This is a genomic window from Roseburia inulinivorans DSM 16841 (assembly GCF_000174195.1).
Classification (GTDB): domain Bacteria; phylum Bacillota; class Clostridia; order Lachnospirales; family Lachnospiraceae; genus Roseburia; species Roseburia inulinivorans.
The window spans coordinates 57,672-107,163 of sequence record NZ_ACFY01000091.1 but is presented as its reverse complement, the minus strand read 5'-3'; the positions used below and the strand labels follow the sequence as shown (position 1 = coordinate 107,163).

General features: G+C 39.5%; 55 protein-coding genes and 2 pseudogenes (1 of these 57 running past the window's edge). 4 read left to right on the top strand and 53 right to left on the bottom strand.

The genetic code is table 11. The annotated features are described in order from the left end of the window. The 17 genes and pseudogenes from ROSEINA2194_RS10225 to pcrA form a co-directional block, all read right to left on the bottom strand. Nucleotides 1–375 (bottom strand): prepilin peptidase (locus tag ROSEINA2194_RS10225; RefSeq protein ID WP_007886406.1); only part of this gene is annotated, 375 nt, incomplete at its 3' end. A 1-nt stretch (nucleotide 376) separates the two neighbouring features. Further along, nucleotides 377–793 (bottom strand): septation protein SpoVG family protein, encoded by a 417-nt coding sequence (locus ROSEINA2194_RS10220; RefSeq protein ID WP_007886405.1) that lies wholly within the window; start codon nucleotides 791–793, stop codon nucleotides 377–379. A gap of 60 nt (nucleotides 794–853) precedes the next feature. Continuing rightward, nucleotides 854–1,084: a DUF6133 family protein gene (locus ROSEINA2194_RS10215; protein ID WP_007886404.1), complete on the bottom strand. Its 231-nt coding sequence runs from the start codon at nucleotides 1,082–1,084 to the stop codon at nucleotides 854–856. A 79-nt stretch (nucleotides 1,085–1,163) separates the two neighbouring features. Further along, nucleotides 1,164–1,478, bottom strand: coding sequence for a SpoVG family protein (locus ROSEINA2194_RS10210; RefSeq protein ID WP_007886403.1), 315 nt, complete (start codon nucleotides 1,476–1,478; stop codon nucleotides 1,164–1,166). Nucleotides 1,479–1,592: 114 nt separating this feature from the next. Further along, nucleotides 1,593–2,108 carry a YodL domain-containing protein gene (locus ROSEINA2194_RS10205; RefSeq protein WP_007886402.1) on the bottom strand — a complete coding sequence of 172 codons (516 nt, stop codon included), beginning with the start codon at nucleotides 2,106–2,108 and terminating at the stop codon, nucleotides 1,593–1,595. Between the two features lie 9 nt (nucleotides 2,109–2,117). Beyond that, a complete protein-coding gene (locus ROSEINA2194_RS10200) occupies nucleotides 2,118–2,372 on the bottom strand; it encodes a hypothetical protein (RefSeq protein ID WP_007886401.1) in 255 nt (84 codons plus the stop codon). Beyond that, nucleotides 2,366–2,653, bottom strand: coding sequence for an AbrB/MazE/SpoVT family DNA-binding domain-containing protein (locus tag ROSEINA2194_RS10195; RefSeq protein ID WP_007886400.1), 288 nt, complete (start codon nucleotides 2,651–2,653; stop codon nucleotides 2,366–2,368). The genes ROSEINA2194_RS10200 and ROSEINA2194_RS10195 overlap by 7 nt, the downstream gene beginning before the upstream one ends. After that, complete coding sequence (locus ROSEINA2194_RS10190; RefSeq protein ID WP_006857271.1) at nucleotides 2,634–3,083, bottom strand: hypothetical protein; 450 nt, start codon at nucleotides 3,081–3,083, stop codon at nucleotides 2,634–2,636. Before ROSEINA2194_RS10190 ends, ROSEINA2194_RS10195 begins: the two co-directional genes overlap by 20 nt. A gap of 22 nt (nucleotides 3,084–3,105) precedes the next feature. Next, nucleotides 3,106–4,018, bottom strand: a pseudogene (locus ROSEINA2194_RS23555) (DNA adenine methylase). 75 nt (nucleotides 4,019–4,093) lie between these two features. Continuing rightward, nucleotides 4,094–4,840, bottom strand: a complete 747-nt coding sequence (locus ROSEINA2194_RS10180; RefSeq protein ID WP_007886394.1) for a DUF4314 domain-containing protein — start codon at nucleotides 4,838–4,840, stop codon at nucleotides 4,094–4,096. After that, entirely contained in the window at nucleotides 4,834–5,136 is a 303-nt protein-coding gene (locus ROSEINA2194_RS10175) for a hypothetical protein (protein WP_015522554.1), read from the bottom strand. Before ROSEINA2194_RS10175 ends, ROSEINA2194_RS10180 begins: the two co-directional genes overlap by 7 nt. A 75-nt stretch (nucleotides 5,137–5,211) precedes the next feature. Then, nucleotides 5,212–6,864, bottom strand: coding sequence for a hypothetical protein (locus ROSEINA2194_RS10170; RefSeq protein ID WP_007886390.1), 1,653 nt, complete (start codon nucleotides 6,862–6,864; stop codon nucleotides 5,212–5,214). Beyond that, complete coding sequence (locus ROSEINA2194_RS10165) at nucleotides 6,854–7,462, bottom strand: hypothetical protein (protein WP_044927633.1); 609 nt, start codon at nucleotides 7,460–7,462, stop codon at nucleotides 6,854–6,856. The genes ROSEINA2194_RS10170 and ROSEINA2194_RS10165 overlap by 11 nt, the downstream gene beginning before the upstream one ends. A gap of 69 nt (nucleotides 7,463–7,531) precedes the next feature. Beyond that, a complete protein-coding gene (locus tag ROSEINA2194_RS10160; RefSeq protein WP_227970554.1) occupies nucleotides 7,532–8,266 on the bottom strand; it encodes a hypothetical protein in 735 nt (244 codons plus the stop codon). Nucleotides 8,267–8,437: 171 nt separating this feature from the next. After that, complete coding sequence (locus tag ROSEINA2194_RS10155) at nucleotides 8,438–9,934, bottom strand: class I SAM-dependent RNA methyltransferase (RefSeq protein WP_007886385.1); 1,497 nt, start codon at nucleotides 9,932–9,934, stop codon at nucleotides 8,438–8,440. Between the two features lie 138 nt (nucleotides 9,935–10,072). Then, on the bottom strand, nucleotides 10,073–10,405 hold the full coding sequence (locus tag ROSEINA2194_RS10150; RefSeq protein WP_007886383.1) for a hypothetical protein: 333 nt from the start codon (nucleotides 10,403–10,405) through the stop codon (nucleotides 10,073–10,075). A 210-nt stretch (nucleotides 10,406–10,615) separates the two neighbouring features. Next, complete coding sequence (gene pcrA, locus ROSEINA2194_RS10145) at nucleotides 10,616–12,886, bottom strand: DNA helicase PcrA (RefSeq protein WP_044927600.1); 2,271 nt, start codon at nucleotides 12,884–12,886, stop codon at nucleotides 10,616–10,618. Nucleotides 12,887–13,319: 433 nt separating this feature from the next. Here pcrA and ROSEINA2194_RS10140 point away from each other — a divergent pair, with 433 nt between their 5' ends. After that, a complete protein-coding gene (locus ROSEINA2194_RS10140; RefSeq protein ID WP_007886378.1) occupies nucleotides 13,320–13,934 on the top strand; it encodes a DUF1836 domain-containing protein in 615 nt (204 codons plus the stop codon). Nucleotides 13,935–14,022: 88 nt separating this feature from the next. Here ROSEINA2194_RS10140 and ROSEINA2194_RS10135 read toward each other — a convergent pair whose 3' ends face one another. The 7 genes from ROSEINA2194_RS10135 to ROSEINA2194_RS10105 form a co-directional block, all read right to left on the bottom strand. Beyond that, entirely contained in the window at nucleotides 14,023–14,328 is a 306-nt protein-coding gene (locus ROSEINA2194_RS10135) for a YerC/YecD family TrpR-related protein (protein ID WP_007886377.1), read from the bottom strand. A gap of 223 nt (nucleotides 14,329–14,551) precedes the next feature. Beyond that, a complete protein-coding gene (gene hisC, locus ROSEINA2194_RS10130) occupies nucleotides 14,552–15,610 on the bottom strand; it encodes a histidinol-phosphate transaminase (RefSeq protein WP_044927630.1) in 1,059 nt (352 codons plus the stop codon). Between the two features lie 79 nt (nucleotides 15,611–15,689). Next, on the bottom strand, nucleotides 15,690–16,886 hold the full coding sequence (locus ROSEINA2194_RS10125) for a pyridoxal phosphate-dependent aminotransferase (RefSeq protein WP_007886375.1): 1,197 nt from the start codon (nucleotides 16,884–16,886) through the stop codon (nucleotides 15,690–15,692). A gap of 202 nt (nucleotides 16,887–17,088) precedes the next feature. Next, entirely contained in the window at nucleotides 17,089–18,648 is a 1,560-nt protein-coding gene (gene galT, locus ROSEINA2194_RS10120; RefSeq protein ID WP_007886374.1) for a UDP-glucose--hexose-1-phosphate uridylyltransferase, read from the bottom strand. 27 nt (nucleotides 18,649–18,675) lie between these two features. Then, complete coding sequence (locus ROSEINA2194_RS10115) at nucleotides 18,676–19,845, bottom strand: galactokinase (protein WP_044927598.1); 1,170 nt, start codon at nucleotides 19,843–19,845, stop codon at nucleotides 18,676–18,678. 207 nt (nucleotides 19,846–20,052) lie between these two features. Then, entirely contained in the window at nucleotides 20,053–21,321 is a 1,269-nt protein-coding gene (locus tag ROSEINA2194_RS10110; protein WP_007886372.1) for an AAA family ATPase, read from the bottom strand. Nucleotides 21,322–21,741: 420 nt separating this feature from the next. Then, complete coding sequence (locus ROSEINA2194_RS10105) at nucleotides 21,742–22,464, bottom strand: helix-turn-helix domain-containing protein (protein ID WP_252832585.1); 723 nt, start codon at nucleotides 22,462–22,464, stop codon at nucleotides 21,742–21,744. 277 nt (nucleotides 22,465–22,741) lie between these two features. Between ROSEINA2194_RS10105 and ROSEINA2194_RS23800 the strand changes: the two genes are divergently transcribed. Continuing rightward, nucleotides 22,742–23,215, top strand: a complete 474-nt coding sequence (locus ROSEINA2194_RS23800; RefSeq protein WP_007886370.1) for a prepilin peptidase — start codon at nucleotides 22,742–22,744, stop codon at nucleotides 23,213–23,215. A 44-nt stretch (nucleotides 23,216–23,259) separates the two neighbouring features. Here the strand turns inward: ROSEINA2194_RS23800 and ROSEINA2194_RS22500 are convergent, their stop codons facing one another. The 21 genes from ROSEINA2194_RS22500 to ROSEINA2194_RS10015 all read right to left on the bottom strand — a co-directional run bounded on the left by ROSEINA2194_RS22500 (nucleotide 23,260) and on the right by ROSEINA2194_RS10015 (nucleotide 42,740). After that, complete coding sequence (locus tag ROSEINA2194_RS22500) at nucleotides 23,260–23,388, bottom strand: hypothetical protein (RefSeq protein ID WP_007886369.1); 129 nt, start codon at nucleotides 23,386–23,388, stop codon at nucleotides 23,260–23,262. A gap of 116 nt (nucleotides 23,389–23,504) precedes the next feature. Continuing rightward, nucleotides 23,505–27,065: a LysM peptidoglycan-binding domain-containing protein gene (locus ROSEINA2194_RS19765; protein ID WP_007886368.1), complete on the bottom strand. Its 3,561-nt coding sequence runs from the start codon at nucleotides 27,063–27,065 to the stop codon at nucleotides 23,505–23,507. Between the two features lie 17 nt (nucleotides 27,066–27,082). Continuing rightward, nucleotides 27,083–27,523, bottom strand: coding sequence for a hypothetical protein (locus ROSEINA2194_RS21100; protein WP_007886367.1), 441 nt, complete (start codon nucleotides 27,521–27,523; stop codon nucleotides 27,083–27,085). Beyond that, nucleotides 27,520–29,916 carry a serine/threonine-protein kinase gene (locus tag ROSEINA2194_RS19760; protein WP_007886366.1) on the bottom strand — a complete coding sequence of 799 codons (2,397 nt, stop codon included), beginning with the start codon at nucleotides 29,914–29,916 and terminating at the stop codon, nucleotides 27,520–27,522. Before ROSEINA2194_RS19760 ends, ROSEINA2194_RS21100 begins: the two co-directional genes overlap by 4 nt. Before the next feature lie 43 nt (nucleotides 29,917–29,959). Continuing rightward, complete coding sequence (locus tag ROSEINA2194_RS22495; RefSeq protein ID WP_007886365.1) at nucleotides 29,960–30,094, bottom strand: hypothetical protein; 135 nt, start codon at nucleotides 30,092–30,094, stop codon at nucleotides 29,960–29,962. A gap of 10 nt (nucleotides 30,095–30,104) precedes the next feature. Further along, entirely contained in the window at nucleotides 30,105–30,500 is a 396-nt protein-coding gene (locus tag ROSEINA2194_RS10085; RefSeq protein ID WP_172727089.1) for a PP2C family protein-serine/threonine phosphatase, read from the bottom strand. After that, complete coding sequence (locus ROSEINA2194_RS10080; protein WP_044927596.1) at nucleotides 30,479–30,850, bottom strand: hypothetical protein; 372 nt, start codon at nucleotides 30,848–30,850, stop codon at nucleotides 30,479–30,481. The genes ROSEINA2194_RS10085 and ROSEINA2194_RS10080 overlap by 22 nt, the downstream gene beginning before the upstream one ends. A 15-nt stretch (nucleotides 30,851–30,865) precedes the next feature. After that, nucleotides 30,866–31,333 (bottom strand): FHA domain-containing protein, encoded by a 468-nt coding sequence (locus tag ROSEINA2194_RS10075; RefSeq protein WP_007886360.1) that lies wholly within the window; start codon nucleotides 31,331–31,333, stop codon nucleotides 30,866–30,868. Between the two features lie 23 nt (nucleotides 31,334–31,356). Beyond that, the gene (locus tag ROSEINA2194_RS10070) at nucleotides 31,357–32,223 is read right to left on the bottom strand and encodes a DUF6382 domain-containing protein (protein ID WP_007886359.1); all 867 of its coding nucleotides are present in this window, start codon (nucleotides 32,221–32,223) and stop codon (nucleotides 31,357–31,359) included. Between the two features lie 15 nt (nucleotides 32,224–32,238). After that, on the bottom strand, nucleotides 32,239–33,570 hold the full coding sequence (locus ROSEINA2194_RS10065; RefSeq protein ID WP_007886358.1) for a WG repeat-containing protein: 1,332 nt from the start codon (nucleotides 33,568–33,570) through the stop codon (nucleotides 32,239–32,241). Nucleotides 33,571–33,585: 15 nt separating this feature from the next. Then, nucleotides 33,586–34,023: a prepilin peptidase gene (locus ROSEINA2194_RS10060; protein ID WP_252832589.1), complete on the bottom strand. Its 438-nt coding sequence runs from the start codon at nucleotides 34,021–34,023 to the stop codon at nucleotides 33,586–33,588. Nucleotides 34,024–34,106: 83 nt separating this feature from the next. Beyond that, nucleotides 34,107–34,244, bottom strand: coding sequence for a hypothetical protein (locus tag ROSEINA2194_RS21495; protein WP_007886356.1), 138 nt, complete (start codon nucleotides 34,242–34,244; stop codon nucleotides 34,107–34,109). Between the two features lie 21 nt (nucleotides 34,245–34,265). Next, nucleotides 34,266–35,126 carry a TadE/TadG family type IV pilus assembly protein gene (locus tag ROSEINA2194_RS10055; protein WP_007886355.1) on the bottom strand — a complete coding sequence of 287 codons (861 nt, stop codon included), beginning with the start codon at nucleotides 35,124–35,126 and terminating at the stop codon, nucleotides 34,266–34,268. Between the two features lie 5 nt (nucleotides 35,127–35,131). Further along, a complete protein-coding gene (locus ROSEINA2194_RS21095) occupies nucleotides 35,132–36,556 on the bottom strand; it encodes a DUF5702 domain-containing protein (protein WP_172727088.1) in 1,425 nt (474 codons plus the stop codon). 52 nt (nucleotides 36,557–36,608) lie between these two features. Further along, nucleotides 36,609–37,571, bottom strand: coding sequence for a hypothetical protein (locus ROSEINA2194_RS10045; protein ID WP_007886353.1), 963 nt, complete (start codon nucleotides 37,569–37,571; stop codon nucleotides 36,609–36,611). Between the two features lie 9 nt (nucleotides 37,572–37,580). After that, complete coding sequence (locus tag ROSEINA2194_RS10040) at nucleotides 37,581–38,243, bottom strand: hypothetical protein (protein ID WP_007886348.1); 663 nt, start codon at nucleotides 38,241–38,243, stop codon at nucleotides 37,581–37,583. Between the two features lie 74 nt (nucleotides 38,244–38,317). Beyond that, nucleotides 38,318–38,527 (bottom strand): archaellin/type IV pilin N-terminal domain-containing protein, encoded by a 210-nt coding sequence (locus ROSEINA2194_RS10035; RefSeq protein WP_044927594.1) that lies wholly within the window; start codon nucleotides 38,525–38,527, stop codon nucleotides 38,318–38,320. A gap of 46 nt (nucleotides 38,528–38,573) precedes the next feature. After that, entirely contained in the window at nucleotides 38,574–39,620 is a 1,047-nt protein-coding gene (locus ROSEINA2194_RS10030; RefSeq protein WP_044927592.1) for a type II secretion system F family protein, read from the bottom strand. Between the two features lie 9 nt (nucleotides 39,621–39,629). Beyond that, nucleotides 39,630–40,385: a type II secretion system F family protein gene (locus tag ROSEINA2194_RS10025; RefSeq protein WP_044927591.1), complete on the bottom strand. Its 756-nt coding sequence runs from the start codon at nucleotides 40,383–40,385 to the stop codon at nucleotides 39,630–39,632. A gap of 14 nt (nucleotides 40,386–40,399) precedes the next feature. Then, nucleotides 40,400–41,677 carry a TadA family conjugal transfer-associated ATPase gene (locus ROSEINA2194_RS10020; RefSeq protein ID WP_044927619.1) on the bottom strand — a complete coding sequence of 426 codons (1,278 nt, stop codon included), beginning with the start codon at nucleotides 41,675–41,677 and terminating at the stop codon, nucleotides 40,400–40,402. Between the two features lie 19 nt (nucleotides 41,678–41,696). Then, nucleotides 41,697–42,740: a P-loop NTPase family protein gene (locus tag ROSEINA2194_RS10015; protein ID WP_147350251.1), complete on the bottom strand. Its 1,044-nt coding sequence runs from the start codon at nucleotides 42,738–42,740 to the stop codon at nucleotides 41,697–41,699. Between the two features lie 204 nt (nucleotides 42,741–42,944). On the opposite strand from ROSEINA2194_RS10015, the gene ROSEINA2194_RS10010 reads away from it, so the two are divergent. Beyond that, a complete protein-coding gene (locus tag ROSEINA2194_RS10010) occupies nucleotides 42,945–43,250 on the top strand; it encodes a helix-turn-helix domain-containing protein (RefSeq protein ID WP_007886338.1) in 306 nt (101 codons plus the stop codon). A 200-nt stretch (nucleotides 43,251–43,450) separates the two neighbouring features. Next, a pseudogene (locus ROSEINA2194_RS10005) lies at nucleotides 43,451–43,744 on the top strand (transposase); the annotation flags it as partial. Nucleotides 43,745–43,887: 143 nt separating this feature from the next. Here the strand turns inward: ROSEINA2194_RS10005 and ROSEINA2194_RS21090 are convergent. The 8 genes from ROSEINA2194_RS21090 to ROSEINA2194_RS09975 all read right to left on the bottom strand — a co-directional run. Beyond that, entirely contained in the window at nucleotides 43,888–44,064 is a 177-nt protein-coding gene (locus ROSEINA2194_RS21090) for a hypothetical protein (protein ID WP_007886336.1), read from the bottom strand. Between the two features lie 12 nt (nucleotides 44,065–44,076). Next, complete coding sequence (locus ROSEINA2194_RS09995) at nucleotides 44,077–45,147, bottom strand: hypothetical protein (protein ID WP_044927613.1); 1,071 nt, start codon at nucleotides 45,145–45,147, stop codon at nucleotides 44,077–44,079. Between the two features lie 12 nt (nucleotides 45,148–45,159). Beyond that, nucleotides 45,160–45,501 (bottom strand): PEP-utilizing enzyme, encoded by a 342-nt coding sequence (locus ROSEINA2194_RS19755; RefSeq protein ID WP_007886334.1) that lies wholly within the window; start codon nucleotides 45,499–45,501, stop codon nucleotides 45,160–45,162. After that, nucleotides 45,498–46,739, bottom strand: coding sequence for a PEP-utilizing enzyme (locus tag ROSEINA2194_RS19750; protein WP_007886333.1), 1,242 nt, complete (start codon nucleotides 46,737–46,739; stop codon nucleotides 45,498–45,500). Before ROSEINA2194_RS19750 ends, ROSEINA2194_RS19755 begins: the two co-directional genes overlap by 4 nt. Nucleotides 46,740–46,840: 101 nt before the next feature. Next, nucleotides 46,841–47,278, bottom strand: coding sequence for a PEP/pyruvate-binding domain-containing protein (locus ROSEINA2194_RS19745; protein WP_007886331.1), 438 nt, complete (start codon nucleotides 47,276–47,278; stop codon nucleotides 46,841–46,843). 13 nt (nucleotides 47,279–47,291) lie between these two features. Then, on the bottom strand, nucleotides 47,292–48,197 hold the full coding sequence (locus ROSEINA2194_RS09985) for a UbiA family prenyltransferase (RefSeq protein WP_007886330.1): 906 nt from the start codon (nucleotides 48,195–48,197) through the stop codon (nucleotides 47,292–47,294). Nucleotides 48,198–48,203: 6 nt separating this feature from the next. Next, nucleotides 48,204–49,061 (bottom strand): phosphatidylserine decarboxylase, encoded by an 858-nt coding sequence (locus ROSEINA2194_RS09980; RefSeq protein WP_044927588.1) that lies wholly within the window; start codon nucleotides 49,059–49,061, stop codon nucleotides 48,204–48,206. Between the two features lie 8 nt (nucleotides 49,062–49,069). Further along, nucleotides 49,070–49,492, bottom strand: the 3' portion of a protein-coding gene (locus ROSEINA2194_RS09975; RefSeq protein ID WP_007886327.1) for a CDP-alcohol phosphatidyltransferase family protein. Its footprint extends 231 nt past the window's final position; the window shows 423 of its 654 coding nt (coding positions 232–654); its start codon lies beyond the right edge, outside the window; its stop codon occupies nucleotides 49,070–49,072.

The following is a 49,492-nucleotide window of genomic DNA, read 5'->3' as shown; positions in this document are numbered from 1 at the left end:
CGGAACAAGCGGGTATGCCTGTTCCTTCTCCTCTTTTTGTTTCTTTCTGTTCTTTTTTCTGCCCATGTTCCCTGCCGCATGCCACAGCACCAGCAGGCACAATGCAAGAAACAGTCCCGTAAGCGCTTGGCTCGCTCCAAGAACCAGGCCGCATGCCCCCATGAGTTTCACATCCCCTCCGCCGATTCCTCCTATGGTAATCCCTGCGAGGAGCAGCGGCAGTCCTGCAAGAACTCCCAAAAGATTGGGCTGTCCCGGTGGCAGCATGCTGGTAAGTGCCACCAGAACGACCAGCCAGTCCGAGATGGTCCTTGTCCTCATATCCATGACCGCCGCCAAAGACAGAGCAGAAAAAAAGAAAGCCAGCCTGATCATGCTACATTCCCATGTTCATGCCACTTTCTTCCTGTTCCAGCTCCTCTGCCTCCTCCGGTTCCTCATCCAGATCCGTCTGCTGGTGCATAAAAGTTTCATACGCTTTCTGTACCGTCTGGTCAAATCTTTCCTTGATTCCCCTGTCGGCAAAGAACACCGCATCTTTGTACTGTTCATTTGCTCCTGCCTTTGTTTTCGGCATGGCAACCGTCAGCCCGTAGTCATCTTCCTTGATTCTGACATTTCGGATCGTCATGAAATCCCCGATTTTTACATCGGCAAGGGCAAGGACACCCTTTTCCGGCTGTGTTTTTGTGATGGCAGCCTCCATCTGCATGTCTGCCCCTGTATTTGCCTGCACTGCGGCATTTTCCTGTACTGCTTCCTGCTGTGTCTGTGTGTTTGCTCTTCTAGGCATCTGTTTTCCTCCATATCATTCTGTTATTTTTCCTGTTTCCCTGTCTTGGACCGGTGTTCCTTATCCTGCATAGTTGAACATGTCCTGAATCCTCTGGGTAAGGGTAGGCATCACCACATCCCCGAAGAGTGCATAAAGACCTGCCAGGAGCAGTGCGCCGAGAACGACTGCGATCAAGATTTTGACCGCCGTATCCACATAGTTCTCGCCCTTGGTATCCTTCATTAACATCCCTGCTCTCACGGCAACTGCCTTTACATTCTGTGCTGCTTTTTTCATCATATTTCTCATATTTTTTTCCTCCAATTTTTCTCATGATCTGCCGGACCGTTTCTGTGCGGTCTGCTCTATGTTCTCTGGTTTTATCCTGTTACATTCCTGCCATCTCCATCGGCTGTCCTTCCGGTGCCTGCATCCCATGATGCTTTGCTACCGTATCCTGCCCCTGCGAAATTGCCTGCTCATAAGCTCCGATGACTGCTTCATGGAGCTGTTTTCTGCATTCCTGCGTGATAGGAAAACAGATGTCCTTGTACTCATTCCCAGCCTTATAGCTTGGCATGGAAACAAACAGTCCATTGCTTCCCTCAATGATCTTGACACCCCGGATTGCAAATGCCCCGTTGATGTTTACGGATGCCGTTCCCTTGATGCTGTCCCCCGGACGGATGGACTGGATGCGCACATCAAACTGGAGCGGGGTGTTTTCTTTGTTCCCTGCTCCAGATGGCGCGTGCTGTTCTGTGGTTTCTGCCCGGCTCTGGGCAGTTTTTTGCCTTTGGCATAATGATCCTCCTTGTTAAAATCTGATTTCCTCATACCCGGATGGTTCGATGTAGAAAAAGCGGCTGTTTTCCCCATCCGCAAACTCGATCACATCCGAAATGGACAATGCATGTCCCTGAAACCCTTCCGGTACTCTCCGTCCGTATTTCTCCCAGACTTCCTCCAGACTATAGTTTTCTATCTCCCCCTCATAGACTCTGACATATTCCTCCCTACGCGGCCTGTCATACCCTCTCTTTTTTCTCTCTGCCAGACTGATAAACCGCATCATGATCGGACTGTCCTGTCCCAGTTGATAGATTCTAAGCCTCCTCCCTTCCCCAATGCTGACCTCCGCTGTCTCTTTGACACCACCTCCCTCCGACAGCCGGTCATACACACCCTCCCGGAATACGGGTTCCACCAAAAACTGTTCCTTCACAAATGAAACCAGCTCCTCTTTCTGGAACATGCAGTCAATGACTGCTTTCCCGTCTCCCAGATAGCCAGCCGGATTCCCATAAAAAAAATACGATCCCGTTCTGAACATAAATCCTTTTCATACGCTTTCCCCACCCATGCTGCGCAGGTAAGGGATCAACTGCCTGTCTAAGAATGCCTTGTCCCCGCAGAATACAAACATCTTGGAGAGTCCGATCAAAAACGGCTCGCCCTCCATGGTGTGCAGGGTGATGATGCTTCCCTCATCGCAATGCAGGATAAATTCTGCAATGGAGCAGAGATTCCCGTCCACCAGCGTCTGGCTGACCTGATCGTCCCTGATTTCAAATGCCCTGTACTTATTCCTTAACAATCCGTACCTCCCTCCTGCTGTGCGAATTTCAGAATCCTTGCCGCAAGTGCCACCTGTTTTGCCGGACTCATATGTTTTACCGCCGCATTTACATAGGCTTCCACTGCCTGCGGGTCCTGACTCCCCATCTCCACGATATCTACTTTGGATACCATGATTTTTCCACTGCTCACGGACAGCTTTACGATATCCCCGCTCTCAAGCTCTGCCATCTGGCGGAATTCTTTCGGGATCAGGATGCGTCCTTTTTCGTCTAACAGCTTATACACCGGTTTTTTCATCCGTTCCCTCCTCTGTGGTCCGCAAAATGATGTTTACCTTATCCTCCGTGATGCCAAGCTCCCTGCAGATGGCAAGCAGTTCCTCCGGCACTTCCGTCCCCTGCACAAGTTCTGACGGCAGGATGATAATGCGTCCTTCCTGACACACAATGTCAAGGTCTGCGTCCATCGGGATTCCGGCATCCCTTAATAATTCTTCCGGTATCTGGAACGCAATGTTTTCCTCCTTTGCCAGTTCCTCTGCCACATCCTGTCCTGCCCTTGCAAGCAGGAACTCCTTTGCCGTGTTCTTAAGTTCCCCGTCCTCTGCCATATACACAAGTTTCACGGTGTCACCGGTACAGATACCAGCCTGCTCTAACACCACTGCGGGAATCTCAATACACCCGTTTTCCGTCATCTTTCCTTCCATTTCTACTAACTGAAGCATGTTTTCCTCCTTCTTTCTTTTTTTATGTGTCCTGTGGCTCTTCCTCTGTCTCCTTTCCCTTCCACCGGACCGTTTTCTGTTCCCCGTACAGTTCAAACAGGTTCATCTGCATCGGCATGCTTTTTTTCCTTTCCTCCATGTCATAGTTGGCGATTAGAACTTCCGGGAACTCACTTCCGTTGTCATACCTCTGTGCAAGATTATTGATTCTTGTCACCGCTTCAATCTGGAAGTCCTGATACAGCTCACGGATATAGGCACAGTCGTTATAGGAAACCATGAACTTTCCCTGTATGCCTTTTAAGGTATCCCTGAGTCTCACATGATCTTCCTTACGGAACACCACCTCATAATGTCCCTCGGTTTCAAAATACGGCGGATCGCAATAAAAAAAGGCATTCGGTCTGTCATATTGACGGATGAGTGCCTCAAAATCCTTATTCTCGATCACGGTATCCTTCAGCCTGCGGTTTGCCTCCCAGATGATGGTAAAAGTTTTGCGTATGTCAAAAGGCTGGCAGCCATAAGAGGTGCATCCGCTTCCATAGCTGTAACGGATGATCTTATAAAATGCCGCTGCCCTTTTTTACATCCCCTACTGCGGCACGCTCCATAAGAATGTCACGGATTTCTGTCGCCTCTGGTTCTTTCAAGAAGTGTGTTGCAATCTCTAATTCTTCTGCAAGATGTTCACTCTTAAATTCTTCCATGGTCAGAAATTTCCGCAGTGTTGTAAATTCATCTCTGGAGTTGAGCGGCAGGAAGGACAGTTCCCGAAGCAGTGCCATTGGCCTTTCCTTGACACAATAAAAGAGGTTTGCAAGATTTGAATTAAAATCATTGTAAACCTCCATGCATTTATCCGGCGGTTTCCCGAATAAAACCCAGCCGCCACCGCCAAATACTTCTATGTAGCGGTCATAGTTTTTCGGCATGCGCAGATAGATCAGGTCGCGCAGTGCTTTCTTGCCGCCAACCCAGCTTATGATGCTGTTCAAATTTTTTTCCTCCTATTTTGGTTCATTCATATGGAAAGCCTCCCCCTGCACCAGTAGTTCATCCACCATCCTGCGGATGTCTGCCACCTCCTCCGGTATCTGTGTAAAATCCACATGGTGGTCCCTTTCCACAAGCGGTGTGTACCAGTAGTCATATGGGATATAATACTCTGCCAGTGCCTGTTTCTGTTTTTCACTCAGGAAGCTGCTGCCCTGCTCCATCATGCCGCCCGGCGTCATGAAAATCGTTCCGAAGTGTTCCTCGGAAGACTCCAGATCAAGCGTGACAAGTGCCAGCGTGCGTATGCCGGAATCCCTTCCGCAGACCACCGCCGGCATCATCACCATCCCATACTCCTCATCCACATATCCTTCCCCGTACACGGTTTCAAATGCCTGATGCATGGCAAGCAGCTTTTGGGCAGCATAGGCGGTATCCCCTCCATTGCATGACACATTCAGCAGATAGAAATCTGTTTCCTTTAATATCTCATTTATTTTCCCTAAAAACTCCCTGCATTTCTTTTCGGACAGGGTTTCCTTCTGCGGTACGACAGTAAAGTCATCCTCCTCCACATTCAGAGCCAGCGTGCTTCCATTTTCCCATTCCACATGTATCTGTCCGATATCATCCACACCAATTACTTTTCCCTCCATGCCGGACGGCATCTGGTGTTCCCCTTCCATCTGCCCCAGCCTGACCACGGTACCCGCAGGATATCTCTCCTTCAGCCGTTCTATCTGTTCCCTTCTTAACATTCCTCACCTTCCTCGATTTCTTTTACCAGTTTTCGGATTCGTATTCCATCCTTTATTCCCTGTATATAAAGCTGTTCCTGTTTTATCTGGCTGATGTCTAACATGCATCCAAAAAGTTCTGTCACCATCCTGTACGCTTGTGGGTTTGACAGCTCCAGTTCTTTTCTTAAGTCTGCCAGGAACTTTTTTTCCTTCTTTGAAAGTTCCCTTGCCTCTTCCTGATCCATGATCTGCTGGCGGTATGATTCGATAAGCTCCCCAAAAAACTGCACCATGACTGTATCATCCAATTTCATCTGTTTGCCTCCTTGGTTTATTTGGGACACACAATACTACATACACCAGCACATATCCAGCAGAATATTATTTTTTTACAGAGTCTGCGTCATGCCATGATTCCAGATTCTGTCCAGTTCTTCCTCCGTCATGACGCCCCAGTGTCTTTCCTGTGTCCAGAAACTGACATACAGTTCTCCCTCCTGCGTATAGATTGGTCTTTGTTCAAAGCCTTCTCCCCAGCCGTCACTCATCTGTCCGTCCCAGAAATTTTTCAGTTCATAGATTTCATTTTGTGTCAGAGGCTGGCAGATACTGCATTCCAGAACTCCGAACAGTTCTCCCCGGATGTTCTGCACTCTCGGAAATGCACTGATCACTTTTGCAGCCACCTGTCTGTTCCCGTCAAAATAATGCATGAGTCCCCTCGGCTCTTCTTCCACATGCCATTCTTTGAGGATGGCTTTCTGGATTTGTTCCTCATAATCTGCCAGTTCACTCCGGTACAGCGTTTCCTGCTCCTCTCCATCCTGATACATCATCCCTGCCAGCGAACTGTAAAGGCAGAACGTTTCACAGGGTATCCCGTTTTTTTCAAGCAGATCGGCAAATTCCCCCTGATATTCCTGATACTCATGGATCGCCCTCTGCGTGCCAACAAAGCCCTCTGGAATAAATCCGCTGTCTGCCATCGTTGCCTGTCTTTTATCACGGGCAACCCCGGCATAATCAATATGCGGCAAGAGAATTTCATCAACTTCAAACATCCCCGCTTCTTTAACCAGAAATTCCCCATACTCTTTATCCGTATGTATCTGCGGATGTATTTCAAATTCATCCAGATGCTTTGCGATGTAAGTGATATCAGTAAATTCTCCTGTTCCCACGAATCCGGCTGCCATTGCAAGCCGGTCCATTTTTGTTTCATCAAAACGGCTGACGGTCTGGCACATCTCATTAAAAAGAGTCAGTTTCTGGACATCACCCTGCAGAGACATACACATATCTTCCGGGGAAGGAAGGATGCTTTCCGGCAGCCGGATATTTTCTATCCCGTTCACAATGCCTTCAGCAAATGCTGCGATGTTGAGTCTTTTCTTTACCTTATCCATGGCACTGATGTCCGTTGGAAGATAAAGGTATTCCTTATCCCCTGCCTCATTTTCAAGAGATAAAACCGCCACGGTTTCATCCGGTCTGTCGATGTATTCTGGAAAGGTTTTTCCGTTATAGACCTCCTCCATCTGGAATCCCTGATCTACCAGTATCCCATGTGGCAGGAACTTACATTTTCCTTCTGAAAAAATCTTCTGTGCATATGCGTTAAAATCCATTTTGCTCTTTTCTTCTTCTGAGATTGCAAGATGCCGGTCCAGATAAAGTCTCAGCCCGACACGGTTTCCATCCGTTAAGTCTGTGAGCAGGGACAGTCCCTGCAGGCTGTAAGTCAGGTTGATCAGTTGTTTCATTTCCCGGATGCCTGTTTCACTGCTGTAGACACCCACCACTCTTTTTTCGTATTCCGTCATTCCATCCAGCCTTCTGGCTAAGAAATTAAGTTCGTCCATGCTGACTGTCTGGTCTTTCAGGAACCCAAAATAGGACGGTTCATCCCACACCTCACTGATACAGCATACCGGTACAATATCTTCTATCCCGATACATTTCATGCAATACTGCATGTCCATGTCCGTTGCCGGCAGAGTTATATCTACAGTCTGTCCCCCATTTTTTGCTCTAATCTTCATTCCACACCTCCCGTTCTACGATGTCCACCCCATACCTTTCCATCACGAATGCATTGACGATGAGCCTTAAGATTTCATCCGGTATCAATTCCCTGTCGGTCAGCTCCGACAGCCGGATATGCTTTGTCCCCAGATACACATCCCTTGCCGCATGGAACAGGATATATTGTTCCAGCGTAACGCTGCCAAGCCGGATGCGGTCAAAATAAATCCCCGTATCCAGCACCTGCTTAGAAACTTTCTCCCACAGGTTTTCATCTGCAGACAGAAGAAATACTGCGGCGGCATAATTCGGAAGTCCGCACAGGTTCTTTTTCCGTCTGCCAAGCAGCAGGGAAGAAAAATCGTTTCTGTGCCTGCTGTCATAAAAAATCAGTTCCTTTTCTGCGTTTCCAAATACCTCCTGTATCCTTTTCTTTAAGTGTTCCATCTGCATCCGGCTGATGACACAGTCCACAATCTCCGAATAATTTCCCCTGCTTTTCCACTCTTCCATGTCAAACATCCACCCCTGCCCTCTGGGACGATATCCCGGCGGCTGGCGCATCTGCCGTTCTAATAACTGCAGTCTTGGACTGTTGCAAAAAAATCCCGACATCAAATCTGTCTCCTTTCTTTTTCCATAAAAAAAGACAGCACCCATTTCATTTCTAAAATAAGTACCGCCTTACATGTCCATGTGCATTCCCGCTTCCATCTCCCCTGCCTCTTCCCCGCCCTCCTGTACTTCCAGTTCCGGTATCATGTTTCTGTTTAAACTGATTTCCTCCTGCTTCATCTGTTCTGAAATTGCTGCAAGTGCAATGCTGTTCATCTTGTTCTGCAGGTAAGTTTCAAACTCCCCTTTCGCCTCTGTCACGGTTTTATCCATCTGTTCAGCAAACAGTTTCTGCAGATAGGGGATATTACTTTTTAACTCCTGCCGTACATTTTTCAATGTCGAGACGATATTTCTCCGGTCCTCCCTGCTCAGGACACGTTTCTCATCCAGAAGTTTTTCAATCTCCTCTGACCTCTTTTCCAGTTGCCGCACCAAGTCACGGGTTGCTTCATCCACTTCCCGGCGCATTACTTTCTGCCTGTCACTGTATGGGCATGGTTCAACGAATGTCCCATTCACTTTTGTAATGGTAACCGGTATCCCCTCTCCAATGTTAAGTGATGTGATTGCTTCGGCAAACTGTGTATAGGACATCTCCACCTCAACGATCATGTCATTGATGTCTGTCCCTGCCAAAAACCAGTCCTCGTTGCCCTCCCTTTCCATCATGCCTTTTGAAATGGACAGGCGTATGACATTATTATGCATGATGGAACTTCCAAACAATGCCGTTCCTGAACCACCGATTGAGGACCTTGCAAACCGAATCATTCCGTAACTTGGGTGCTGCTTTTTCTCCATCCCTGTTTCTTTTCCTTTCTCTGAATTTTGTCCCAAAATACTTAAAAATCTCTTTTTTGCCTCTATGCATCTATAAAAACGTGGAAAAAAATAGGGCAAAAACTGGTCATTTTTTGCTCCAATTTTTGCCCTCAAACCACAACATCTTGTGGTCTAACATGCCTATTTTTCTTATTTTCCACAATACTGCATCAGAACTACCGACTCCACATGAAACGTCGAAGGAAACATATCGACACAACAGACCTTTTTCACTTCATATCCTCTCGCCTGTAAAACTTCCAGATCTCTTGCCAGACTGGTCGGCTTGCAGGAAATATAAACCATCTGAGGCACATTGTAACGAATGATTTTTTCCAAAGCTTTTGGATTGATTCCGTCCCTTGGTGGATCAAGTACAATATAATCCGGCTTTTCTTCAATGCTGTCAATGACTTTGAGCACATCCCCTGCGATAAACTCGCAGTTATGTAAACCATTTAACTGTGCATTCTCTTTGGCAGCTTCCACTGCTTCCTCAATGATCTCCACACCGATCACTTTTTTAGCTACCGGAGAAAGCATCTGTGCGATCGTTCCGGTTCCGGAATACAGATCGAATACAATTTTACCATGCTCCGCAATATCTGCGTCTGTTCCGCTTGGAAGTGCATCTCCGATAAACTCTCTGGCAGTCTGATATAGCACCTCTGCACCCAGGGAATTTGTCTGGAAAAAGGAAAATGGTGTAATCTTAAAGCGAAGCCCTAGCAATTCCTCGTAAAAGAAATCCTGTCCATATAAAACATCCGTGCCTTCATTCGTCACGGTATCTGCCACATTGTCATTTCTCGTATGCAGAATACCTGTCATGATACCTTTGTAATCTGCTGCAAGAAGAGCAGCTTTCCAGCCCTCTAATAATTCCTCTTCCGTTCCTGCAAATGCGTTTTCCTGTGCATTGTTCAACGTACTTTCAACTTCATCCATCTGTGCTGCGGCAATTCCCGGAAAATCCGTCTGCGTTGTAGTCACCAGATCTACTAATATTTCCCCTGTTTTGACTGCCTTACGGACAAGCAGATGTCTCAAATATCCGGTGTGACGCAGTTTATGGTAATAGGTGATATTTTTTTCACGAAAATAAGCAAGTGTGACAGACAGGATCTTTCTGAAATCCTCATCCACGATCTGGCAGTTTTCCACCGTCACAATATCATAAAAGCTTCCACGCTTATGCATGCCAAGTGCTAACGGTCCATCCTTAAATTCATCCCCAAAGGAAAATTCCATTTTATTGCGGTATCCGGTCTGCCTTGGACTTTCCTTGATTCCCAGAAACTGGTAATCCCGGTTTTCCTGATCGATCACATCATCCATTAATTTTTTTACCTGTTCTGCTTTCATCTCAAGCTGCCTGTCGTATGGAAGTGTCTGATAAGTACATCCTCCACATTCCCCGGCATGGACACATCCTGTTTTGTCCCCTTCCAGCGGTGACTTTTCCAATACCTCTAAAAGTCTGCCCTCTGCCTTTCCTTTGCGGATTTTATTGATGGAAGCAGACACTTTCTGTCCCGGTATCGTATTTTTTACAATAACCTGTCTGCCATCCTCTGTTCTGATAATTCCCTTATTTGGAAAGTCTACGCGCTCGATCACGCCTTCTATGATTTGTCCTTTTTTCATAAATTCCTCGCATTTTTATTTCATCAACTATAAAATTGTCCATGATTCCATTGACATTTTATTAACTTCACAGTTTTCTATTTCTTTTATCTGTTACACAAGAAAAAAGGGCTGCATCCGCAGCCCTCCAGATTATTTTTATTCTTCTTCTTTTTTCTCTGCTGGTTTTGCCGGCTCTTCTTCGTCCTCTTCATCTTCGAAGAAATCGTCTTCATAATCATCTTCAAAATCGTCTTCAAAATCTTCCAAATAATCTGGTGTAAAGAAACGATATACGCCATATACTGCTGCTGCAACTGCTGCAATAATACCGATGATTGCAAAAATCCATACAACCTTTGATGTTTTCTTTTCTTCTGCTTCTTTTTTGTTTAATAATTCATTCAACTTTGTCATATTGATCAGATCCTCTTTCTTATTGAGTAAGTCGTTTAACTTTGTCGCATTGATGAAATCTTCCACCTTGTTCATAGTGTTCCGCTCCTTCTCTTATTTATACTTTTATAGGATATGCAAAACCTAAACGCAATACACACCAGAAAAATCTATGTGCACTGCTCATTGCTTACGCCCATTATACCATATCCTTTACTTTTCGAATATAAAAAATTTATATTTTTCAAAAATTTTATATATTTTTTAGAGTTTCGGATACACAAACGTCCCTGCTCCCAAATAGAATCAGATACGCTTTAATTTTGCAAAAGAGGCAAACATTTTTTTCACACCATATCCTTCGAAATCCACGGTCACCTCGTAATCTCTTCCGCCATCCATGATGTTTTTCACAACTCCTCTGCCAAACTTGATATGCGATACGGTGTCCCCGACACCATAGTCAAGCTCTGACTTTACAACACCCTTTGTGACAAGTGCCTTTGCCTGCATACTCTGTCCGGAAGGCTGCTGGCGCAGTGTTGTTCTTTTCGGTCTTGCTGTTGTCTGGTTCTGTAAAAAAGATGGGAAACTGCTCTCTTTTCCAAAAGAAGATTCTCTTGCAGATGCCGGCTTTCTCAGTTCACTGTCCAACAGTTCAGACGGAATCTCCCGAACAAACCGCGATACTTTATTATATTGCGTTTCGCCACGAATCATACGTTGTCTTGCACAGGTAATTGTAAGTTCTTCTTTGGCTCTCGTGATCCCCACATAAGCCAGGCGTCGCTCCTCTTCTAGATCCTCAGAAGAACTGTCCGAAGTGATGGACATATAACTTGGGAACAATCCATCCTCCATTCCGGCAAGGTAAACTTTCGGGAACTCCAGACCTTTTGCACTATGTAATGTCATTAAAACAACATAATCACTGCCCTCATCGAGACTGTCGATGTCTGCAACCAGTGCCACTTCCTCTAAAAAACCACTGAGTGTCGGATGTTCCTCGCCTTCCTCGTAAGCAACCACTTTGCTGATCAGCTCATCGATATTCTCAATACGCGCCTTTGCCTCCTCGGTATCTTCCGCTTCCAATTCTTTCACATATCCAGTTTCGTCTATAATCTCCTGCAAAAGTTCAGAAACGCTGATAATCTCTACTTTACTGCGCATCACCTGAATAAAATTCACAAATGGCTTGATCTTTGCAGCACTCTTGCCGAGTGTCGGAATATCGTCTGCCATTTTCAATGCATTATAAAAACTGATGTCTGCCGCAGCCGCATAATCTGCCACACGGTTTAAGGTTGTTGCACCGATTCCACGTTTTGGCACGTTGATGATCCTGCGGACAGCAAGATCATCTCTTGCATTATCGATCGTTTTCAAATAGGCAAGCAGGTCTTTGATCTCTTTTCTTGCATAGAAGTTCACGCCGCCGACAATCTTATATGGAATATTGGATACGATAAATTTTTCCTCAAAAAGACGGGACTGTGCGTTTGTGCGGTAGAGAACAGCGCAGTCACCGTAATGATATCTGCCGTCCTTCACACAGGCATTGATATCCTTTGCGACATACTCTGCCTCTTCATAGCCTGTCTCAAACTGCTTGAAACCGATCTTTTTCCCCTCTTCATTGTCTGTCCAGAGTGTCTTTCTTTTTCGTCCCATATTGTTGGAGATCACTCCGTTTGCAGCATTTAAAATATTCTGTGTAGAACGGTAATTCTGTTCCAGTTTTATCGTCACTGCCTCCGGAAAATGTTTTTCAAAGTTCAGGATATTATAAATATTCGCACCGCGGAACTTATAGATAGACTGGTCATCATCACCAACGACACACAGGTTCTTATACTTTCTCGCAAGAATACTGATCAGTTCAAACTGTGCCGTATTCGTATCCTGATACTCGTCCACCATAATATAACGAAAGCGTTCCTGATAGTAGTCTAACACCTGGGCATCCGTTTTAAACAATTCAACCGTCTTTACGATCAGATCATCAAAATCAAGTGCATTATTCCGCCGCAGTGCATCCTGATACTCTCTGTAGATCTCAGCCTGTTTCCGTTTCGCAAAATCCCCGGAAGCAGCCGCCCGGAGAGAAAATTCCTGTGGATCTACCAGTTCATCTTTTGCCTTGGAAATCGCAGCAAGCAGACTCCGCTCTTTGTAAATCTTGGTATCCACATTCAGACGCTTACAGATATCCTTCATCAGTGTCTTCTGATCATCGGAATCATAGATTGTAAAATTAGTGTCAAACCCGATGCGGTCAATATGACGTCTTAAAATGCGCACACAGGTAGAATGAAACGTTGATACCCAGATGCTCTCAGAGCCATATCCCACAAGCTGGTCGATTCTCTCACGCATCTCACCTGCCGCTTTATTCGTAAAGGTGATTGCCATAATATTGTATGGATTCACGCCCTTTTCTTCAATCAGATAGGCGGTTCGATGTGTCAGAACCCTCGTTTTTCCGGAACCTGCACCCGCCAAGATCAAAACCGGTCCCTCCGTGTGAAATACCGCTTCTCTCTGCTGTTCGTTCAATGTATCATAAATACTCATAGAAATCTCCATTTCCGTTGTTGTTTGTAATATTCAATCCCTTTTTTATTACAATATCATATTCCCATCTATTGTAACACATTATCCCTGCTTATGAACAGTAAAATCGAACATATTTTCTTTTTTTAACAATAAAAAATAACCGTCCAGCTCCTGAGAAAAGTTGACGGTTATTTTAACATTGATTTTTCGCCGGAGTAGATAGCTCACACCTATCTATCGGCTTTCCTGTTAAGTGCATTATATGACAAACATATATTTTTGTCAAATACACCCGTCTCTTTTTTACTTTTGCGTCAGAAAAAATCTACGACCGTCCACATTCAAATTCATACAATTAAATTCAATTGTATCTTGTCATCTAGTTTTCAATACTATATAATCTGATGTAGAGAATACGATTGAACCAGTAAGAGTAAAAGCAGGTAAAAAAATGAATACAAAACAATTTTTAAGTGATATATTAGATGAATTTAATAAAATCGACTATGTAAAACCGGAAGATATCCCGAATATCGATCTTTACATGGATCAGGTGACAACATTTATGGATTCCCAGCTTGCCACATCCAAGCGGCATGAGGACGATAAGATCCTGACTAAGACCATGATCAACAATTATGCAAAAAACGATCTTCTTCCTCCACCGGAAAAGAAAAAATATTCCAAAGAACATGTGCTGACTTTGATCTTTATCTACTATTTTAAAAGTATCTTAAGCATCAGTGACATCCAGAGTATCTTAAATCCGATCACGGACAAGTATTTTGGAAAAGGCAGCTCCGAGATGAGTCTTGAGGATATCTATAAAGAAGTGTTTGGTCTGGAGCATCAGGAAACCTTAAATATCATGAAAGACCTTGCAAAGAAGTTTAACACCTCCATGAAAACTTTTGAGGGAATGGAAGGTGAGGATGCAGAGCTTTTACGGACATTCAGTTTTATCTGCATGTTAAGCTATGATGTCTACCTGAAAAAAACAATTATCGAGCGCATTGTCGATCAGATGCTGCACGAAGAAAAAGATCCTTCCAAAAAAGAAAAATAAAACCCGGTGCTGAATGGAACACTGTCTATACCAGACATGATCCGTGCAGCTCCGGGTTTTTCTTTTTTCCGGGTTTTTCTATTCTGTTTTACGCTTCGTTTGTCTCTGATGCAGCCATTCTGGCAAATACCATGTCATATCCGTCATTTCCATAATTTAAAGAACGGTTTACACGGCTGATGGTCGCTGTGGAAGCACCTGTTTTCTCTGCAATATCAAGATATGTTTTCTGGTCACGTAACATCTTGGCAACCTCAAATCTCTGTGATAAGGAAAGCAGCTCATTCACAGTGCAGACATCTTCAAAAAAAGTATAACATTCTTCTCTGTTTTCCAGGCTTAAAATCGCATCAAAAAGATGGTCTACTGCCTCAGTCCTTAGTTTCTTGCTCATTTTACTTTCTCCTTTTCATAAATCAAAATGATATCATTCTCTTTTTTATTGTCAGAAATTTCAAATCTATACATATTTTAACATAGTAAAGTTTTAAAGTAAATACCTGTTTTACACACTAAAGCGTTACAGACGCGAATTCTATAATAGTCGAATCGTGACGAAAAAGCAATACTTTTTTTCATATTGGTTATAACTATAATTTATACCTGACAGTATTCTGTTATTCCTTCAAATAATCTGTCAGAAAAGCAATCAGGTGCTCCATCTCCTGCTGTGTACCAATGCTGATGCGCAGATAATTATCAATTCTCGGCTTTGAAAAATAACGCACGAAAATGTTATGCTCCCGGAGTGCTTCAAATATTTCTTTTGCAGGAACTCTTTCATGTGTTGCAAAAATAAAGTTGCTCATGGAGTCCCCAAAGGAAAATCCAAGCTTTTTCAGTTCGCACTTCGTCCATTCCCTTGTAGCGATGACTTTCGCACAGGTTTCCTCAAAATACTCCCTGTCCCTGATTGCCTGCACACCAAGTACAAGCGCTGTCTGATTGAGCGTGTAGGAATTGAAAGAATATTTCACATCATTGATATACCGGATCAGCTTTTCATTTCCCATCGCAAAGCCAAGCCGCATACCTGCCAGGGAACGCGATTTTGAAAAGGTCTGTACCACGAGAAGATTGTCATATTTTTCGATCAGAGGCAGCGCAGACACCCCGCCAAAATCAATGTATGCCTCATCCACAACTACGATCACATCGCGGTTGTGTGCAATGATATCCTCGATCTCTGAAAGCGGCATAAGGATTCCGGTCGGTGCATTTGGATTTGGGAACACCACGCCGCCGTTGTCCCCATAATAATCCTCTTTTCTAATCTGAAAATTGTCATCTAACGCTTTTGTCTCAAATGGAATCCGAAGCATATCTGCCCACACATCATAAAAAGAATAGGTGATATCCGGAAACAGGATCGGCTTTTTGCTGTTAAAAAACGTCATAAATATCATGGCAAGCACATCATCAGAACCGACACCGGTAAATACCTGACTGCTCCTGATTCCATAATAATCTGCGATCGCATCGACTAACACTTTGCAGGTCGGTTCCGGATAAAGCCGCAGCTTATCTGTATCAAAGTTCTTCAGAGCCTCTACCACTCCCGGTGCGGGCGGATATGGATTTTCGTTGGTATTCAATTTGATCATGTCCGGCTGGTTTGGCTGTTCTCCCGGAACATACGGTTCCACTGTTCTTACATATTCTTCCCAGTTACTCATAAATTTTACGCTCTCCACTCTCTCAATTTTCCTGTTATATTTCACAAATTCATTACAATCTGCTCATTTCCGAGTCATTTCATTCAGTATACAATCCGTAATCTTCTGCCAGTTTTTCAAACGCAGTCAGGGCATTTTTTACCGTCTCATGGGAAACACAGTAAGCAAGACGGACATAGCCTGCACATCCGAATGCGCTGCCCTTTACCATGATGATATTGTATTTTTTACCTGCTGCAACAAATTTTTCTTCGTCCGTTTCCGGAGATTTTACCCACATATAAAAAGCGCCTTCCGGTTTAATGCAGTGGAAACCGAGCTTTTGCAGTCCCTCGTATAACATCTTTCTGTTTTCATCATAAAATACCAGATTGGTTTTCTCATCCAGACATTTTGCTACCGCTTTCTGAAGCAGAGACGGTGCATTTACAAAACCAAGGGTACGGTTGGATACAACAATGCCGTCAATGACCTGATCTGCATTTTCCACCTCATCCGGAACAACCACATATCCGATACGCTCACCCGGAAGGGAAAGAGACTTGCTGAAGGAATAACCTACAATCGTATTCCTATAGTATTTCGTCAGGAAATCCTCCTGATTTCCATCGTAGACAAGTTCACGGTAAGGCTCATCGGAAATCAGATAAATTTCGTGTCCAATCTCTTTTTCCTTCTTTTCCAGAATCTCAGCCATCTTTTTCATGGTTTCTTCATGATAGATCACACCGGTCGGATTGTTTGGCGTGTTCACGATCACTGCCTTGGTCTTTTCATTGACCGCTTTTTCCAATGCTTCCAGATCCGGCTGGAATGTCTCAAAATCCGGCGCTACCTCCACGACTGCCGCATCAAAATTGGCTGCATAACTCTTGTACTCTCCAAAATACGGGGCGAACACGATCACCTCGTCACCCGGATCTAAGATCGTTTTAAAAATAATGTTCAATCCTCCCGCTGCTCCCACTGTCATCACAATATTATGGGAAGTAAATGCAGTTCCAAAACGCTTGTTTAAGTTCTCTGCAACCGCCTGACGGACATCCGGGTAACCGGCATTGTCCATATATCCATGCAAAACCAGCGGATCGGTCTCATCCACCAGTTGCTTAATTGCCTCGTTCAATGCTGCCGGAGCCGGTGTTGCAGGATTCCCCAATGAAAAATCATACACGTTCTCTCTTCCCACCCTGGCGGCAAGTTCATTTCCCTCTACAAACATTGCACGGATCGCAGAACTTCCCTGCAATGCCTTCTGTATTTTCTGTGAAATCATATTCTCTACCTCACTGTTTTCTTACTCTCGAGTCATTTTTCTGCGGTCTGCACCGTAAATGTGCAGATCCACGGAACAATTATTACTTTACAACAATACTGTATGAAAGTAAATAGATAAAAAAGAAAACTGCCACAGGACATTTTCCTTACGGATACTGCCCCGGACAGTTTTTGTTTATTAAAAATACTCCCCTGTATTTTTATGCATTGACGGTATCTACGAACTTCTGGAACGCTTTTCTGCCTTCCTCTGTGCATTTGTAAACACCTGCGTCCAATAAAACTTCTTTGAACACAAGACCGATTTCTGTCTGAATGATCTCATGTAATTTTTCCGGTGTGATCTCACCTTCCAGGCCGCTTCCTGCCGTAAATCCATACTTCGGCAGAAATTCCTCCACCCAGTCTGCATGTTTTGCAAGAACTTCATCCTCACGGATTTCTGCGCCGTCTAAGATTGCCTGCTCTAATGCAGCCATCTCATCTTTTAATCTGGCTGGAAGCACTGCAAGTCCCATAACCTCGATCAGACCAATGTTTTCTTTTTTGATGTGATGAAGTTTTGCATGTGGATGGTAAACACCCAGCGGATGCTCCTCCGTCGTGATATTATTGCGGAGTACAAGATCTAACTCATAATCATTGCCGCGTTTTCTTGCGATAGGAGTGATCGTGTTGTGTGGTTCGCCCTCTGTCTCTGCAAAAATAAATGCATCTTCATCCGTATAACCTCTCCATACAAGTAAAATCTTATCTGCTAGTTCGATCAGGCGCTCTTTTTGTGGTGCGCTGATACGGATCACGGACATTGGCCATTTTACGATTCCGGCTTTCACATCCTCAAATCCTTTGAAGGTCAGCTCTTTTTCAACCGGTGCTTTTGCCATGGCAAACTCATAATGTCCACCCTGGAAATGATCATGGCTCAAGATAGATCCTCCAACAATCGGAAGATCCGCATTCGATCCGACAAAGTAATGTGGGAACTGCTCTACAAAATCCAACAGTTTTCCAAAGGTTGCTTTCTCGATTTTCATCGGTGTATGCTCTGCATTAAAAACGATGCAGTGCTCATTGTAGTAAACATATGGAGAATACTGGAAGAACCAGTCACTGTGATTGATCGTTACCGGAATAATCCTGTGGTTCTGTCTTGCCGGATGGTTCACACGTCCTGCATATCCCTCATTCTCTTTGCAGAGAAGGCATTTCGGATAACCGCTCTGTTTTGCAAGCTTGGCTGCCGCGATCGCCTTTGGATCTTTTTCCGGTTTGGAGAGGTTGATGGTGATATCCAATGTTCCAAACTCGGTATCTGCAGTCCATTTCTGGTCTTTTTTGATACGGTATCTACGAATGTAGTTTGTATCTCTGCTTAATTTGTAAAAATAATCGGTTGCTTCCTTTGGACTGATCTGATAGAGTGCCTGGAATTTTTTGATCACTTCGCTTGGTCTCGGCACAAGCATACTCATGATCTTTGTATCGAACAGATCCCTGTATGTGATCGTATCCTCCGGCATCAGTCCATCTTCTGCCGCATAATCGAGCATCTCATTTAAGATGCCTTCCAATGCTGCCTCTGCACTCTCCTGTGTCATCGGAGTTCTCTTTGCATAGGCTGCTGCCACTTCATCGTCTAATTCATCCAGATGAAAAAGTTCTAACAGGCGATTAATGGTAAATCTCCTGTCTTCCGGCTCCACCAGTCCGGTCACAAGACCATATTCTGTCAATTCTAAAATTCTTTCCTGAATCATTGTGTTATCCTCTTTATTTTGAAATCACTAAGCCAGTTTTACAGGACCATCACCGATCTCCACTACATAGAAATCAGCTGCATAACCAATCTTATCTTTGTAAGCAGCACCTACTTTTTCAATAAAGGAATCCACTGCCTCATCCTTTACGATGCTGACGGTACATCCACCGAATCCTGCACCTGTCATGCGGGAACCGATCACTCCGTCTACTTTCCATGCTTCTTCCACCAATGTGTCAAGCTCGATACCGGTTACTTCGTAATCATCACGAAGGGACACATGGGAGGCGTTCATCAACTCGCCAAACAGAGCAACATCGTTATTCTTTAATGCTTCCACTGCCTTGATGGTTCTCTGGTTCTCATAGACAGCATGTTTTGCACGTTTTACTCTGACAGGATCCTTGATCGCATCTTTGTACTGTTCAAACTGTTCCTCTGTAAGATCACCGAGGGAATCAATTTTAACGACTTTCTGGAGTTCTGCTAATGCAGTCTCGCACTCACTTCTTCTCTCATTGTATTTGGAATCTCCAAGCCCACGTTTTTTGTTGCTGCAGGAGATCACAATCTTTGCATTTTCCAGCTTGATCGGTGCATACTCATATTTTAAAGTTGCTGTGTCAAGGAAAATCGCATGACCTGCTTTTCCCATTGCAATCGCAAACTGATCCATGATACCACAGTTTACGCCGTTGAATTTATTTTCAGAGAACTGTCCGATCAGCGCAAGATCCTGATTTGTTACGTCAAATCCAAACATATCTTTTAAAATATATCCGGTCAGAACTTCAACTGATGCAGAAGAAGAAAGTCCGGAGCCGTTTGGAATATTGCCAAATAAAACAAGATCCATGCCCTGCTCTACTTTCATTCCCTTCTCGCCAAACGCCCACATAACTCCCTTTGGATAGTTCGTCCAGTCAGCTTCTTTTTCCGGCTTTAATCCTTCTACTGAGGACTCAATCACACCGAGCTGCTCAAAATTCATGGAATAGAAACGAAGTTTCTTGTCATTTCTTTTTCTTGCCACACCATATGTACCAATGGTGAGTGCACAAGGGAAAACGTGTCCTCCGTTGTAATCGGTATGCTCACCGATCATGTTCACACGTCCCGGTGCAAAATAAACACCGATTTCACCCTCATCCCCGAATAACTCTTTAAATTTTGCTAATACATCTTCCCAGATCATAAAATCCTCCTTGTTTTGCGAAGCAAAATCCGAACCCTTGTGAGGAGAGGATTTAGCCTCCTTGTTTTGCGCTTCTGCGCATCTTCCGTTTCCTGTTACTATTACATTATCATGTTCGTTTTTACATTGCAACCAATTGACCGCAGACTGCAACAATAAAAAAGAAAGATGCAACATTTTTACATGTTACATCTTTCTTGGAATGTGTCACGGAAGCTGTCCGTCTTTTTCCACATTCTGCTTAAACAAAGCCAGAACCTGCTCCGTGATAATGTTCCGGATTTCTCTGTTTGGCACTGCAAGTCTGAATCTTTTTGTATCAACTCTGCCTTTATGTGTAAGATATCCCGCCATGAAAAGTGTACTCCAAAGGTTATCCATGGATGCATACAGTTCATTATAAGTCAGATCCTCACGTATATCTTTTTCTACGATTTCACCATTTACAAGTCTCTCTAAGTCTGTTTTTGCCAGCCCCTTTGCTGCTCCTGCACTTTCTATAAAATGTTTCAGCACATCGTTTCCACTGGTGTTAGTCCAATAATTCTCCGGTGGAAGCATCGGATTCCTTCTATGTGCATCGCAATAATTAATGACGTCCCACGGGCAATAAACATCTACATTTCCAAAGCGGTATCCGTCATACCACTCTTTTACTGTCTCATAATGTGTATCCTGACCATAATAATGAAGCATTTCTTTCACTTCATCATCGACAAATCCAAACGTCTCATCATACTCCTCATCAAGGATTGAATTTGTCTTAAAATTGTTCAGTCCTGTAAAAATGCTCTCCTTTGCCACACGCAGACATCCTGTTAAAACTGCAAATTTTAAACTGCTGTTTGTCTTTAACACGTTTTCAAATAAATTTCTGACAAGTAAAACCATCTGGTCATAGTAACCATTCTCGTTTGCCTTGGCAAGAGGTACATCATACTCATCAATGAGTACAATCACTTTTTTTTCATAATACTTTTCCAGTAATGCAGTCAGCGTTTTCATACTGTATACAAGCGTGTCCTCGCCCATTTCTCCTGTAACAAGTGACATATATTCTGCCTTGTCTATGTCATCTAACCTATTTCCACTCATGATAATCCGGTGCATTTTCGCTTCTTCCATCACAATCCGTTTCAGCAGGCTGCGTGCATTCTCGTAACTGTCTGCATTTACCCCTTTTAAACTGATTGATATGACCGGATACTTTCCCATATATGCATCACATAAAGCCTTATTCTTAGAAATATATAATCCGTCAAACAGCGACTGATCTGTACCGATTTCAAAGAAACATTTGAGCATACTCATATTCAATGTCTTACCAAACCGACGTGGACGCGTGAACAGATTGACCTCTCCCCAGTTATTTAAAAGCTGCTCGATCAGACCGGTTTTATCAACATAATAAAAACCATCTCTGCGGATTTTTTCAAAATTTTCAATTCCAACAGGTAATTTTATAAATTCTGCCATAGCTGCCTCTCCAAACTATTTTTTTGCTATTTCTACTTAAGTATAACAAATCTATCGCATAAATGATAACGTTAAATGTAACTGTATTATAGGCATAAAATGAGATCGTTGTCTACTAGGAGAAATGCTGAAAATAGCAAGTTTCTGACTGGATACCACATTCTGTTCAGAAGTGGGGGATGGTTGGAAAAGCCGGGTTGACAATCATCCTATTGTCTGCTAGAATGCAATTCAAGGAAATGAAGTTTTCTACCGTACAGTTTTTACTCAAGCGGCGTGCTCGTTTCCTTTTTTATTTGCACAATATCATATAAATAAAGATTTTTCTTCTCGTCACAACGAACTAACATTCGCGCTTTAAAAATATTGTATCTTTTTATTTCTCCTGATTCATCATAAACAGGAATCCCAAATCTTGTATCATAACGATACCAACCATTTTTTTGCCTTGCGGCCATGTTTTTTTTCATAATCTGGATACATCATTTTATTATCAGCAATTGATATCAGATCACCAATAGCAGATACAGAATTTGCTTTCGCCTTTTCATTGGCTCCCTTTATTGCCTTTGTATATTTTGAATGTGCAAATTCATCTGGAAAATCTGATCCAATATATATCTTTTCTGCCGTCTCTGCAATTTCATAATAATTTCCAATAAATTTTCTCAGCAGCTTCTCTATCTCATCCCATTCAATAGACCTTCTGGACTTGAATAATATATCATTAATCAACACTATATTATTTCCGTCAACATCCCTGATAATTGAGATATTTCTCTCAGTAGTATTATCAATTAAATCTGTTTCAACTTTATTGACTTCCATTTGCTCATAAAAGTTCAGTATCCTTCTTTTAACACCAATAGTAGAACTTATATTTTTTTCAATAAGTATATGATCTTCACCTACATAATCTCTCGACAAAACTTTATTTTTCTTATCATCTTCATCACACAAAAGATCCGTAATTGACATTTCAAGTGCTTTGCATATAGGCACCAGCTTATCTGCTTGCGGATTAATCTGCTTCTTTCTCCAGTCACTTATCGTACTGGTTGCAATGCCTGTTCTTCCTGATAACTCTATCTGACTCATATTTAATTCTTCAAGTCTTTCAAATATTTTTTCGTATATCTTCATGTACAATCTCCTGATGTTTTTCCGATTTTTCGGATATTTTACCATGATAATTTTGCCTCTTCAATGCACCAAACAATTTTTGCATCTATTGCACTTGCAGTTTTAACTGGATTTTTATGCAGACCTTGCACCCTCAATTTTGATAAAAAAGATTACCTTATTACCATAACTTGCATCGAAAAAATTGTCAATTTGTTTTTGACATAACATAAACTGACTTGTGGTATCACGTTGATTTTGTTACAATAAGTACATCTTATATACATATTGGAGTCTTATGAAAACTTACATTGTTTATTTTTGCATTTACATATCCTTTTATATTTTAGGCGGCTATTCGACAACAGATATTCTGCGATTACAGAAGAATACAACCCTTTCAATAAATGCACCACACTGTTATTGTCCAATTTGCCATCAGAAAATCCGTTTGCGCGACCAAATACCTCTATTTGCTTATCTGAAAAACAGGGGACAGTGTCCTTCCTGCCACTGTAACATCACACCCTCTGAGTTTCTGCTGGAATTAGCTGTTTTTCTTCCATTAAGCACACTTTCTACATTGTTACATTTTTCGTGGTTCGCATATTTACTGTGTATTGTTTATTACGAATTATTAAAACTCATCTCCATCATCTATTTTAAACCTCGAACTACAGATTTTATCAAAAACTTATTTTTATCACTGCTGAATAACACCGGAATATTTTGCATGATCGCATTTCTTTTTGCTTTATCCCATATAAAATAAAGGAAGTCTGAAAGGCATTTTAGCTTATCAAACTTCCTTTATTATTACTTCTTCTCTACTTTAATATCTTCTACACTCTGTTCACTTAACGGCCAATAACTATTATATGTTACAACATAATGGTTTCCCATACTGTCACTAACTGCAAAATCATACATATACCTACCTGCCATAATACCAATATCACTTTTTGTAAAATTACATTTGCTTATTGTGTACTCACCATGATATGTATGATTTAAATACGATATTATATATTCATATTTTTCTTTTCTTCTTCATCTTCGTTTTATGGAAGCTCAATCATCTGACCTACACGAATCCTTTCAGGACTCTTTATTGTCTTGCGGTTAGCTTCATAGATATTCTTCCAATAATATCCTTTATTGTACAATTTTGTTGCAATCTTCCACAGTGTATCCCCCGGCTTGATCACATATGTATTCGTCTTAACTGTTGCATCTGCATCACTTTGATTTTGTGTTTCATCCAAATCAAAATACAATGTCAGCCTCTGTCCAACATAAATACGGTTTGGATTTTTTAACACATCCTTATTATCTGCATATATTTTTCTCCAGAATTTACGATCTCCATACATTTTCAATGCAATTTTGCTCAAAGTATCTCCCGCAGCTACCATATATGTGATTGTCTTTTGTTTGACAATCTGGGAATCTTTTTCTGTCTGCGATACAGTTCCATTTGTTGCTGTCACATTTGATGTGCTGCTTCCACCATTACTATTTCCACCACTGCTACTTCCGCCACTGCTGTTTCCGCTATTGCCGGAGTTCTGATCTCCGCTGTTGCCGGAATTTCCATTACTGCTGTTGTTTCCAGAATTGGCTTTCTCATCACTGACAATGTAATTCTGTGCCGCACGTTTTAATGTATCCGTATCTTTTTGACGGAACTCAAGTGCGATTGTGTGGGAACCTTTTCCTCCACGTGAAAGTGTCTGTGTGGAAATTGTAATTCTTGTACTTCCTCTTTCTGCGGAATAATCACTTCCCTTTGTCAGTTCCTGACCATCCAGATACAATGACTGAAATTCATCAAGATCTCCTATCGAAACAAAGTTCTGTGAATCTGCTCCAGTTGTTCCCACTACAACATTGCTTAAGCGTTCTCTTAATTCATAACCGGAATCTGTTGCGTTTTCAACGTTGTCATTTGTATTATCCAGTACTTTTAAAGTATAAGTTTCTTCATCAGACTTAAAACTACTCTCACTATTATTTAATTGCACTGTAAAAGTAAATTCACCTGTTTCCTGTGGCACACCATATATTTCACCGTTTTCTCTGATCACCATACCTGCCGGAAGTGTTCCGCTTACCATAGTATATGATGTCTTGTTCCAACTGTATTTATTATTATTCTGAATAACAGTTCCATACGGCACATACTTAACAGCCGCCGGAATGTCTTTTGTAATAATACTCGGGTCACCCACCATACCTGTCAATGTCAAAACCATCAGTGCTGTTTCCCCTGATTTAATAGTTACCGTACCCGATACATTTGTACCTGCTTCAACACCATCCTTGGGTTTCAGGCGGATTTTTGCAAGATTCTCCGCCTTTACACTTCCGTTATCATATCCCAAAGGTGACAATTCATAATTTCCACTTAATGTCCAATATTGATCAAGTACCACCTGATCTGAATTTAATTCTACTTTCAAATTTGGAATCGACTGTGTACCCATATTAGCCAATACTATATCATGATAATAATTGTGATAACCATCCAACATTACTTCTCTAATTGAATAAATAACACCATTCTGGTTCACAGTTTTAGCTTGTGTATCTGCAAGGCTATTAACATACAGATTATTGCCACTTGTTCTCTTGGCAACTTGAAGCCAATAATTTTTTGATGCTTTTCCATCTTCTGCAACGGCAGTGTACTGCACAGGTCCATTTGAGAAATCATGATAACTCATGCCACTGACCTCTTTGGAATTACCATTTTCTGCATACAAACTCACTCCTCTGTCTGTATTAAAACATGGTGCAATTTTACTTAAATCAGTATCATCAAAAACTGTTATCGTCAAATAATTAAATTCTGCATAGGAATCTTCTGTCGGTTGTATAAAATCCACTGCAACAAAGTTACCATTTTGATCCATCAATCCAGTAAAGTCCACACTTGTAGAATTTGAAGAATAATTTGGCTTTGTTGTCTGTCCCTCAACCGTTTTTACAGTATAATGATAAATTTCCTGATTCAAATCACCGTCATTGCCAACAAAAATTGTAAAATCTACTCCCTGGCTATAATCTGCTTTATATCCCTCTTTCCCATTTAATCTAAACAAATCGTCTTTAACATCCATTGACCCTGCTGTCTGTGCTTCAGAAATTGAAGCATACCGTCCTTCAAATGCTGCTGTCACTGCTGCATTATTTTGTTTGCCCATTTTATAATAGTATAAATATACATAATATGCTTCTGATACCGAATATCCTTTATACAATTCAAAAGTCAGATTTGTACCTGTTGAATCACTTGTAATGTGGCTTGTTTTATCTATATAATTATAGTATCCATTCTGATATTTCATAACTGAACCTGATCCCATATATCCATCTGGAGTTGTATTATATAGATTAATGCATACTGGTAAAATTCCCGTTTCATTTCCCGCAGCATCAAATGTCACAATGGTAATCCAACTATCATGCCAATCTTTTACTTCATACCCGGCACCATTCTGTGTCATATCAGCTGCAAATATTTTATCTGTAATTTCTACTGCATTCTTCGCATCTGTGATACTATCGTATTTGCCTTCATATACTTTCAAAGTGCTATATTTCGGATTCTGATAAATCTGTTCATTCACTTTTAACGCTAACCATTTATTCGAATGCGTTATATCTACTGCCGTAACAGTATACTTACGCGTCTCTTTCTCATAATCATAATACTGTGAATCTGATACCATAAGTTCTTCCCTGATGCCTTCGGCATTATTTCCATATACGGTTGGTATCAGCCAGTTTTGAGAAGCTGTTGTATTCACCTGTACATAATATCTTACATCATTTTTATCTAACTGATCTCCAGAACCAGTAATCATCTCCCAGCTTGAACTGCCATTACTTGTGTTGGTACTTAAATCCAGTTTATCTCCAGACTGGCTGATGGAATAATCATCATCATAATAGGCACTCTTCCATACAACCTTATCCGTATCCTTCAACGCATCAGCCCCGGTAAATATACTGTCAGTAGAAACCATTGTCAGTTCTATTGGTGTATAGCCTGTCAGATCCACCGTCAGATTTCTTTGTGTCAATGGAAGCAGTGACATCTCCATTGTTCCATCACCATCATTTGTGAACTCTTTCTTCTCCGGATAAACAGTCACCGTATCTCCTGCCACATTTAAGCTCATTTGTGTCACAACCGTATTGTCAAAATAGGCAGATACCTTAAACGTATGTCCACCAATCTCAACCGTATCATCCGGTGTCATAAACCATTCGTCCGTCACTTCACCATCACAGGTAAACTGTACTTCATAAGGGAAAAATGGATTCTCCTCCGGTATATTGATCGTATAGCTTCCATCTTCCGCAAAATCATCCTCCATAATACCAACTTCATAATTTCCGGTGTTATAGAATACCGAAGCATCATCTGCAGATTCTATTTCTTCCTGCACTTGTGTTTCTTCTACATTCTGTGCCGCTTTCTCCGTTGTTTCCGTTACATCTGCGACTTCTTCCGTCTGTGTTTCCGATTGCACATTTTCGGCAGACGCCGGCATATTTGGCATAACCATCATAGCTGCCAGCAACAGTGCAATCCCCTTTCTCATATGTTTCATAAACAAAACTCCTTCCTTTATTCTATGTAACTCTCTCCAAGGGCAACCAACTCCTGGAGGGAATATAAACGGCATTGCCGCAATTCCCCAGAACCTGTATCAAAAATAAAAGTATCCTCCACAACATCACACACATTCGGCAGATATGCGATCTCTTCCAATCTGTCATTTAACAGGATTCCATACCTGCCACCTGTTGTGCTGATATATTCTGTCAAAATATCTTCCTGTACCTGCGTCACATACGTCAGATAATCCTCTTTTTCCAGAGATGCAAGCCACTTTCCCGATACACGATCATAAACCTGTGGCGCATCATGAAGGGATGACCTGATTTCATAATTTTCTGTTAAAAATGTTTCATCTAACGTCCTATCCGGTTTTTCACCCTTTTCTTCCGACAGCAGGGTTCCATCTGCCGCACTGTAAGTTCTCACAGTTCCGTCATACCATGTCACTTCCAGATAAGACTCCGGCTCTTTTTGAACTGCTCATCATAAATGCTCTCAGGATTCTCCAGTTCTGTCTCATTGCAAAGTTTTCCATCTCTGTCATATATTCGAAATCCGTTGATTCCAAAAAGCATTGCAGTGTTTCCATCTGTACTCACTCTTGCCTCTTCATGTTTATAACTGGCATCATAGGTAAAAATTGCTGCATCACTGTGTTCCTCTGCCTTCCAGATTCTTACCACCGGTTCATCACGGTTCGCTGCCGTGACATATTCGTGCCCCATCAACACAAAATCACTATTTTTCTCACATGTATCACTCATAACCAACGTTGCTCCACTGTCAAACACTGCAACCTTCTGATTTTCTTCTGCTACTGCAATAAATCTTTCTCCAACGGAAAAACCGGTGATATTTTCGTCCTGTACATATGCAAGTTCTGTCTGTTCTCTAGAAGTGTCCAATTTTACCAGCAGATTTTCATTTGCCAAAAAAATTCCTCTGCTGTCAGCCTGTACAATGTAAGACATATCGGATTGTGCTTCCATCACATCTTCATTCTGTTCTACATCCGTCATTCCAAAAATCGACTTCTGATTATTTTTTGCTGCATATGCAAAAGTAGTTCCACAAAAACCGCCTTCGAACTGTATGTAGTCTGACTGCTCATAGATATCAAAGGTATTTTCCGGGTTTTTCCAGTCAAAAACTGTCAGTCCACCATCTGAGAAGCTTACAGCAAGCCATTTTCCATCTGCACTCAATCGAAATATATAGTCTTTTGGATCTGCAAAAATATCATTTTCAGCAGTCGTCAAATGCCGGTTTTCAAATGAACACTGCCCTGACACTTCCCCTGTCCTGATATCATAAATAGTGGCTGCATTCTGTTCGCAATTAACTGCTGCAACAACCTTTTTGTCTTCTGAAACAGCCAGAATTGTACTTGCCTCTCCACACCACAGTTCTCTTTTCTCCGCAATATCATACGCTGTCGTTCCGTGGTCAGAAGCATAGACGACCCTTCTATCGTCAACAAAAACGCAGTCTGACAATGCCGATTTTTGTATTGGAAGCGAAACAATTTCAGAACCATCATCCAGATCATAAACTGTCACTTCATATCCATACACAACCGCTAACTTTTTTCCATCCGGCGATAATGTCATGTCAAAAGGTGCTGCAGGAAGCTCCAATGAATCATAACTTCCAAATCCATCTGAGAGATCATATACTCCCAATGCATCCGAGAGTGCTTTTTGTGCTTCCGCTGTTACCGGCACTGTGAAAACACTCTTTTTATCAGGGATAGCGTCCAACGCATTTCGGATTGCTCCTGACACATCCCCTTTTTTCAGCTTTTCTCCTGAATATTGTGAAAGTTTTAACGCTTCCTGATAATCCCCTCTCTGTTTCAGGCCAAGCAGCATACCGCCAACTCCTGTCATAAGAAGCAGAAAAAGAAATATTCCCACAGCTCTTACCTGCTTTTTATAACGGATCATTTCCAGATCATTTTGTTTCAGATGTAAAAACGCCTGCAGCATCTCCTCTGCCGTCTGGTATCGGTTTTCTGGCTTTGGTTCCATTGCCTTATTGATAATCTCTGCAACTTCTATGCTGCAATCCTTCTTGTTTAACGGAAGAACCTGCTCTGCATTCTGTGCCGGACGTCTGCCAGATATCAGATGATACAGTGTTGCCCCAAGACTGTAAATATCCGACCTTACATCCAGAAGTTTTCCAGCTTGTCCCCGTGTAACACTTCCTGCTGAGAAAGAAACATTCTTTGTGTCTGTCACCGTCTTTTCGCTGTCATCGCGAACTGTTTTTTCACTATCCTCATAACGAATAAAATCTGCACTGTAATGTTCCGGAGAGGCATATCCCCTGCTGAATCCTACTTTTACCGCACCGTCTTCCCCTAATGCAAGTGCAATATTAAAGTCAATCAGACAGATATCTCCGTTTGGCCGCAGCATGATATTTGCCGGTTTTATATCTCCATGCAGGATTCCATGTGGTGGGCGTTTATGCAGATAGTCCAATGCTTCCAACAGCTGGCAGGCGTATTTTACAATCAGTGGCTGCGCTATTTTTTCACCTCTCGCCAGTATTTTGTCGAGACTCTCGCCTTCAATATAGTCCATAACGGTATAGACCACACCATTTTCCTGAACAAAATCATAGACCTGTGGTATATAAGTATGACTAAGATTTTTCAGCATATCCACTTCACGTCTTAACGCTTCCGGTCTGGTATTCAGATTTCTCCTGTCTGCTTTTAACACAACCAGTTTCTGAAGACGCAGGTGTCTTCCAAGATATACAACCCCGCCGCCACCGGCACCAATTTTCTGATCAATTTCATAAATTCCTGCTATTACCTGAGACATCATTCTTTTCCTTATCTGTTATAAGTTTTATATATACTCTCCATACTTATCCTTTAATCTTGCTGCAATTTTTTCTTTTTATCTTAAAAATGACTATACTTACAACTGCCAGCAAAACAGCTACTCCCATAAGTATGATTCCACCATAAAACCAGCTGTCCATCTGTGATACTCCACCCATATTATTTTCCTCATACTGTAACGAAGCCAACAGATATATTATCTCTCTCGCCCCGCTCCATCATTGTATTAATCAATATGTCACATACTTCATTTGTCCTCTGCTTTTTTCTTATCATAGTCTCATACTGTCTCATATCGTTTTCACTGAAATAATGATAAAATCCATCTGAACAGATAACAAAAATATCCTGCGGCAGAATCTCACCATTTTCACATGAAAACCAGAGTTCATCTGACTTCCCCAGATAATTATTTAAATACTGTTTCATCCTGCCATTTTTCAATTTCGTAGTGCTTGCATCTACGGTCAGCTGATGTAATCGTTTCTCCCTGTACAAATACACTCTGCTATCGCCCACCTGGATGATAAAATAATAATTTCTCACAAGCATGAAAAGTGACATCGTTGTTCCTGTATGAATATTTTTTCCTGCTGCAGCTTTCTTACTGTTGCATTACACTCCTCTGCAAGATCTTTCAGATGACAGATAAGTATTTCTATATCTACAGTTTCAATATCAATCCAGCTGTTAATCTGCAGATACCATTCTTCAATCTGTTTTATGACAATCTGTGATGCCAGTTCACCATGTTCCAATCCACCTATGCCATCACACACAGCAGCAACAACAAAATATTTTTGTTGTTGCTGTAATGCTCTTAGCACAATTGAATCCTGATTTTCATCCCGTGTATTTCCAATATACGTTTTACATCCAACACATAATCTGCTTCTTCTTTTTAATCTGTTCACGCACAACTCCTTCTGTCAGGAAAGAATTACCACCCTATATTTTACCGGTTTGCTTTTTGTAAATTCCAAAATGGCATTATTTTCTAATGGATACGGCTGATTTGGTATCAGAGTATTTCCGTTTAATAATGTATGATTCGCTGAACCAAGATCAATGATACAATATCCGTTTCCAGCTCTTTCAATTCTGGCATGTTTCCTTCCGATTCTGGTAAATTCTTTATTAAAACATACATCCGGTTTTGTCTCATCTGAAGACATTCTGCCTATGGTTATATAAGGGCCTGCAAAATTCAGATTTATCCTTTCTATCGCACCCGGAATTTCTGAGTGCAGTAATTCTAAATACGCATTTACGGCAAAGTTATTGCCCTCATCCTCTGTTTCAGTTATATCTGAACATTGTTGTGGCGTTTCTGTTTTATCTGACTCGAATGCATTGTCATACACATTTTGCATTTCTGCATTCTTCTGTCTCTCCACAAGCTGTTCTTCCTTTGTATCATTTATATCTTTTTTGTTTTCCTTTTTCCAAACAGATTAAAGCCTGTGTTCTTCTTATCTGCCTTTCCAGATTTGTCATCCTTCTTTTTATCTTTTCCACCAAATAATGCGTTAATTGCAGAATCTCCGGAATTTGTTTTCTTTTTGCCAGTATCAAAAATATCAAATGGAGAGTTTTCTACCTGCTGTTCTGCTTTGGCTTCCACAGCTTTTACATGTACATTTTGTTCCGCCAATGGCTGCATGCTCTTTGTCCCGGTATTTTTTATCTCCGGTTTTTCAGGCACTTTTGGCATCCTTATCTCGGCTGTTTTCATATCTGCTTTCATTTCTTTCTGCAAAAGCTGATATAAGTCCGTAAAATTCACATGATCTGATATAAAATACTGATACATGGTCACCTGGAAAGCCGGATCATTTACAATCTTAATCTGACTGAAAATTTTCTTAAAAAACTGAACTATATCTTCATCCTGATTTTGAAAGCTTGCTTCCGGCACATAAATATAACTTGCTTTCATTGTCTGTTTATCTAAAAAAATGTATCTTTCGTCAATACAAAAATTATGATAATCCAAAAACCAGTCTTTCCCTTGTATGAACGGATTCAATAAGCTCATGTACAGCACAATAAACTGATCTTTTGTCATATTCCGGTCAGAATATGCTAAAGCAATCGTATTGATCAGTTTATACTTCAAAGTAATATTTCCGTTTATATTCACATCCCTGTAAGAGATTAAAAAATCCGGCTTGTCCTCTCTTATTACTTTTTCAGCGATCTCATCAATCTCCGGATTTTCCGGCAAGATAACATTCAGAAAATTTGCCTCTAATGTACTTTGCAATGAAAAACTCTCTTTATTCATTTTCCTGATACTCCTTTATTCATTTTCAAAATATTTCAGTTTTATCAATGACATTCCTTCACAAGTCTCTGCCTGCGCTATTCCGTTATGAAAAGGTTCTGCCGCCTGCAGCGGCTCATCAATGACTTTTTCATTGTATATACTGATATAACACCAATCATTTACACTCTGCACTGCTCCCAGCTTCTGCGAAAACGATTTTGCATCATTATATTGGTAATCAATGATCAATTCCCCATTGCGATCAATATATCCCCACCTGCCATCATTGTTTGCAACAGCGATATACCCATTACTTTCCGGAGCTTTTGCATTATCAAACTCTTGCTCCCCAATTCTGTTGCCCTCGGTATCTATCAGATGCCATTTTCCATTTTCTTTGACCATAGCCCTGTCACCTGCAAATGCATTTCCAAGAGAATTAACAGCCGCATCCTCATAAATAAAGTCTGTTACCGTCTTACCCGAATCTGTTATCACACCCCATTTGCCATCTTTACACACTGCTGCCACACCACATGCATTTCCTGTCATCTTTTCAAATTGAAACGCCTCTGCCAAAGGCTCAAAATCGTAATCATAATAACTATAACTTCCCTTCCTTTGACCAAGAATATGTGAACCGCTTACCATGAGTACATCTGACATTTTTTCGTAACTGCTGCCATCATCTGCTCCATACCAGTCACCATTTTTTAAAATTGAATAATATGTATCGTTTTGCTGTACCACAGCAAAACCATCCGTTCCGAATGCAGTCGCACTGTCATAGTCAAATGCGATCTCCACCCTTCCGTTATTGTTGATATAACCCCATTTTTCACCATTATATGCTGGCATCAGAGTGTTATCTTCCGTTGGAAGGATCTGTTCAAATCCAACAATACTCAAGGTGTATGCATAACGTATCTGTTCCAGATAATCCTGTAAGCCTGTCGTCTCTAATTTTGCAATTCCACTTTCCAATAACGGAACCGCTTCCTCAAGATCTGCATGTTCCACATAGTATTCTGCTGCTTTTAAATATTCTTCTTCCTTCGCCGTTCCATCCGCTGCCCGCTTCACCGCTAGTTCACAGTAATCGCCCATATCCTCGTAGGCTTCATATGCTTGCAGTAATTTTTCCTGAATATCCACTGTCAAACTGGTTTTGTTCTGCAAAGCTTCTTTGTATAATTCAATCGCCCTGACATACAATTTTCTTTCTGCCAGCTGATCTGCCTGTTCAACAAGCTGTTTTTGTTCCGCTATGACTTCTGCTCCTGTAGAACTGTGCACCGAAAGCAGCCAGCCGGCTAGAAGCAATATGGTAATTCCAAAAACAAACAGTACTTTTTTAGATTTCATATGTTTTCTCCATCTCTACATAATAATATAGGTAATGATCGTCCCTAAATATAGGAACGGTGTCATTGGAACTCCGTCTTTTCTCGTAATCTTCTTTCGAATCAGAAGCAGTACAGAATACACGCAACAGATAAGTGTTCCATAAAAAACAGCTCCGATAATTCTTTCCCCTGTAAGATATAAGCCCATCACAAATACAAGTTTGACATCACCTGCGCCAAGCTGCCCTTTCGACAGAAGATAGCACAGTAAAAAGATGATTCCTCCAATTGTTCCTCCTGCCAGCGACTCAAACAATATTGTGAGTCCAAATTCTGTCTGCAAAATCAGAAGCATACTGACACCAGCAGTCCAAAATAACAACAAGAGAACAAGTATTTTATTTGGTATTATTTTCCTTTTTATATCCGTCACTGCTAATATTCCTAACCCACAGAAAAATATCAAAGTCATCGCAGTCTGTATGACGGTGAGATTGCTCAGTCGATTCATGCCGATCCAGAATGCTGCAATAAACTGAATGATTCCAACCGCTATTACCGTTCCATCTGTAATCCATGTATTTTTCTTTTTAAATCCAGATTATATTTTTTATCTATCAGATATTGTGAAGCATAATACAGACCTGTCGTCAGAACTGCCTCCAATACTACACTTGCAAAATTCATTTTCATGTTCTTCTCTCTGTTGTCTATTCAGGGTATATAGGTAACTCCATCTCCATCTAACCATGCTGGCACACTGACACGCTGTATCACATGAATGGTATCTTCCGGCAATATAAAACTGATAAATTTCAGCTCAATATCATAGGAAACAACGATATCGATCATCCGCTTTTCTGTGTCACAAAACATTGTAGAGCCCGAAAAGTCAAGTCCCTCATAACCGTTTACTACTCCGTGAGCCCGCAGCCATGCATCTGCATTCATGCCGCTTCCCTCGATATAATTCCCTGTGAGGACATCTGCCGCTGCCGTTGCACCTGCACTTTTTATCGCATAAGAACCAGCAGAGGCTCCCATGTAGATCATTCCTGTCAGAAGTGATTTGGGATCTTTGCAGAGTGATGCTACGTCTTCCACTGTTTTTTTGGTAGATTCCACTGTCGAGGTTCCACTCTGTAATGTTTTATCTGCCTGCTCATAGATACTGCTCAGATTTTCGCCGGATACCTCAATATCCTGAAACATTTCCGCTGTTGTATTGGCATCCGACCAAAAAGTCTGTATTTTGTTCATCGTATCAATGACCTGTCCTGCTGTCTGGTCAATCGGCTTTGTATATTTGCTTCCGTCCGCTTTCACGCACTGCTCCGCTTTTCTGACACCTAATGTCTGATACAGATATGAGTAGCCAGACAGTTGATGTGCTGTTGAATTAATGGCAAACTGAACTTTGTTATGTACAATAAAGATATTCGTCAGATAAATAATTGCAATCACGACCATCAGAAATATCATAAATGAGATGGTTGCTTCCACTACGATCATGCCCTGTTCTTCGGTCTGTATTTTTTTCTTTATTCTTTTCAACTGACTGGGAAAATTTTTCATATGCCTTAATACCCTCTTGTCACTGTAAATTTGTATCCATTTTTCTCAAACTCGGTCAGACTCTGATACGTTCCACCATCTATCATCTGCTTTGCAAATTGATCCGGCATGACTACAAAACCGAGTTTGACGCTACATGAAGCGTTTACAGCCGTATATGCATTGTCCAATTTAAAATTTAATTCCGTTAACGTATCATCTTCCTGTAGTTTTATCTGAGCAGCATTCACATTCAGTTCGATCAGATTACCGGTTCTCTGCGTCAGCTGGTCTGATGTAGTGAGAAAAATCAACATAATTTTCAGATACTGATCATAATCCATTCCTTTATCCTGCTCGACTGTCTGCACATCAAGTCCAAGTAAACCTTCAAATACGGACAATGCGTTCATATCCTGAATTTTGTTCTTTGTCAGAATAACTTTTTTTCCTTCTGTAAGATATTTCCAATCAGCAACTGTTTCTGCTGTTGCAACAGTGCACCGCAGCGCATTTTCAACTGTAAGCCCGAGAATCGGATTGATTACATAAGCTGACGCCGAAATACTGACAATCGCACTGTTAATCTCTGGTATGCTATATGTGGATGTATAGTTACAGATGGAGCGTACTGCCAAAATTTTATTTCTGGCAACATTCAAATTGTCTGATGATGAATTTGAACCCCCTAACAAATATTCCAGTTCTGCCTGATATAGGTAATTAAGTCTGCGGTTCATCTCATATCCCGTCAATGATTGTGCTTTTGCTTCTGTTTCTTTTACGTTTGTAGTTCTGCTTGAAAACATTCCAAAGTCATATTCCACCGTATATACTTTCAGTAATAGTTTATTTGCTACATTTTTAAAACTGTTAATTTTAAATAAATCTGCTGCACTACTGATCAGATCTTTTATTTTAAATGTTCCACCGACACCCCTGTTTCCATATCCAAATTCTTCTGGAATATCCCTTGCTGTTGTCGGTTCATTCTCTTTCAATTCATTCTGCTGTTTTTCCGTTAATTCTTCTGCTTCTTTCTTTTTTGACTTCGCAGAAGAATCGTCTCCCTCACCCTCAAAAGTTTTTTCCAATGAATTATATAGTGTTGCATATTCTACAACATCCTCAAACTTTTTCCATTTATTTACATCCAAAGGACTGGCTAATTCTTCCTCATAATCCTTTCCTTCCAGCAGAGATTCTTTCTGCTTCTTCTCACATTCTATTATGTCATCCGTTTCAGAATCATAAGAACGATTCTGAGCTGTGTCATTCTCATCTATATAGGAAGCAATTTGTGGATATAATTCTAACTGTGAAAAAAGTTCATCCACTTTTTTTAACTGCTCTTCAATTCCTTTTTTTAAGGAATCTGTAATATCCTGTGAATTTAGAATACCTTTCAGTTCTGCCTCAAGTGTCTGGATTGTTTCCTTCTTCGCATTCATCTGATCTCCATACTCTTTTAAATCACGTATTTTATCAGGATAATTTGTAACGTTAATCGGAACTGTTTTTTGCATCCTCAATCAGGAGAATATAGGCATCCATTTGATCCGACAATTTGTCTTTTCGTGCCTCTGTATCATTTATATAATTGTCATATATTTGCAGAAGCGCCGTTTCTTCTTCCGTCAATTCTACTGCATTTTCTTCATCTTCCTCATTATGACTGCGCTTTTCCAATGCTACATTTATCTCATTTTCATCAGCCAGCACATAATCCCTATAATGCATATAGGCATCCGAATTAATAATTTCTTCAAAACCGGCATCACACAGCATATAAGCATCATTGATCCCATCGATATAATCCGGGTACGCTTTTATATCTTTTAATTCAAGATAATATTTCTGTGCAATTTTTAATAACTCCTCCACTTCATTATCTAATTCCAGTTTCTTATCAAGTGCCTTTCCATCATTCTCTTTGTTCTGTATCTGCGATATGTTATCTATAAGTTCAGTTCCATCATCCAATAGTCCCTGTGCAATACGAAACTTCATAAAATCCCCAATCTGCGTATCCAAAACTGCATGATTCGAGAGATGTGATTCCGGGATAAATTCTTTTTCCAATGTTATATCTGCATCCTGATAAGGCATGAAGCCATCTAAAGTATTCATTCCCAGATAATCCTGTACTTCTTCAAAATGTTCCCACGAAATATTATTCTGTGCCGGATCAAAAGAACTGCTGACATACCCCTGCAATTTATCTAAATTATTTAAAGCTTTGTCATCCTGTGTGACCGCAAACAGCCCATACAATTCCTTCAACAGATTGTCATACTGCGTAAGCACCGTCTCTCCGTAATTATCTGCCGTCATCACAGCCTGATTTCCATATAATTTAATTCTTGCAAGATCGACCATAAACCCGGTAAAAAAAATAGTAGGCACCAAAATGAGTGTAACCAGAACGGTTATGGAACCTTTTACTGTCTTAAACAACCTCTGCATATATGCCTCCTAGCTGACACCAAATTTTTGTTTGAATTTTTCATAAAATCCTTTTGCTTTATCCACAAGTCCGCTTGCAGCCTGCCCCAGTTTTGTATCCTCTACAATGTCAAAAACAAAATCTGTATTGCGTATAAAATCATCTGCATTCGAGATCACAACAGTCGATGTACACGATATTTTCATAGAATCCGGTACACCGATCACCGACAGACTGATTGCCGGTTTTACTGTCTGCGTTGCAGTCGCCTTAACTTCTTTGTATACAACATAATTTTTTGTAGAAGTTGTCAGTTTTACATTAGAACCTGTGTCAAAAAACATGTATCCACACATGGATCTGAAAAACCTTTCGAACTTTGCATTCTCGAATTTCATTCCGAGAAAACGATAAGGCTGCTCATAAGTTGGGGATGCATAACTGCTTCCATTTGCAGTAGTTACACTGCCGCTCTTCTGATATGACATCGCATCCGAAGCATGAACATAGGTGTCTGAATCCACATTTTTATAATAAATCAATGCATTTTCCACATTTGCCTGTAAATTTGCTTTCTGGCATACAAATATGGAGGCATAATATAAAGCAAGCACCATAAGTATGCAGAAAGGAAGCAGCATCGTGGCTTCAACTATCGCTGTCCCTTTTTCACTTTTTATTAACTGCCTCATATTATGCCCTCCAAAATTCAAACGCTTTTCTAATAACTGTCATTCTTTCGAATACAGAATTGGTCATTTTCTTCCTAGATGGATTCACCTAAAATTCTCTTCCAGATATCTTCAAACCATTTCTGAAGATTATCCCAGAATATAGCTGTTAATAACACTACGATCAAAATTAAAAGTACTGTTGCCACAATGGATGATACACCGGACTCATCCCTTTTTAACCCATTGATAAACTGTGCCATTCTGGTTTTTCCACCAATATATAATCTGTCTAATGTTCTCATCTTCCTATTCCTCCTCATGTAAAAAATATATTATTATCCGTCATGATCAAAAATTGAAGCCACTCATGACCGGAACAATAATCAAAATTATAATTCCACCAAACATAAGCATCGTCGGCAGAAGAAGCTTTGACTGTATTTTTTCTCCCATGCGTCTTGCATTGTGCTTATGTTCCAGCCAGCTTTCATCATTCAGCTGCCGGAAAAGAGTAACAATTTCTGAATTTCCTTTTGAAATATTCTGTATAATGGCTGTTGCAAGTTTTGTTGTATAGGTATTGCTACACCTTGAAATAAATTTTGAATATGCCTCTACAGGAGATACATTATTATCAAAATCAACCAGCACACGTTTCATCTCTTTATATAACGTTCCTTCTCCACTTGCGCTTGCAAGTCTCCATGCCTGACTCACTTCCATTCCTGCAACTGTAAGCAATGTCATTTTTGATATTACCTGTGGGAACTCCCGTTCAATATCTTCCTGCCTTTTCGACACGACTGCATTTACGCTGTCATATGGAATATATCCAAGTAAACCAAAAATAACAAATATGACAATCCCTATCAAAAAGCTTCTCATTCCCATATTCATTGCCAATCCAATTGCTATTCCGGCAAACAATCCTGCCATGCCAAGGATTATATTTCCTATCAAAGTTGCAAGCAGATAATATGTATAATGGATTGCTTCTTTCTTCTCTTTAAATTGCATACATTTCTGATTGAGTTTTTTCACTAAATCATTCGTAGCATCCCATGTCAATACCTGTATAAGACGATACCCAGCCAGTGGCACTGTATCCAGAACGTTTAATTTTCCCATGTTCAATAATTCCAACTGCTTTTTTGCCTCATCCTGCTTTTTTTTCAGTTTCTGTCCCTGTTTTATCTTTTTTCTGTCTATAAACTGACTGTCTTTCTGCAATTGCGCAGCCAATCCAAGCATTTCTATCTGTGTCTCCCTGATCGTCTCCTGCTGTATCTCCATACAACTTGCGGTCAACGTCTCAGACAGTTCTTCTCCTGCCGTTAAATACAGATATGCAAAAACTCCAAAAAATACAGTCGCTGCTGCCATACATAAAATCATATCTGCCTCCTACACCTCAATATCACTGCTTTTTACCGCCAGAATATAAGACACTGCAAAAATGATAAGTGCGATGGTTGCACTAAGATGACCTGCGGCTGTTGTAAACAATGAATCCAATAGACCACTTCCCATACCGGACATTGCTACCACAATAACAATCGGCATAATCAGCATGACCATTGTCTCTGACTTTGCTGATATGATAGTTGTCTCAATTTCCTGTTCAATCTCTATTTTGTCCCGTATGATTTCTTCTGTCTGTGTAAGGATATCGCCAAATCTGTCACTTTTTCCTTCAATGACGGAATAGACTGCTGCAAAACTGTGTATATCTTCCAGTTCACTCCGGTCTGCAAAATCTTCAAACAATTCTTTTAATGGAATACCACCTTTTTCGTATTGGAGTATCATATTTTCTACTTCCAGCACAATGTCTGCTTTACTGCTATAAGATAATCTCAAATCATCTAAAGCTGATTTCACAGCATATATCTCTACATTTCCTGCTCTCACAGCAACACTCATAGAACCCAAAAAATCTTTAAACTGGAGCCGCAAAGTCTTTTTTCTCTTTTTTACGGTACTTTCCGCATACATTTTTTCAACATAGACCGCTGTCAAAAAGCCTATGACAACCGAGACTGGCACAATATGATAAAACAAATAAACAATGCCTGAAATTAATATTCCAAACAAAAAATACATAAGGATATGTTCCCATTTTTTCATACTGCACTGATTATAGTATGGCATCTTATTCATTCGTTTTTCCTCTTTTATTCTTCCAGGTAATCATATATTCCACTTGCGATAAATTTATCAGGATGAACCATTTTATTATTGGTACGTTTTAAGGATCCTGAAACCTTACGAACTGTAGAGTCTTCATCTTCCTCAAATTTGAAAAGTGGATTCAAAATAATTGCTCCATTTTCCATTCCAATCACTTCCGTAATTTCCATTGTTTTTCTTGTTTTATCCCTCATTCTCGATAAATGAACTATAATATCAACTGCGGAAGCAATCTGCTGTCTGATTGCCTCTAACGGCAATCCCGCTTCACCGCTTAACACCATAGTTTCCAGACGGCTCAACATATCATAAGCAGAATTGGCATGACCGGTAGACAAACTTCCATCATGCCCTGTATTCATGGCCTGCAGCATGTCCAATGCCTCTGCACCACGAACCTCACCTACTACAATACGTTCCGGACGCATTCGAAGTGAAGATTTGATCAGATCTCTGATTGTGATTGCTCCCACACCTGCCGAATTTGCGTTTCTTGTCTCCAGACGAACAAGATTTGGAATATTACGGATCTGCAGTTCCGCCGAATCTTCGATTGTGATCACTCGTTCATCCGAGGGGATATAATTTGACAAAGCATTTAAAAATGTTGTTTTACCAGAACCTGTTCCTCCACTTATAAAAATGTTATATTTTGCCCTGACCAGTTTTTCCAAAAAAACGGCTGCTTCTGATGTAATAGATTTATATCCGATGAGCTTTTGAATGGTCATTCCCTCTTCCGGGAATCGACGAATTGTAACAATTGGTCCATTTAAAGCTATTGGATCAAGCACAACATTTACACGGGATCCATCCTCTAATCTTGTATCTACAATCGGATTACTTTCATTAATGGATCTACCCATATCCTGTACAAACTTTGTTATAATATTTCTTAAATTGTCTGCACTTTCAAATTTATCCGGAATACGTGACAGTTTTCCATTTCTCTCAACAAATATACAATCATAACCATTGATCATGACTTCAGTGATCGATTTATCACTAATAATCTTGCCAAGGATTCCCAACCCACGAATTGATTCAAACACTGCATCCGTAAGACCTTTTTTTGCCTTAAATGAAATGGATGAATAATAAGACGCTTTCTCCTCATCATCTAATTCACACTGATGCATTCTTCTTTCCAGCATATTGCTGATCCGTTCTCTTAATTTTTCATCTGATAATTCAGAATATGTCGGATCTTCTACTACAAATTTTCTTATTTCGCCGATTTCTTCTGTAAAATAATCTTTCATAACCTCACTCTTTTCCACCTTATATCATCTGTAACAGATAATTTGTACAGGAATCTTTTGCCATTGCTTCTACGAATTGTGTTGGATCAGGGTTTTGCGTAACATTAATTCTTCCAACTATCGGAATATCTGTTTCCACAATATTATCTTTTCCTCTATAAAAATTAACCGTACGTGACATTTTATTTCCATACGCATTGATAATATGGGATTGCCGATAAAAACACTTCATTTTCTCCATAGAAATCACATCCGGTTTCTCAATCACCTGAATTTTGTCTGACAATTCGAATAATGCCAATGCCTTCTGATTAACACTTACTCCCATGTCAATTACCAGAATGTCAAAAAGTCCTGTATTACATATGACATCTATCAGTTCTTTCTCCTCATCTTCTGAAAGTTCATAAAGATCATTTGGGCTTTGAAATTGAGCCAGATAATACAATCTGTCCTGCTTCTTCTGTATCAGGCTTTGCAGCTTCATTGTAAAATTAATGTTTTCTCCTAAATTGGCTGCCATTTCTGACAATCCCTTTGCATCACTTTGAGGCAGATAAAAACTTTGTGATCCTATCTCTTCCAGATTAAGATATAAGCATTGGTATCCCTGTATTGCATACTTTGTGGCTGCTATCAACGCAAGCGTTGTTTTTCCGCATCCTCCGATCGGAGAATAAAATGATACAACAGATGTTGCCTTCTGACCTATAATATTACCGGTATCACCACACACTTCAGAATATGCTTCCAAAATCTGTTGATAGATTTTACTTACTCTCTGATATTTATAAATCTTCTTGAAATCCAGAAATGATTCATCTACTCCAGTGTTCTCATCTAAAAGAAGAATGGAAAGCATGTCTTTTTTTTCAATCACTATTCCCTGTACGATAGATTCATCAAATAAAAGTACATCAAATTTTCTATTATCCAATGCTCCTTCAAGTGATTTTTCATCTGTAAATACAGATACATCAATATCTCCATAAGTTTCTAATACATTTAGGATTCTTCGAATATATTCACTATTTTTATCTGCAATAGCAATTTTTAAAATCATATGTTCCACCCCATTTTTACCTTTATTTATATTCACTTTAATCTCTATAGATATAATTGTCAATATCTATAGTTGTAATTTAATTCAATTTTATTTGCTACTTTGATAACGTATGCCCATATAGGATGCAGAATATTTTTTCTTCTTCTGGGCATATTTTATTTGACTTTAGAAATCCGTTTGTGAAACAAAGGGGATATATTTATGAACATAGGAGAAAAAATAACATATTACAGAAAGAAAAAGAATTATTCGGTAAATAAACTGGCAAATTTAGCAGGTATCTCCCAAAGCTATCTGAGAGATATTGAACTTGGCAACAAAAATCCAACGATTGAATTTTTATCCTATATCTGTGAAGCACTAAATATTTCCTTAAAAGATTTTTTTGATGATGATACCTCTTCCCTGCTAGATGATCCTCTGATCTGCCGCATTTATCAGCTTTCTCCAAAGCAAAAGGATGCATTACTCACATTTCTTAATACACTGATGCCCTCGGATAATTAACATTCATAAACAACAAAAAGGGACTGTGAAAAAAGAATAGTCCCGAAAAAAAGAAAGACCAAGAGTTTATAATGAACTCAAGGTCTTTCTTTCTGTTATAATTAACTTGTAGAAAAAAATAATAACATAATCTATTCTAACCCAAAACAGGCAGTTTTGCCAATGCTAATTCAAGATTATTTGGACATCTGTGATCCAGTGCAGAACAATGTAAAAAGACAGATAAAAACCGTACTGTACGGATCAACCGCGAACTTACAGCGATGCATCAGGAAGTGATAGAAAATCTCGAAAGCATCCAGGGAGCGTTTCTAAGGATGAACAGATCCATTCAGGCAGAAGGTACCTTTGGTATCATGAAAAACGACCGGTGGTACAAAAGAATTGTCCGAAGAGGAATAAAATCTGTATTGCTTGAAGTATTTCTCGTTTCTATCGGACACAATCTTTATAAATATCACAACAAACAGAAAACAGTTGCAGCTGCCGCATAAGATTTCATAATATTATTCTTATGGGGTAAGGGGAACTATACCCTTTTTTATGTAATATAGCTATTATTATAACTATAAGCAAAAGGACGAATGAAAAAACTCTCGTTTTTTCACACGCCCTTTTTGTAACTGTTTATCTTTTCTTATGCGTTCTGTTTTTTATATGCGGAAATATATTCCTGTGCTTTTTGTAGTGAAACATTCAACTTTTTTTGAAGTCTTGCTAAAATATCCTCCTCAGAAAGTCCAAAATCATGCCCCATTTCAATAATACCTTTTGCCTCTCCTTCATTCCATGTTTCCTGAAATACACTGACCATACCTTTTTCTCCTTACAGCTTCTTTTCCAATAATACATATTCATATCTGTCCCGAATTAATTCACTTGCATAACTCTGTGTGATTTTACCATCTCTTACTAATGCACCAATACTCGGAACATGTTTATTCTTTAATTCCATTGTAATAACATTAGATAATGCATTCCCTAATCCCAGATGTCTTCTATCTACTCCCATATAAAGCATCACATATTCATCCGGTTTATTTTTTATTTGAAGAATTTTAAAAAAATTTCTGACATTTAATTTATAAGGCAAATTAGCATAATTCGGAACACTTATAAAGAATCCAACAACTTCTTCTTTATAGAAAGCAATTTTAACCATATCATAGTCTAATATGTATTTATAAGAGCCGAAAATATCCATAAAATCTTCTTTTTCAATATACTTAAAAGCCGGAAAATCACTGTATAAATCCATGATCAGTTCATACACTTTTTCCATGATATATGGATAGTTCTTCTTCGCAGGGCTTTTGATCTCATAACCTTTATTCAGAAATTGTTCATAACGTTTCTCGAATTTCTCGTTATAATAATCCATATCTATAATAGGATAAATATTAGATGTATAATGATTTTGTACTACAAACCCGCAATCCGAGAGTAATTTATAATAATAATTTTTATTATACGGTTCCCCTGTATACGGAATTCTATCAAACAAATTAATTTTCAATCTATATTTTATCCAAAAAGAAGCATCCACAGGACCTGACAATTTCGTTTTTCCATCCTTTTTGGCTTTTTTTGAAACAGTATCTAACAATTGTTCTGCTATTTCCTGCTGTCCGATACATTCAAAAAAGCCAAAATATGCGACATCATCCTCCGGATAATATGTCAACATACATCGCGCAACAGGCATCTGGCTGTTTTTATCAATTACAACAAAAGGTGTAATGTTAAAATATTTACTTAAGGTGTGTTTTTCATGTAATAGTTTATATTCTGTATCATAATCCTGTGTCAGCTCATTCTTTTGATATAATTTGCCGGGTAATGCCAAAAAACCTGTATATACCAGATCGTTTTTTCCATAAATCACTTTATAGTTCATATGCTTCTCCATTTATAAAGTTCCATCTATTCTTCTTACAATTCCCTTGTATGCATCTAACTGCACTCTGTCTCCGTTCTTGAGCAGCCCTGTTGCATTTTTAACATTTACAATAGAAGGCTTTTTCAGTTCTCTTGTAATGATCGCCGTATGGCTTAAAATAGAACCTCTCTCTACAATAATCCCTTTCGCATCCTTGATCAGCAATACCCATCCCGGATCTGTCGATTCTGCGACTATAATTTTATTTTTAACGCTTAGGTTGGAATCAGCTTCTTTTACAACAATCACTTCCCCTTCCACGATTCCCATCGAAGAACCTATTCCAAATAAATTGTCATGATTGTTTATCATACTGATATTTTCAAAATGTTTTTCAACGATTTCATCTGCGTAAACCAGCCTGCTATAAGCTGGAATATTTTCATTTTTTTATATTCAATTTTTCTCGCCTTTACCAGTCCAATATAAGAATCCTTTTCGTTAATCTCATCCAAAAACAGATAAAAAATGTCTTCTCTATGTTCTAATTTTCCCTCTGCGGTCAGAATTTCACCAATTTTCAGGAAAATACTTCTTGCCAGCCCAAAAATCCTGGTTCTGTTTAATCTTGAGATTTCCCTGTTATAAATGCCAAGTTTTGCTTTCTTTAACTTTCTATTTTCTTTCATATTTTCACTTGTCTTGTTCAGACTGGTCTCATTTTGTGTTTGAATATACTCCAATAACAAATCCGGATTCACTCTGTAAGTCTGTGTTTCAAGCTTTAATTCGCCCAGACATCTGTCGCCATACAATTCAATATATTGCTCAAATAATTTATTAAACCGATTCGATTTTTTTTCTTTTTTATAAACATGAATCAGCATATTAAGAGCCATGACCGGCTTCATGCTCTCAAGGTTCTTAATATCATTTAATTGCTCCTTCTCTTTTTTCGATAAAAGTCCTGTATAAATAAAAGTATACATATCATTGATCAGTGTAATATACCAGTCACTGGAAATTGCCGTTTCTATCACTTTATAGGTATCTAATAAATCCTGAAGCGAATTTTGAGATTGAACCTGCTCCTTAAAAATTATTAAATCAGCCTCAAATTTTCTGTTCAATTTTTCCATTGATCCGGGAGTTGATTTTAAAAAATGCAAGAATGAAATCACAATTTTTATTTTCGTTAAAAATGTAACAGGTATCTTTTCATCATTTACATATTTATTCTCAACCCCTAACATTTCCTGCCATATTTTAATTAATTTGTCTGAGCATGGTAATAACTTGATGATCAGATACCAATTATTGATATCATAATAAATTCTTCCATTTGTGCATGCCAGCATATGATCTAAATGATCTGACATACCGTCCACTAAATTTTTATCCTTTTGGGATAAGTGATAAATACAATGTTTAAAAACATCTGCATAAATCTGCTTTGCAAAACTCTGAGTCAACGGCAGCGAGATTCCCGGATAACTCTCAACAATATTACTATTATCTAAAATGACCGTCTTACTGTATTTTAAAGTTGTAATTGGTCTTGCCTGTAAAATGTAGACATTATCATCTTTAACTGCATACTCAATATCCATATCTTTCTGTAAAAATTTTTTTTATTTTGACAGCAATTTCAATTAAGTCATTTAATATATTTTTATTTAATATGTTTTCATTTTCAAAGTAATAGTTTTTGTCATCCACATTGTAATAATAAGTTGTTGTGGAAATTTTTATCTTCAACGATATTGCACCCTAATCCTTCCCCAGCTACAATAACCATTTCATTTAAAATTCCAGTTGGATTTGCTGTGAAAATAACACCTGAATAATCTGACTGTATCATTTCCTGGACAATTACTTTTGATGCCGTATTCGTGATATTTAATTTTTTATAACTCTCTTTTACTTTATCAATATAAAAAGAAACATCCCTTCTGTTTATATTTAAAAAAGTATCAAACTGTCCTGCAAAACTGTTCTCATCATTATCTTCCACCTCAAAAGAGGAGCGGACTGCAAACAATTCCTCTTTTGAAAAACTGAGATCCAATTCCTCTTTACCGTCAACAACAATAAAATCAGGAACGTTGATATAATGTTCTCTCAAAATTTCCAAATTTCTGTGTTTCATTTTTTCTCCAAGTTTACCTATGCATGATAATGTACAGGATAATGGTTAGAATCATCAGTGATTCCTGAATATACGTATACATTTCTACTTTTGTTACAATTTTGTATTTGGTAGGATTCTTTTTAAATTCAACAAATTTCCAGCTGCACCATAACACATTGAGTAACAGTGCGAGCACTGACCATTTATTTAAATTCCAGACTAAAGCAAAATTTGTAAAAATATCAATCCATGTAACAATAAATACGAAATTAACTGCTTTTTTGTATCCAAAAAGTTTGCTGTATGTTACATATTCCGTCTCCTCCTCAGGAGCTTTTATTTTTCTTGAAACTTCCCAGATCAAAGCTGGAAAATACAAAGTCAGCAATGCCAGCATATTCGTCAGATCAAAAAATGGCAGCTGATATTTAATAACTGTAAATGATACTATGTAAAGATTGATAAATATCTGAACAGGATTATGCGTAACTAAAGCCAGAGGTAATGATTTCGCAATTTTATGTTTTTGGAAAAACCATACCGCCATGAAGGAGCCGTAGGTATATAATAAAACACAAAACAAAAAATTATTCATGTAAATAAAATTTAAGACCAGAGTAATAGCGATTAATATTGTTATAAAAATACCCAAATCCTTTTTCGTCACTCTTCCAGAAGGCAATGGCCGCTCTTTAAATAATCTGCAATCAAGTTCATAATCCTTAAAATCATCTGCGATCCTAAGCCAGAACAGAAAACTAAATACTGTAAATCCACAAACCAGTTCCTGTATCCCAAACTTCACATCTATAATTCCATGATTTAACAGAATGATAAAATAAATTTCACCAAACACCAAATATCCTAATAATAATCTTGAAATGATTGGATACATTTCTTTTTGATAAATATTTAACCTTTTTAATGCAGCAAACATGGCTCTTTATTCCTTTCTTTGTCCGATTTTATCACCTATGAAAACCTGAGTTTCATATCCCGCCTGAGATTGTCTTAATATATCTTCATCTATCATGATATTGGGTGGAAAAAACATTACAATAGTAGAACCACCATATTCAAAATAACCTTTTTCTTCCAGCCTGCTGAACATATGAGTATTATGATTGACAATTTTCCCCACAAGTAAAGCACCTATTTCAACCTGCGTAATGATACCAAACGATTTTGAATCCATGACATTCACAACCCTGCTGTTTCTGGCATACACTTTATATTTTTCAGAAACAGGCCTTATGGTATGCAATTCACCTTTTATAAATTCAGAAGAAATTAATTCACCATCATCAAAAAATACATAACGATGATAGTCATTCACCGCTAACCTGAACACAAGAGCATATCCGTTTTTATATAAATCAGCAATTTCTTTCTGTTGAATAATATCTTTTAATTCATAAATAGAATTCTTTATATTCAATTTCAGTTTTTCATCAACTCTATAAACAGATAATTTGCTGTCAGCAATTGCCATCAATTCATTTGACCGGGTTGTCGTTCCATACATTCTTTTCCTTGTAAAAAAATCATTAAAACTGTCAAAGCGATCAATATTATAATCGGAGATATCTACATGATATTCTTTTACAAACGGCAAAATATCTTTTTTTGATTCAGGGCTCTTCTGATATCTTGCTCTTAAATTGCTGAACCATGGTCTGGCAACAAATAACTTTAATAAGCTTCTTCCTATCACTGTTTTATATAAAAAAATCAATAACTCTTCCTGATATTCTTTTTCTTCTATCAGTTTTTTACTGTCTCTATGATAAATTTTAACCATAACCACCACTAAATAAAAAGTAATACCACTGTGACAATCGCAGCGACCGAAAAAAATACATACCATTTTCCTGATGGTTTTTTTATTTTCAAATTCGCCACAAACAAAAATCCCATAACACCATATAGGATCACAAATATATCATTTATATTGCGCATCAGGAAGGGAATTCTTTGAATGCCCACATAAAAAACAGGGACAACAAACGAAATATATGTAACTGGTACACCCTGATAATAAGTTGTTTTACTTCCGGCATTGGCTAATATATTAAACCATGCCAGCCGGGTAATACCACACAAAACATATAAAATAATCATCACGATAGAAACCGTAAATACCATCTGAGAATGATGCTGAAATGCCATTTTATACAAAAGAATCGACGGAAATATAACAAATGAGATAATATCGCATAATGTATCGATCTG

Bases quoted from the DNA above. Each gene is read 5' to 3' on its own strand.
- ROSEINA2194_RS10105 (WP_252832585.1), bottom strand. From the start codon at position 22,464: ATGAAGATATACGAAAAAATATTTGAAAGACTTGAAGAATTAAATATG.
- ROSEINA2194_RS10195 (WP_007886400.1), bottom strand. From the start codon at position 2,653: ATGAAAAAACCGGTGTATAAGCTGTTAGACGAAAAAGGACGCATCCTG.
- ROSEINA2194_RS19755 (WP_007886334.1), bottom strand. From the start codon at position 45,501: ATGATAAACAATCATGACAATTTATTTGGAATAGGTTCTTCGATGGGA.
- ROSEINA2194_RS10045 (WP_007886353.1), bottom strand. From the start codon at position 37,571: ATGCAGAGGTTGTTTAAGACAGTAAAAGGTTCCATAACCGTTCTGGTT.
- ROSEINA2194_RS10020 (WP_044927619.1), bottom strand. From the start codon at position 41,677: ATGAAAGATTATTTTACAGAAGAAATCGGCGAAATAAGAAAATTTGTA.
- ROSEINA2194_RS10055 (WP_007886355.1), bottom strand. From the start codon at position 35,126: ATGAAAAATTTTCCCAGTCAGTTGAAAAGAATAAAGAAAAAAATACAG.
- ROSEINA2194_RS22500 (WP_007886369.1), bottom strand. From the start codon at position 23,388: ATGGCAGGTAGGTATATGTATGATTTTGCAGTTAGTGACAGTATGGGA.
- ROSEINA2194_RS21095 (WP_172727088.1), bottom strand. From the start codon at position 36,556: ATGAATGCGAAGAAGGAAACAATCCAGACACTTGAGGCAGAACTGAAA.
- ROSEINA2194_RS09995 (WP_044927613.1), bottom strand. From the start codon at position 45,147: ATGAACTATAAAGTGATTTATGGAAAAAACGATCTGGTATATACAGGT.
- ROSEINA2194_RS10155 (WP_007886385.1), bottom strand. From the start codon at position 9,934: ATGAAAAAAGGACAAATCATAGAAGGCGTGATCGAGCGCGTAGACTTT.
- ROSEINA2194_RS10160 (WP_227970554.1), bottom strand. From the start codon at position 8,266: ATGGAGAAAAAGCAGCACCCAAGTTACGGAATGATTCGGTTTGCAAGG.
- ROSEINA2194_RS19765 (WP_007886368.1), bottom strand. From the start codon at position 27,065: ATGAAACATATGAGAAAGGGGATTGCACTGTTGCTGGCAGCTATGATG.
- ROSEINA2194_RS19750 (WP_007886333.1), bottom strand. From the start codon at position 46,739: ATGGATATTGAGTATGCAGTTAAAGATGATAATGTCTACATTTTACAG.
- ROSEINA2194_RS10190 (WP_006857271.1), bottom strand. From the start codon at position 3,083: ATGCTTCAGTTAGTAGAAATGGAAGGAAAGATGACGGAAAACGGGTGT.
- ROSEINA2194_RS10010 (WP_007886338.1), top strand. From the start codon at position 42,945: ATGAACATAGGAGAAAAAATAACATATTACAGAAAGAAAAAGAATTAT.
- galT (WP_007886374.1), bottom strand. From the start codon at position 18,648: ATGATTCAGGAAAGAATTTTAGAATTGACAGAATATGGTCTTGTGACC.
- ROSEINA2194_RS10115 (WP_044927598.1), bottom strand. From the start codon at position 19,845: ATGATCTGGGAAGATGTATTAGCAAAATTTAAAGAGTTATTCGGGGAT.
- ROSEINA2194_RS21495 (WP_007886356.1), bottom strand. From the start codon at position 34,244: ATGAAAATGAATTTTGCAAGTGTAGTATTGGAGGCAGTTCTGACGACA.
- ROSEINA2194_RS10205 (WP_007886402.1), bottom strand. From the start codon at position 2,108: ATGTTCAGAACGGGATCGTATTTTTTTTATGGGAATCCGGCTGGCTAT.
- ROSEINA2194_RS10150 (WP_007886383.1), bottom strand. From the start codon at position 10,405: ATGAACAAGGTGGAAGATTTCATCAATGCGACAAAGTTAAACGACTTA.
- ROSEINA2194_RS22495 (WP_007886365.1), bottom strand. From the start codon at position 30,094: ATGGGTGGAGTATCACAGATGGACAGCTGGTTTTATGGTGGAATCATA.
- ROSEINA2194_RS10220 (WP_007886405.1), bottom strand. From the start codon at position 793: ATGCCTAGAAGAGCAAACACACAGACACAGCAGGAAGCAGTACAGGAA.
- ROSEINA2194_RS10165 (WP_044927633.1), bottom strand. From the start codon at position 7,462: ATGTCGGGATTTTTTTGCAACAGTCCAAGACTGCAGTTATTAGAACGG.
- ROSEINA2194_RS10040 (WP_007886348.1), bottom strand. From the start codon at position 38,243: ATGAGGCAGTTAATAAAAAGTGAAAAAGGGACAGCGATAGTTGAAGCC.
- ROSEINA2194_RS10215 (WP_007886404.1), bottom strand. From the start codon at position 1,084: ATGAGAAATATGATGAAAAAAGCAGCACAGAATGTAAAGGCAGTTGCC.
- ROSEINA2194_RS09985 (WP_007886330.1), bottom strand. From the start codon at position 48,197: ATGTTTGCTGCATTAAAAAGGTTAAATATTTATCAAAAAGAAATGTAT.
- ROSEINA2194_RS10110 (WP_007886372.1), bottom strand. From the start codon at position 21,321: ATGGCAGAATTTATAAAATTACCTGTTGGAATTGAAAATTTTGAAAAA.
- ROSEINA2194_RS10180 (WP_007886394.1), bottom strand. From the start codon at position 4,840: ATGTTAAGAAGGGAACAGATAGAACGGCTGAAGGAGAGATATCCTGCG.
- ROSEINA2194_RS19745 (WP_007886331.1), bottom strand. From the start codon at position 47,278: ATGAAACACAGAAATTTGGAAATTTTGAGAGAACATTATATCAACGTT.
- ROSEINA2194_RS21090 (WP_007886336.1), bottom strand. From the start codon at position 44,064: ATGGTCAGTGTATTTCAGGAAACATGGAATGAAGGAGAGGCAAAAGGT.
- ROSEINA2194_RS10065 (WP_007886358.1), bottom strand. From the start codon at position 33,570: ATGAAATCTAAAAAAGTACTGTTTGTTTTTGGAATTACCATATTGCTT.
- ROSEINA2194_RS10035 (WP_044927594.1), bottom strand. From the start codon at position 38,527: ATGAGAACATTAGACAGATTATATATTGGTGGAAAAACCAGAATGGCA.
- pcrA (WP_044927600.1), bottom strand. From the start codon at position 12,886: ATGAGTATTTATGATACATTGAACGAACAGCAGAGAGAAGCGGTATTT.
- ROSEINA2194_RS10170 (WP_007886390.1), bottom strand. From the start codon at position 6,864: ATGAAGATTAGAGCAAAAAATGGGGGACAGACTGTAGATATAACTCTG.
- ROSEINA2194_RS10175 (WP_015522554.1), bottom strand. From the start codon at position 5,136: ATGAAATTGGATGATACAGTCATGGTGCAGTTTTTTGGGGAGCTTATC.
- hisC (WP_044927630.1), bottom strand. From the start codon at position 15,610: ATGAGTAACTGGGAAGAATATGTAAGAACAGTGGAACCGTATGTTCCG.
- ROSEINA2194_RS10140 (WP_007886378.1), top strand. From the start codon at position 13,320: ATGAATACAAAACAATTTTTAAGTGATATATTAGATGAATTTAATAAA.
- ROSEINA2194_RS10015 (WP_147350251.1), bottom strand. From the start codon at position 42,740: ATGATTTTAAAAATTGCTATTGCAGATAAAAATAGTGAATATATTCGA.
- ROSEINA2194_RS10070 (WP_007886359.1), bottom strand. From the start codon at position 32,223: ATGAATAAAGAGAGTTTTTCATTGCAAAGTACATTAGAGGCAAATTTT.
- ROSEINA2194_RS10025 (WP_044927591.1), bottom strand. From the start codon at position 40,385: ATGAATAAGATGCCATACTATAATCAGTGCAGTATGAAAAAATGGGAA.
- ROSEINA2194_RS10125 (WP_007886375.1), bottom strand. From the start codon at position 16,886: ATGATTTCACAGAAAATACAGAAGGCATTGCAGGGAAGTTCTGCGATC.
- ROSEINA2194_RS10135 (WP_007886377.1), bottom strand. From the start codon at position 14,328: ATGAGCAAGAAACTAAGGACTGAGGCAGTAGACCATCTTTTTGATGCG.
- ROSEINA2194_RS10060 (WP_252832589.1), bottom strand. From the start codon at position 34,023: ATGACTTTGATATTTTTCTGTGGGTTAGGAATATTAGCAGTGACGGAT.
- ROSEINA2194_RS23800 (WP_007886370.1), top strand. From the start codon at position 22,742: ATGAAAACTTACATTGTTTATTTTTGCATTTACATATCCTTTTATATT.
- ROSEINA2194_RS09980 (WP_044927588.1), bottom strand. From the start codon at position 49,061: ATGGTTAAAATTTATCATAGAGACAGTAAAAAACTGATAGAAGAAAAA.
- ROSEINA2194_RS19760 (WP_007886366.1), bottom strand. From the start codon at position 29,916: ATGATGTCTCAGGTAATAGCAGGAATTTATGAAATTGATCAGAAAATT.
- ROSEINA2194_RS10030 (WP_044927592.1), bottom strand. From the start codon at position 39,620: ATGATTTTATGTATGGCAGCAGCGACTGTATTTTTTGGAGTTTTTGCA.
- ROSEINA2194_RS10085 (WP_172727089.1), bottom strand. From the start codon at position 30,500: ATGTCACTTTTCATGCTTGTGAGAAATTATTATTTTATCATCCAGGTG.